Source organism: Frankia sp. KB5 (genome assembly GCF_002099325.1).
GTDB lineage: Bacteria > Actinomycetota > Actinomycetes > Frankiales > Frankiaceae > Frankia > Frankia casuarinae.
In genome coordinates, this window is the sequence record NZ_MRUJ01000098.1 from 1 (window position 1) to 47,919 (window position 47,919).

General features: G+C 71.7%; 45 protein-coding genes, 1 pseudogene and 1 riboswitch. Of the genes and pseudogenes, 22 read left to right on the forward strand and 24 right to left on the reverse strand.

The annotated features are described in order from the left end of the window. On the reverse strand, positions 1–522 hold a 522-nt coding region (locus KBI5_RS10875; RefSeq protein ID WP_133057002.1), incomplete at its 3' end, for a GNAT family N-acetyltransferase. Then, positions 519–1,847: a hypothetical protein gene (locus KBI5_RS10880; protein WP_085015166.1), complete on the reverse strand. Its 1,329-nt coding sequence runs from the start codon at positions 1,845–1,847 to the stop codon at positions 519–521. The genes KBI5_RS10875 and KBI5_RS10880, both read right to left, overlap by 4 nt. A 242-nt stretch (positions 1,848–2,089) precedes the next feature. Here KBI5_RS10880 and KBI5_RS10885 point away from each other — a divergent pair, with 242 nt between their 5' ends. Then, positions 2,090–2,659: a hypothetical protein gene (locus KBI5_RS10885; protein WP_085015185.1), complete on the forward strand. Its 570-nt coding sequence runs from the start codon at positions 2,090–2,092 to the stop codon at positions 2,657–2,659. Here KBI5_RS10885 and KBI5_RS10890 read toward each other — a convergent pair. Next, entirely contained in the window at positions 2,656–3,102 is a 447-nt protein-coding gene (locus tag KBI5_RS10890) for a hypothetical protein (protein WP_241882818.1), read from the reverse strand. The two genes, KBI5_RS10885 and KBI5_RS10890, sit on opposite strands and share 4 nt — an antisense overlap. Here KBI5_RS10890 and KBI5_RS10895 point away from each other — a divergent pair. The 5 genes from KBI5_RS10895 (at position 3,080) to KBI5_RS10915 (ending at position 6,930) form a co-directional block, all read left to right on the forward strand. Further along, on the forward strand, positions 3,080–3,715 hold the full coding sequence (locus tag KBI5_RS10895) for a hypothetical protein (protein ID WP_085015168.1): 636 nt from the start codon (positions 3,080–3,082) through the stop codon (positions 3,713–3,715). The genes KBI5_RS10890 and KBI5_RS10895 overlap by 23 nt on opposite strands. Positions 3,716–3,784: 69 nt before the next feature. Next, positions 3,785–4,210, forward strand: a complete 426-nt coding sequence (locus KBI5_RS10900; RefSeq protein WP_023840827.1) for a hypothetical protein — start codon at positions 3,785–3,787, stop codon at positions 4,208–4,210. Between the two features lie 27 nt (positions 4,211–4,237). Beyond that, positions 4,238–4,966, forward strand: a complete 729-nt coding sequence (locus KBI5_RS10905) for a hypothetical protein (RefSeq protein WP_023840826.1) — start codon at positions 4,238–4,240, stop codon at positions 4,964–4,966. A gap of 24 nt (positions 4,967–4,990) precedes the next feature. Next, a complete protein-coding gene (locus KBI5_RS10910; RefSeq protein WP_023840825.1) occupies positions 4,991–5,806 on the forward strand; it encodes a radical SAM protein in 816 nt (271 codons plus the stop codon). Continuing rightward, a complete protein-coding gene (locus KBI5_RS10915; protein ID WP_241882819.1) occupies positions 5,770–6,930 on the forward strand; it encodes a methyltransferase domain-containing protein in 1,161 nt (386 codons plus the stop codon). Before KBI5_RS10910 ends, KBI5_RS10915 begins: the two co-directional genes overlap by 37 nt. A 97-nt stretch (positions 6,931–7,027) precedes the next feature. Here the strand turns inward: KBI5_RS10915 and tnpA are convergent, their stop codons facing one another. Then, positions 7,028–7,444: an IS200/IS605 family transposase gene (gene tnpA, locus KBI5_RS10920; protein WP_085015169.1), complete on the reverse strand. Its 417-nt coding sequence runs from the start codon at positions 7,442–7,444 to the stop codon at positions 7,028–7,030. A 22-nt stretch (positions 7,445–7,466) separates the two neighbouring features. Here tnpA and KBI5_RS10925 point away from each other — a divergent pair, with 22 nt between their 5' ends. Then, positions 7,467–8,672, forward strand: coding sequence for an RNA-guided endonuclease TnpB family protein (locus tag KBI5_RS10925; protein ID WP_085015170.1), 1,206 nt, complete (start codon positions 7,467–7,469; stop codon positions 8,670–8,672). Positions 8,673–8,941: 269 nt separating this feature from the next. Here the strand turns inward: KBI5_RS10925 and KBI5_RS10930 are convergent, their stop codons facing one another. From KBI5_RS10930 to KBI5_RS10940, 3 genes and pseudogenes are all read right to left on the reverse strand, one after another. Continuing rightward, on the reverse strand, positions 8,942–9,253 hold the full coding sequence (locus KBI5_RS10930; RefSeq protein ID WP_023840821.1) for a hypothetical protein: 312 nt from the start codon (positions 9,251–9,253) through the stop codon (positions 8,942–8,944). Positions 9,254–9,302: 49 nt separating this feature from the next. After that, positions 9,303–9,725 carry a hypothetical protein gene (locus tag KBI5_RS10935; RefSeq protein WP_085015171.1) on the reverse strand — a complete coding sequence of 141 codons (423 nt, stop codon included), beginning with the start codon at positions 9,723–9,725 and terminating at the stop codon, positions 9,303–9,305. Positions 9,726–9,901: 176 nt separating this feature from the next. Further along, positions 9,902–10,135: pseudogene (locus KBI5_RS10940) on the reverse strand (transposase); the annotation flags it as partial. Positions 10,136–10,250: 115 nt separating this feature from the next. On the opposite strand from KBI5_RS10940, the gene KBI5_RS26285 reads away from it, so the two are divergent. The 3 genes from KBI5_RS26285 to KBI5_RS27780 all read left to right on the forward strand — a co-directional run bounded on the left by KBI5_RS26285 (position 10,251) and on the right by KBI5_RS27780 (position 12,005). Beyond that, on the forward strand, positions 10,251–10,415 hold the full coding sequence (locus KBI5_RS26285; protein WP_023840818.1) for a hypothetical protein: 165 nt from the start codon (positions 10,251–10,253) through the stop codon (positions 10,413–10,415). 46 nt (positions 10,416–10,461) lie between these two features. Continuing rightward, the gene (locus tag KBI5_RS10945) at positions 10,462–11,130 is read left to right on the forward strand and encodes a pyridoxamine 5'-phosphate oxidase family protein (protein WP_011437351.1); all 669 of its coding nucleotides are present in this window, start codon (positions 10,462–10,464) and stop codon (positions 11,128–11,130) included. Between the two features lie 482 nt (positions 11,131–11,612). Beyond that, a complete protein-coding gene (locus tag KBI5_RS27780) occupies positions 11,613–12,005 on the forward strand; it encodes a hypothetical protein (RefSeq protein WP_235608857.1) in 393 nt (130 codons plus the stop codon). Positions 12,006–12,048: 43 nt separating this feature from the next. Here the strand turns inward: KBI5_RS27780 and KBI5_RS10960 are convergent, their stop codons facing one another. Continuing rightward, the gene (locus tag KBI5_RS10960) at positions 12,049–12,564 is read right to left on the reverse strand and encodes a cupin domain-containing protein (RefSeq protein WP_011437354.1); all 516 of its coding nucleotides are present in this window, start codon (positions 12,562–12,564) and stop codon (positions 12,049–12,051) included. Between the two features lie 17 nt (positions 12,565–12,581). Next, on the reverse strand, positions 12,582–13,460 hold the full coding sequence (locus KBI5_RS26290; protein ID WP_157902480.1) for an alpha/beta fold hydrolase: 879 nt from the start codon (positions 13,458–13,460) through the stop codon (positions 12,582–12,584). Between the two features lie 192 nt (positions 13,461–13,652). Between KBI5_RS26290 and KBI5_RS26980 the strand changes: the two genes are divergently transcribed. The 6 genes from KBI5_RS26980 (at position 13,653) to KBI5_RS10995 (ending at position 18,215) form a co-directional block, all read left to right on the forward strand. Continuing rightward, a complete protein-coding gene (locus KBI5_RS26980; RefSeq protein WP_085015187.1) occupies positions 13,653–14,204 on the forward strand; it encodes a helix-turn-helix domain-containing protein in 552 nt (183 codons plus the stop codon). 136 nt (positions 14,205–14,340) lie between these two features. Continuing rightward, the gene (locus tag KBI5_RS10975) at positions 14,341–14,562 is read left to right on the forward strand and encodes a hypothetical protein (RefSeq protein ID WP_023840813.1); all 222 of its coding nucleotides are present in this window, start codon (positions 14,341–14,343) and stop codon (positions 14,560–14,562) included. Positions 14,563–14,574: 12 nt separating this feature from the next. Next, positions 14,575–15,480: a 5-oxoprolinase subunit PxpA gene (locus tag KBI5_RS10980; RefSeq protein WP_011437358.1), complete on the forward strand. Its 906-nt coding sequence runs from the start codon at positions 14,575–14,577 to the stop codon at positions 15,478–15,480. Positions 15,481–15,490: 10 nt separating this feature from the next. Continuing rightward, a complete protein-coding gene (locus KBI5_RS10985) occupies positions 15,491–16,237 on the forward strand; it encodes an allophanate hydrolase subunit 1 (protein WP_011437359.1) in 747 nt (248 codons plus the stop codon). A 24-nt stretch (positions 16,238–16,261) separates the two neighbouring features. Continuing rightward, positions 16,262–17,128: a biotin-dependent carboxyltransferase family protein gene (locus tag KBI5_RS10990; protein ID WP_011437360.1), complete on the forward strand. Its 867-nt coding sequence runs from the start codon at positions 16,262–16,264 to the stop codon at positions 17,126–17,128. Positions 17,129–17,204: 76 nt separating this feature from the next. Beyond that, positions 17,205–18,215, forward strand: coding sequence for a CAP domain-containing protein (locus KBI5_RS10995; protein ID WP_085015173.1), 1,011 nt, complete (start codon positions 17,205–17,207; stop codon positions 18,213–18,215). A gap of 59 nt (positions 18,216–18,274) precedes the next feature. Here KBI5_RS10995 and KBI5_RS11000 read toward each other — a convergent pair whose 3' ends face one another. Further along, a complete protein-coding gene (locus KBI5_RS11000) occupies positions 18,275–18,946 on the reverse strand; it encodes a hypothetical protein (RefSeq protein WP_085015174.1) in 672 nt (223 codons plus the stop codon). Further along, the gene (locus KBI5_RS11005; RefSeq protein WP_011437363.1) at positions 18,943–19,560 is read right to left on the reverse strand and encodes a polysaccharide deacetylase family protein; all 618 of its coding nucleotides are present in this window, start codon (positions 19,558–19,560) and stop codon (positions 18,943–18,945) included. Before KBI5_RS11005 ends, KBI5_RS11000 begins: the two co-directional genes overlap by 4 nt. Positions 19,561–19,772: 212 nt before the next feature. Between KBI5_RS11005 and KBI5_RS11010 the strand changes: the two genes are divergently transcribed. Further along, positions 19,773–20,681 (forward strand): FCD domain-containing protein, encoded by a 909-nt coding sequence (locus tag KBI5_RS11010; protein ID WP_011437364.1) that lies wholly within the window; start codon positions 19,773–19,775, stop codon positions 20,679–20,681. Positions 20,682–20,726: 45 nt separating this feature from the next. On the opposite strand, the gene cbiE is transcribed toward KBI5_RS11010, so the two are convergent. Further along, positions 20,727–22,118, reverse strand: coding sequence for a precorrin-6y C5,15-methyltransferase (decarboxylating) subunit CbiE (gene cbiE / locus KBI5_RS11015; protein WP_347272494.1), 1,392 nt, complete (start codon positions 22,116–22,118; stop codon positions 20,727–20,729). Positions 22,119–23,063: 945 nt separating this feature from the next. Here cbiE and KBI5_RS11020 point away from each other — a divergent pair. Together KBI5_RS11020 and KBI5_RS11025 are read left to right on the forward strand one after the other, a co-directional pair. Then, positions 23,064–29,357: a type I polyketide synthase gene (locus KBI5_RS11020; RefSeq protein ID WP_085015176.1), complete on the forward strand. Its 6,294-nt coding sequence runs from the start codon at positions 23,064–23,066 to the stop codon at positions 29,355–29,357. Positions 29,358–29,437: 80 nt separating this feature from the next. Beyond that, positions 29,438–30,934, forward strand: coding sequence for an acyl-CoA synthetase (locus tag KBI5_RS11025; protein ID WP_011437367.1), 1,497 nt, complete (start codon positions 29,438–29,440; stop codon positions 30,932–30,934). A 39-nt stretch (positions 30,935–30,973) separates the two neighbouring features. Here the strand turns inward: KBI5_RS11025 and KBI5_RS11030 are convergent, their stop codons facing one another. The 10 genes from KBI5_RS11030 to KBI5_RS11075 all read right to left on the reverse strand — a co-directional run bounded on the left by KBI5_RS11030 (position 30,974) and on the right by KBI5_RS11075 (position 42,128). Continuing rightward, positions 30,974–32,935: an ABC transporter ATP-binding protein gene (locus KBI5_RS11030; protein ID WP_085015177.1), complete on the reverse strand. Its 1,962-nt coding sequence runs from the start codon at positions 32,933–32,935 to the stop codon at positions 30,974–30,976. Next, entirely contained in the window at positions 32,913–33,461 is a 549-nt protein-coding gene (locus tag KBI5_RS11035; RefSeq protein WP_313950025.1) for a lasso peptide biosynthesis B2 protein, read from the reverse strand. The genes KBI5_RS11030 and KBI5_RS11035 overlap by 23 nt, the downstream gene beginning before the upstream one ends. Next, positions 33,458–33,775: a lasso peptide biosynthesis PqqD family chaperone gene (locus KBI5_RS11040; protein WP_035911061.1), complete on the reverse strand. Its 318-nt coding sequence runs from the start codon at positions 33,773–33,775 to the stop codon at positions 33,458–33,460. The genes KBI5_RS11035 and KBI5_RS11040 overlap by 4 nt, the downstream gene beginning before the upstream one ends. Before the next feature lie 22 nt (positions 33,776–33,797). Further along, entirely contained in the window at positions 33,798–35,654 is a 1,857-nt protein-coding gene (locus tag KBI5_RS11045) for an asparagine synthase-related protein (protein ID WP_236701491.1), read from the reverse strand. Next, positions 35,651–35,761 carry a lasso RiPP family leader peptide-containing protein gene (locus KBI5_RS27785; protein WP_023840805.1) on the reverse strand — a complete coding sequence of 37 codons (111 nt, stop codon included), beginning with the start codon at positions 35,759–35,761 and terminating at the stop codon, positions 35,651–35,653. The genes KBI5_RS11045 and KBI5_RS27785 overlap by 4 nt, the downstream gene beginning before the upstream one ends. A 193-nt stretch (positions 35,762–35,954) precedes the next feature. Then, entirely contained in the window at positions 35,955–36,791 is an 837-nt protein-coding gene (locus tag KBI5_RS11050; protein WP_241882821.1) for an AfsR/SARP family transcriptional regulator, read from the reverse strand. 257 nt (positions 36,792–37,048) lie between these two features. Beyond that, positions 37,049–37,798 (reverse strand): peptidoglycan-binding protein, encoded by a 750-nt coding sequence (locus KBI5_RS11055; RefSeq protein WP_085015179.1) that lies wholly within the window; start codon positions 37,796–37,798, stop codon positions 37,049–37,051. Positions 37,799–38,289: 491 nt separating this feature from the next. Next, a riboswitch (cyclic di-AMP (ydaO/yuaA leader) is annotated at positions 38,290–38,488 on the reverse strand. A gap of 532 nt (positions 38,489–39,020) precedes the next feature. Continuing rightward, entirely contained in the window at positions 39,021–39,566 is a 546-nt protein-coding gene (locus tag KBI5_RS11065; protein ID WP_347272493.1) for an alpha/beta hydrolase, read from the reverse strand. 638 nt (positions 39,567–40,204) lie between these two features. After that, positions 40,205–40,561, reverse strand: a complete 357-nt coding sequence (locus KBI5_RS11070) for a four-helix bundle copper-binding protein (protein WP_085015181.1) — start codon at positions 40,559–40,561, stop codon at positions 40,205–40,207. Between the two features lie 217 nt (positions 40,562–40,778). Further along, a complete protein-coding gene (locus tag KBI5_RS11075) occupies positions 40,779–42,128 on the reverse strand; it encodes an amidohydrolase family protein (protein WP_241882822.1) in 1,350 nt (449 codons plus the stop codon). A gap of 1,288 nt (positions 42,129–43,416) precedes the next feature. Between KBI5_RS11075 and metK the strand changes: the two genes are divergently transcribed. The 3 genes from metK (at position 43,417) to KBI5_RS11090 (ending at position 46,530) form a co-directional block, all read left to right on the forward strand. Then, positions 43,417–44,622, forward strand: coding sequence for a methionine adenosyltransferase (gene metK, locus KBI5_RS11080; protein WP_011437378.1), 1,206 nt, complete (start codon positions 43,417–43,419; stop codon positions 44,620–44,622). 244 nt (positions 44,623–44,866) lie between these two features. Next, positions 44,867–45,343: a DUF309 domain-containing protein gene (locus tag KBI5_RS11085; RefSeq protein WP_011437379.1), complete on the forward strand. Its 477-nt coding sequence runs from the start codon at positions 44,867–44,869 to the stop codon at positions 45,341–45,343. A gap of 143 nt (positions 45,344–45,486) precedes the next feature. After that, entirely contained in the window at positions 45,487–46,530 is a 1,044-nt protein-coding gene (locus KBI5_RS11090) for a toll/interleukin-1 receptor domain-containing protein (protein WP_157902481.1), read from the forward strand. A 204-nt stretch (positions 46,531–46,734) separates the two neighbouring features. Here the strand turns inward: KBI5_RS11090 and KBI5_RS11095 are convergent, their stop codons facing one another. Continuing rightward, on the reverse strand, positions 46,735–47,025 hold the full coding sequence (locus KBI5_RS11095) for a hypothetical protein (protein ID WP_198537635.1): 291 nt from the start codon (positions 47,023–47,025) through the stop codon (positions 46,735–46,737). Between the two features lie 315 nt (positions 47,026–47,340). Beyond that, positions 47,341–47,919, reverse strand: a 579-nt coding sequence (locus tag KBI5_RS11100) for an ISAs1 family transposase (protein WP_116289895.1), incomplete at its 5' end; no start/stop codon positions are given.

Below are 47,919 nucleotides of genomic sequence, written 5' to 3' on the forward strand. Positions count from 1 at the left end.
CCGGCGCGTCCAATCCTCGCGGCTGATCGCGTACACGCCCTTCTCCGCGCCGTGGAGATGCTCGGTTCGCGCGAGGTGCATGCCGAGCCGTTCGGCGAGGCGGACCGACGCGGCGTTCTCGGCGCGGACGACGGACACGACCTCGGGCAGGTCGGGATGGGTGTCGAACGCCCAGGTGATCGCAGCGCTCGCCGCCTCGGTTCCATAGCCTCGCCCCCACCAGGGCCGGCCGATGAACCAGACCGTTTCGATGCCGGGCCAGCCCGGTTCGGACCACAGGCCCGCGCGGCCGACGAGCGTCCCGGTCGCGCGTTCGACGACGGACCACGGGCCGACACCCTCCAGCTCCCAGCAGCCGATGTTGGCAGCGAGGTTGTGCCACATGCCGTGCCGGTCGGTCGGGCCGCCGATGTACCGGGCGAACTCCGGATCGGCCCAGATCCCGGCGTAGGCGTCGAGATCGGCGCGGGCGATGGGCCGCAGGGTCAGCCGCTCGGTGGTGAGGGTGGGGATGGTGGTCACGACGCGCCGGTTCCCGCCGGCAGGGCCCGGTATGCCTCGACGTACGCGGCGACTTCGGGGAGCTGCCGGTGGTCAGCGCTGAACGCGCGTCCGAGGCTGCGGAGTTTCCCGCTGACGGTGTGGGTGGGAGACGGACTGTCGGCCAGCACGGTGCTCGCGATGCGCGCGGCCTCCTCGGGCTCAGGCCGGGTGCCGCGCAGGTGCGCGAGCGCGAGGGTCAGCGTTGCGTGGTGGGACTCCTCGGCCGAGTAGTCGCCACCGCGGCGCTGGTAGCCGTCCACGGCCATGGTCGCCCACCGTCGGGCCTCGTCCATGTCGCCAAGCGCGAGCGCGGCGCCGGCGCGGAACATCGCCACGCCGGCCGGGCCTACCGGGGTCGACCCGGGCCGGGGTGCGAACGTGTCCGCGGTCATCTCCATACGGTCGAGCGCCTCCCGGGCCGCAGGGATATCCCCTAGGGCGGCGTGGGTGCGCGCCTCGTATGCGGCGATCCGCGCGGTCATGTACGGATCGGAGATGTGCGCGACGGCCTGGAGGTCCGCGAGCGCCGGGGCGTACCGCCGCCGCCAGTAGGCAATGCTCGACCGCAGCGCGGCCACGGACAGGATGAGGACCGGGTCGCCGACCTCCGCGGCGTAGCGGCCGGCGAGGCCGGCGAAACGGCGAGCGGAGCGCATGTCGTTGGTGTTGAACGCCAGGCGGCCCAGGAAATACGTGAACTGGCCGCCGAGCAGGGTGATCCGTGGCCGCGCCTCGGGGGCGACGGGGCCGCCGAGGATCGTGGTGATCTGCCGCCAGCGGGCGCCGACCTCAGGCAGGAGAGAAGCGTGGGGGGCAGAGCCATAGACACAGGCGATCTCGTCCGCGTCCTCCTCCAGCTCGTCGAGCGTCGCCGCGGTCACCGCCTCGTCCATGCGTGTCTGCGCGGCAGCGGCCAGGGCCGACAGGGCGGTCAGTTCCACGAACTCGCGCCGGTCCGTACTCGTCTCCTCTCCTGGCCCCCGGCTATCCACTGTGGGGCCGAGAGAGAGACGGTGTCCACGATCCAATCTGATCTCGTCGGCGGTGCGTTCCATCACCGCGTCCTGCCAGAGGGCGATCAGCCGGCCGGCGGCATGGAGCTCCCGGTCCAAGCCCTCGATCACGTGCGGTGATGGGAGGAGCTTCGGGCTCCCATGCTGTTCACCTCGGACGGCGGCAGAGATGACCATCCGGCTGACGCCGATCTGGCGGGCCAGCTCGGACCGGTTCGTCCCAGTCTGTTTGATCAGCCGCTCGACTTCAGCAACGAACGTCGCCCGTGCCGGCGCCGCGACAGCCGTCATCGTCTCCCCGTCCTGCGCTGACGCGAGAGAGATGCCTCTCGCGCATGCGAGTTTCTCGCAGTCTGTACCAGATCTGCACCGGAGGGTGTCATATCCACACCGGCGGATGTGCCAACTGCTGAGTGCGGGCTGGCGCGCCGAGCAGTCCCGTTCGCGGCGGTAACGCTGCGCCCCCGTGGGCAGAAGCCCACCTCACATCCCCATGGAGGAGCCTCGTGACCAACCCCGAGACCGGAACGATCATGATTGTTGACCTGCCGAGCCCGTACACCGGCGGCGAGCGCGCGGCGGTGATCATGGACATGATCCAGGAGCACCCGGAGTTCGACCGGCTGCGGTCGAGCACGCTGAAGTACCCGACGTGCTGGGCGACGTTCACCGGCTACCCGCTGATCGCCGAGTGGGACCTGGACGAAGACGGGCCGCACCTGTTCGTCGAGGGTCTGCGCACCATGGCGATGAAGGCGGCGGTCTACGAGCTCACCGGCGACGAGCGGGCGGCGGAACTGCTGGTCGCCGCGCCGGTGGACGAGATGGTGCACGCGCTGACCGCCCAGTTCACGATCCTCTCCCGGATCCAGGCCGATCTGCGGGTGACGTTCGTCCACTCGACCGACGCGGAGCGGTTCGACTACGACGTCGACGGCTACACCGACCAGATCTACCGGGCTGCCCGCTGGGGGGAGCTGCCCCGGCGCTACTGGCTCGGCAAGGCCGAGACCGCGCGCCGTCTCAACATCCTGTCCGAGCACTACGAGTCGATCGGGGTGCAGGCCGGCGGCCGGTCGCACTACTTCACCTTCGGCCGCTAGACCATCGCGGCGAGGGCGGYCCGCAGCGCGCCGACGACGACGTCCGCGGGGAAGCTGCGGGCCGCCTGCCGCTCCGCATCAGCGAGCACCGCATCCACCCGGCCTGGGCCGGCGTGGCGGACCAGCTCCGTCATCCACCCGGCCAACGCGCCGGCCTCGGCCGGCATCGGCCCCGCTGGGACGGCCGGGGGCGTCCGCGCGGGCCACCCCTCACCCCCGGAGGCGTACCGGCCCGGCCGCACCCCGATCTTGTCCGGGTGGATGCACACCGGCACTCCGCTGGCCGTGTCCCGCCGGTAGCCGGCCGTCGAGTCGTACCGGCAGCCGGGCTGCGGCCCGTCCACCACATCGAACCGCCCCGGGTCGTGGAGCTGTCCGGGGCAGACCGCGCACAGCGCGTCCTCATCCCAGGGATGATCCATGACCTCGCTACCGGACCCCACCCGCCTATCATCGCCACCGCTGCGCAGGTCCGTGCTCACCCGGCCCCGGCCGCCGGTCATCGAGYACGCTCTCGGGATCGCCCGCGAATGGTGCGCCGGGCACATCATCGACAGCGCCCCGGCGCTCGGCCATGCCGTCCGCGTCGCGGTCACCCTCGGCCGGCACCTGCCCGACGCGCCGGCCGACCTGGTGGCCGCGGTGCTGCTGCACGACGTGCCCGACTACCGCGGATCGGCCTTGGTCGACAACGCCATCGAGGACCGGTGCGGCACCCGCACCCTGACGATGGTGTGGCTGATGTACGGCGAGCACATGGCGATGGACCTGTACGCCACCGCGCCGACACGGGCGCTGCGGCGCCTCGACCGGCTGCCTGATCTGGTCATGGCCGCCCTCACCGCCGACAAGATCGTCAGTATGGGTTATGTCCTGCGCGGCGCCGAACGCAGCACCGACCCGACCCGCTACTGGGCGGCCCGACACCCGTTCCTACGCCTCGTGCCGTACCTACGTGCCTTCCACAGCGCGACCGCGCAGCGCATACCCGAAACCCTCGGCGCCGAGCTGGACCAGCTCGTCACAGGCGCAGAGAAGGTCGCCGCGGCCCACTGACCGCCTGCCCGCCCGGGAGGCCGTCCACCCCGACGGCGGCGGGCAGGCCCCACAACACAGGGAGAGATCATGTCCCGGCAGGCCACCGCGCCGGCCACCCCGGACGCCCCGACGATCCTGGTCGGCCGCTCGGGTGCCGAGGTCGTCATCCGCTACGACTACGCCGGCACCGGTGGCGACCTGCGGCTGCCGCTGGTGATCTGGGTTGGTCTGGCCAAGGTCACCACCGCCGGCCGTCTCGCCACGCTCGGCGAGGAATGGACGGCGTGGTCGTCATCCGGCGGCCGCTCGCGGCGGGACGGCGGCGAGGTGGTGCACGGCTACGGCTACCTCCACCAGCGGGAGGCCCGGCTCCCCGCGCCGGTGTGGCGGGCACTCTCCGCCGCGATCCACGCCGGCACGCTCGACCAGCTACCCGCGCTCGACGCTCAGGAACTCGCCGTCCGAGCCGTCGAGCAGATCCCGCTCATCACCGCCAGTGCCACCGGCGCCTGAGCCGGCCCATCGTCACCGGGGGGTTCCATGCGCACCATCGACATGATCCCAACCGTCCGGCTCGCGGCCGGGCTGGCCTGGGCGGACAACCGGGCCCGGCCCGGCGGCGGCTGGATCCGCCCGCAGACCCTCGCCGACCGGCTCCAGGCCCCTCGCGAGCAGGTAGCCGCCTGGATGGCCACCCTCACCACCGTGGGCATCATGGCCGAGCAGCGCACCGGCGCAGGGAGGGCCTACCGGTTCGCCCCCCGGCGGGACGTGCCACCRCTGGTGCGCCGTCCGGTGGACGCGGTCCGCCGCCGGGAGCTGTGGGCCGCGCTCACCGCCGCGCAGACCTCCGGGCCGGCGAGCACCGAACGGATCGCCCGCGTCCTGGACGCGGAGACAGGTCGGGTGGACCGGGAGGAGCTGGCACTGCGCCTCGCCACGCTCGCCGCCCGGCGCATTCTCGCCGTGGACGCGGGCTGCTGGCGGTACACCACCGCCGGTGCGGCGGCCTCGACCGCCGCACTCGCCCGGCCCCTCGACTCGGCCGACGGCTGGTCGGCGATCGCCGCCACCCGCCCGCCCGTTTTCGGGGCGGTGGACATGGACGACGTTGCCCACCGGCTCGGCCTGAGCATGCCGCGGCTCCGGATCTGGTGCCAGGAGCAGGAGGACGCCGGACTCCTGCGGCAGTTAGTCGGCGGCGGATGGGCGGTCACCGATATGGGCCGTACGCGCATCCCAGCCACACCCGTGGCAGCGGCGGCCTAACAAATACTTACCTTGGAGGTGCACATGCCCCACACCGAGATGCTGTGGCTGGAGATCACCGGACGCTGCCAGCTTGCCTGCTCCCACTGCTACGCCGAGTCCGGGCCGACTGCCGGCCACGGGACGATGACCGTCGACGACTGGCACAAGGTCATCGACGACGCGGCCGGGCTCGGCGTCCGCCAGGTAGCGATGATCGGCGGCGAACCGACGCTGCACCCGGCGCTGCCCGACCTGGTCGGCTACGCCCTCGCCGCCGGCCTGACCGTGGAGATCTTCAGCAACCTGGTGCGGGTGCCCGCCGAGCTGTGGCCGACGCTGATGCGCCTCGGGGTGCGGCTGGCCACCAGCTACTATGCGGCCAGCGCGGCTGACCACGACCGGGTCACCGGCCGCGCCGGTTCCCACGCCCTGACCCGGGCGAACCTCATCGAGGTGCTGCGCCGCTCCATCCCCCTGCGGGTCGGCATCGTCGGTGGCGGCGACGCCGCCGACCGGGCGCACTCGGATCTGCTCGGCCTCGGCGTGACGAACATCCGCCGGGACGTGGTCCGCGCGTTCGGCCGGGCGGCCGGCCACGACGGGGCCACGGCGGGCGGCTGCGGACACTGCGGGCTCGGCCGGGCCGCGGTCCTGCCGGACGGCAGGATCACGCCGTGCGTGATGAGCCGCGGCCTCGACGGCGGTAACGTCCGGGACACCCCGCTGGCCGGTCTGCTGGCCGGGAAGCAGTGGCAGGCCGCGGTGGAATCGGTCCCGCGGTCCCGGATGGGCCCGTGCGATCCGGACAGCGACCATGAGAGATGTGGGCCGGTGCATCCCGAGCCGGACCCGAACTGATGGCCGAGCCGTGGCGGGCGCACGCCCGCACCCTGGCCGACGAGATCAGCCATCCCGGATCCCGCTGGTATCCGGTCGTCGCCGACATCCCACGGCACGAGTTCGTGCCCGCGTGGTGGGTGCGAACCGAGAACGGGTGGGACCTGCGCCGCGGCCCGATCGCCGATGTCTACGCCGCCCACCGGTCGCTCGTCACGAGAGTCGGCAAGAACCACGCCGATCACGCCGCCGAGGGCGACAGGCCGATGGGCATGCCGACGTCGTCGGCCACGATGCCTGCGCTGGCCCTGCGCATGTACCAGCACGCCCAACTGGCCGAGGGCCTGAACATCCTGGACGTCGGCACCGGCTCCGGGTACGGGGCGGCGCTACTCGCCCGCCGTTACGACGACCAGCGCATCACCACGATCGACGTCGACCCGTACCTGGTCGCCGCCGCCGCGGACCGCCTCGCCGCCCTCGACCTGCACCCCACCGCCCTGACCGTGGATGCCACCGGTCCGCTGCCCGGCCAGTACGACCGGATCGTCTCCATGGTCTCGGTCCCGTCCATCCCGACGAGCTGGCTGGACGCACTACGCCCGGGGGGGCGGCTGGTCGCCACGATCACCGGCACCTACATGGTCATCACCGTGACGAGCACCCCACGCGGCCGCGTGGGCATGGTCGAGTTCACGCCGGCCGCGTTCATGCGCACCCGCACCGGTGATGACTACCCGCCGAACGCGGTCGACAGCGACCGGCTTGACGAGGCCGACGGCGAGGAGGTGACCACCGGCCGATACCCGGTCGTGGACGTCGCCGAGGCGTGGGAGCTGTCGGCCATGATCGCCCTGGCCGTGCCGGGGGTACGGCACGGCTACCGCAGGGAGGCCGACGGCCGGCACACGGCGATCATGGCCCATCCGGACGGGTCGTGGGCGCGGGCTACCGCGGTCGGCGCCGATCTGCCGACGGTTCACCAGGGCGGGCCGCGCCGACTCTGGGACATTCTCGACGACGTCCGCGACGACTGGCTCCGCCTCGGATACGCCCCGCACCTCGGCGCCAACGCCCGGATCGCCGACGACGGCAGCATCCGGCTCTCCCACGGAGCCTGGACGGCAACCGTGCGCGCCGAATAGGGCGAGAACCTGCTACCAAGTTGCGGCCCAGTGCTCCGGCCTTCAGGCCGGAGGTGAAGGGCCGCGCGGGAAGGCCGCCTCGCGGCCTGAGCGTGCCCTAAACCGGGCGGGTCTGCTCTTCGATGTACCGGCGGAGCACCTCCAGCGGCGCGCCACCGACCGACCCGGCGAAGTRCGACCCGGACCAGAGCCGGTTCGCCCGCCAGTAGTGCCGGGCCAGCTCGGGGAACTCCTGGCGCATCCGGCGCGACGACACGCCCTTGAGGCTGTTCACCAGCTTCGACAGGGCGACCTTGGGTGGGAAGTTGACCAGCAGGTGGACATGGTCATGTTCGCCGTTGAACTCGACGAGTTCGGTCTCGAAGTCGACGCACACCGCCCGCATGATCTCTTCCAGTCGGGTGAGGTGCTGATCGTCAAACACCCGATGCCGATACTTCGTGACGAAAACCAAGTGGGCGTGCAGGGCGAAAACGCAGTGCCTGCCAGTGCGAACGTTGAGATCGGTGGCCATAAACCAAGGGTAAACTGGGGGTGTGCAGCTTCGGTACAGCTTCCGGCTCCACCCGACGGCGGGTCAGCGTGCGTCGCTGGCACAGGCGTTCGGGTGCGCCCGGGTCGTGTACAACGACGGCCTGCGCGCCCGGGAGGATGCGCGGGCGGCGGGGCTGCCGTTCCCGAAGACGGGGGACCTGTCGAAGCTGCTGATCACCGAGGCGAAGAAGAGCCCGGAACGGGCTTGGCTCGCAGAGGTGTCCGCGGTGGTGTTGCAGCAGTCGCTGCGCGACCTCGATACGGCCTATCGGAACTTCTTCGACGGGCTGGCCGGGAAACGGCCCCGGATGGGCGCGCCGCGGTTCAAGTCCAAGCGGGACACCCGCCAGTCGGTCAGGTTCACCGCCAACGCCCGCTGGTCGGTCACCACGGGCGGGAAGCTGCGCCTACCGAAGATCGGCGATGTTCCGGTCCGCTGGTCGCGCAGGTTGCCGTCGGCACCGTCGTCGGTGACGGTGATCYGGGACAGCGCAGGCCGGTACTTCGCGAGCTTCGTCGTCGAGGCGGGACAGGTGGACAGCCCGGCGGAGACGACCACCGAGGTCGGTATCGACCTGGGACTCGGCCACTTCGCGGTCCTCTCCGACGGGAGGAAAATCGACTCCCCGCGGTTCCTGCGCCGCACGGAGAAACGTCTCCGCCGGGTGCAACGCGACCTGTCCCGGAAGAAGAAGGGCTCGAAGAACAGGGCCAAGGCTCGGTTGAAGGTCGCCCGGGAGCATGCGCGGGTCGCCGACGCGCGCCGCGAGTTCCATCACCAGCTCTCCACCCGGCTGATCCGCGAGAATCAAGCGGTCGCCGTCGAGGACTTGGCGGTCAACGGGCTCGCGCGCACGCGGTTGGCGAAGTCGGTGCACGACGCCGGCTGGTCGGCGTTCGTCGCCATGCTGGAGYACAAGGCCGCCCGGTACGGCCGGACGTTCGTCCGGATCGGACGGTTCGAGCCGACGTCGCAGGTCTGTTCGGCCTGCGGGGTGAAGGACGGCCCGAAACCGCTGGYGGTCCGGGAGTGGACGTGCCAGGCGTGCGGGTCGGTGTTGGACAGGGATGTGAACGCGGCGGTCAACGTCGCGAAGGCGGCCGGACTGGCCGTGTCTGCCCGTGGAGCGCAGGTAAGACCGGCATCCGTGCCGGCACCGCGCGACGAAGCGGGAACCCACCCGAAGCTCACCCCCACCGGGGCGTAGCAGACGGGAATCTCCGCCCTTCAGGGCGGAGAGGAAGTCAACGTCCCAGACCCGGCCGTCCGGGCCCACGAGGATCGGGACGTGCATGCAGTGCCGGGCGATCCAGCCGAGCCGCTCGCGGTCGCGTGTGACGAGGTCTGCGATCTCGTCGGCCCAGGTCCATGGCCGGTCGTGTGACCCGGGTCGCCAGCGGGCCATGATCTCGTAGGCGGTGAGGGTCTCGGGCGCGGGTGTGGGTTGGGGTCGGCGGCGCGGCCGGAACAGGGCGATCACGCCGTCGCTCCGCTGCGGCATCCGTAGGGCGAGCATCCGTCCGGGTCGCCTTCCTCGTCGAGGGTGTCGAAGATGGTGGGCTGGTAGAGCGCGATCCACTCGGCGCGGGTCAGCTTGTCGATCGGCGCCTGATCGAGCGGCATCCGGGAGCGGTCGAGGTGCTCGTACACGGCCCGCGGCTCCCAGCCGGTGTCGGCGAAGATCGCCGCATCCGGTCGCGGTAGCGCGGCCTCGACGGCGAGGAGCGCGAGCGTGGTGCTCTGGATGCCAGCGCCGAGGGACAGGACGCGGATGGTGGGCTCGCTCATCCGGCCACCTCCGGGGGGTTGCAGCGGCGGGTGGTGCCCTCGGTGGCGCTCACCGGGCACCACCCTCAGCGGCGTGCGGGCACAACCACCCGTGCCGCCGCTCGTAAGAAGCCCCCGCAGGCTGATAAGCGTGACACCGCAGCTCCGGGCACTTCCACGCCGGACCCTCCACCGGCGCGCTGTCCGGGCCGAACGGCTGCCGGTAGATGTGCCACCAGTCCATGTCGTCTGGGTCGGTCACCRTCATGTCGCCGTCGACGACCTCAGCGCCCTCGATCAGCTCATGGTCCTCCTGGAGATCCGCGGTCGCGTACTCGTCTTCGACCCACACCAGGTAGCGAATGGTGGTCTCCGCGATGACCGGCCGGCGGCGGGTCCCGTCGTCATCGTCACCGAGGCCGTCGAGGAGCTGCTCAAGCTCCCAGTCGCCGTCGCGGAGGATTACCCGCTCGGCGGCGGTGGAGGCGCTCACCGGGCACCCCTTCTGCGTGTGTCTGAGGGGTGCCCGAGGCGGCGCGGGCGAGACGACCGGGGCACGTTACTGCACTGGTCAGACCATAGATGCTGGCGCGCATAACAGATCCTGGTCTGGGAGATGCACAGCTCGCTGGGGAAGTGACTCCTCCGCCGGCTAAAGCCGGCGGCTTCTCAAGCCGCCTGAGCGTCAGCTTGAAGGGCAAGCCCTGCCCTGAGAATGTTGATCGCCGCGTTCTCGTCGGCGTGCGCCGAGTGCCCGCACCTCACGCAGCRGAACTCGGCCTGCGAGGGACGGTTCTCCTTCGCGACRTGCCCGCACTCGGCGCACCGCTGGGAGGTGTGGCGGGCGTTCACCTCAACAACCGTCCRCCCGGCGCTTTCAGCCTTGGCACGCAGCACACCAATCCAGCCATCAGGACATCACCCACCGTCGCCCATCAGGCCACACGCAGACCCCAGCCAGCACCACCGGCACCGATCAACAACGGGACTTCCGAATACTTACGTCCCGGGAGCGGAGGTGGTGCGACAGCTCACCGTGCAGCGGGTGGAAAATCTTCTCAAGGAGACCACAGTCGAGCCCGAGGACAACTTCCTGGACCTGGAGGGCCTCTCCCATCGCGAACACACCGCACCGCCGCTCGGGACGCTCCCGCCGCGCTCCGTTTCCGCTCACGGCTGGTAAGTGCCCGACCTATTTTCGGTGAACATCGCTCCCCGCGACGGGCAGCATGCCCAGTATGTTGCGACCCACCCGCAGCTCCGATCGAGTCAGCCACGAGCGCGAGGCTGTGCACAGCGTTCTGGACGAGGCACTCGTCTGCCACGTCGGCCTGGTCGTACACGGGCAGCCGCATGTCCTGCCCACGATGCACGTCCGCGCCGACGATCTTGTGTACGTGCACGCCTCCAGCGCGGCAAGGCTGGCCATTCTGGCGAGATCCGCGCCGATCCGGATGTGTATGACCGTATCGCTTCTCGACGGCGTTGTCCTGGCTCGTTCCGCTTTCCATCATTCACTGAACTATCGTTCGGTGGTGATCCACGCCGATGCCCGTCTGGTCCGGGACGACGAGGAGAAGACGCGGGCGCTGGCCATGCTGGTGGATCGCGTCGGGGCCGGGCGTTCGGACCAGTGCCGCCACGATCACGACCCCGCCAGCCGGAGATTGGCGAACGTCTTCACCAAGGAGGAACTCATCCACCTCGCTGCCATGAGCCCCCGCCGGACGGGATCGTCGCCCACGATTCCCTCCCACCACAGTCGAGCGACTCACCGTGGGGAGGGTCCCACCAACCCTGCGGAACATGCGTTCGAGGCCGGCCGTGGTTCGATCATTTCGATCCTTATCTGGCATCGTTCCTGGTCAGTTGCCGCGTCCCGACCGGGCGGACGGTGATTTCAGGGCCTTCGACCAAGACCGATCGGTTCTTCTGCTGCCGTGTCAGGTCCACCCTTTTTCTGATCATGATCTTGGCCTGGGTGAATACGGTTCGCGATCTGTCGCTTGAGATCCAGCACTGTGGAACGGTGCTGGTCACGGCCTCGCGAGTTGGTTCGAGTCCCGGCTGGACGACCATGTTGCGATCACGCGAACGGCGTCCGATCAGCCGAGGTGTTGAGCGGTGGCTACTTCGGAGGACAGCCACGGTAGCCGCGGGCAGCTGCTGGGGCCACGGCAAGAGTGTGCAGGGCACCCTGTTCGCCGACGGCCCGGGCAGYGACGAAGGGAACGGTCACGTCCAGTTKCCGTCCAGCATGCCGATGGCACCGGCCGGGAGTCGCCGTTCACGTCAGGCGGCAGGACCATGCTCTTCGCCCTGAACCACTTCATGTCGGTGGTCTCCTTGGCGGACCTCCCCGATTCGGCGGTGATCATGGTTGACGCGTCCCGCGCACGGCTGTTCGGCAACCTCGACGAGTTGGCGGCAACCTCGACGAGTTGGCGGCTACCTCAACGAGTTGGCGGCTACCTCGCGGCTGGTGGTGCACCGCCCGGCCGGCAGCAGGCACCCCCGGGTGCCGGAGGCCGTGTACCCCATCGACTATGGCTACCTGGAGGGCGCCGTGGCCGCGGACGGTGACGGTGACGGCGTGGGCGTCTTCCGCGGCAGTGCTGTCGGTGCTGGCGTGGTGGGATTCTTCGTGACGGCGGATCCGGGCACGTGTGACGTGGAGGTCAAGGTTTTGATCGACTGCACCGGCGGCGAGATCGACCGGGTGCGGGGCTGCTCGACGACGTCCTGGGTATCGGGGGCCTGCTCGTGCGGCTGACGTCGACCATGAGGTTTCCTGCCTGTCTGGCTCGCTCCGTCCGTCACGCGGGGTTGATGCCGTACCACTGCGACTGGGCGAAGATCTCCTCCGTTGACGGCACCGGCGCGTCCGGGCCGGGCATGTCAAGGCCGGGCGCGGGGTCGCCGATGGCGACGACCAGGTCCGCGAACGAGGCGGGCGCGTTGATCAGCAGGGTGCGGGCAGGCTGGTCGGCGTTGACGAAGCGGTGCGGGACCCCCCGCGGCAGGAAGAGCAGCGAGCCGGGCCCGGCCTCCCACGCGTCGTCGCCGCAGTGCACCTCCAGGTGCCCGTCGATCAGGAAGAACACCTCGTCGGAGTCGCGGTGCACGTGTGGCGGGGGCGCGTAGCCGGGCGGAACGCGGTGGTCGACGATGTCGAGGTTGCCGGTGGTGACCGAGCCCATCACCTTGGTCAGGCTGAGGGTGCCGAGCCAGTGATAGGGGTTGCCCTCATCCGGACCAAGGACGTAGCCGCGCGTCGCGGGCTGCGTCGCCGGCTGCGTCGCCGGGCTGGCGGTGTGCGGGGTGAAGCTCATCGTTCCTCCTCGGTCGTTCAGATCCGGTCGTTGAACAGGGTGATGGCCGCGGCGAGCCGCTCGGGCTCTTCCTCGGGCAGGAAATGCCCGGCGCCGTCGAGGATGGACGTGCTAAGGCGCGAGGCCACCGGCGACAGCATCCGGCCGACCTGCTGGCCCAGGCCCCGTTCGCCGCCCACGGCGAGGACGGGGAMGGGGGTCGGGTGTACGAGCAGCGGCTCGGTTTGCGCGATGCTGGCGAACGCGGCGCGGTAGACACCCATGGAGCCGAGTACCCCGGCCGGCCCGGAGAAGGTGCGCAGGTATTCGGCCACCGTGGCCTCGTCGAACGCACGGGGCGCTCCCGCCGGGCCGTCGTAGAACCAGCGCAGGAAGGCTTCCTCACGCCCCACGATCAGTGCCTGCGGCACTCCCGGGGCCAGCGGCAAGATCCACCACCACATGGACCCTGTGGTCATGGTGCCCGGGGCGTAGGCCAGGACGTCCCGCAACGGGCCGCCGAGCATGGTGGGCGCCTCGGCGTAGACCAGGCCTCGGGTCTCTTCTGGGTGGCTGGCGGCCCACAGCAGGGCCGGGGGCGCCCCCATGTCGTGCCCGACGTGCAGGATGGGCCGGCCGGCGCCGAACCCGCTGCGGGCGGTCAGGGCGCGGACCTGCTCGGCCAGCGCGCGTGCGCTGTAGGGATCGGTGCCGCCCGGCTTGTCGCTGTCGCCRTAGCCGAGCATGTCGATGACGAGGACGCGCATTCCGGCGTCGGCCAGGGCGGGGGCGACCCCGCGCCAGGCGTAGCCGGTGGCGAGGAAGCCATGCCACAGCAGCACCGGGGTCCCGTCGTCTGGGCCGCCGGTCCAGTAGTGCAGGCGGTGGCCGCCGACCCGGGCGTATTCCGATCGCAAGCCGCGGATCGGCGGCGCCGGGTCGGCCGGGGCCCCCAGGCTCGGCGTGCTTGTCGGTTCCTGAACCACTGGTCCTCCTCTCGCGTTACTGAGTTCCTGTACGCCTCCGAGCGTACTACAAGGTCTTGTGAAATCAAGATGCTGTAATATCAACGTGTGATTACTACAAGGTGCTTGGGCTATAGTGACGCCATGGCAGGTCAGGCAGGTCAGGCAGGTCAGGCAGGTCAGGCAGGTCAGGCAGGTCAGGCAGGTCAGGCAGGTCAGGCAGGTCAGGCAGGTCAGGAGGACCGTTGGGAGCACTGGCTCGTGCACTTGCTGTGGGTCGTCTCGATCCGCACGTCGCTGCTGGGAGAAGCCGCGCTCGGGGACAGTCCGCTCTCGCTGGCCAGCCTGGGAATGCTGGAGAATCTCAACGCGCGCCCGGGCCTCACCATCGCCGAGCTCAGCCGGCGCGCACCACAGACCCAGCAGGCGCTGAGCCAGATCGCCGCGCGGCTGGAAAAGCTCGGCTGCATCGAGCGCAAGCTGGTTCCCGGCAGCCGCGGCATCGGCCTGTACCTCACTGACGCGGGCGCCCGCGCCCGCGTCAGTGCCCACGAGACGGTTGAGGCATTCGAGGCGCATATTGCCGACGCCCTGGGCACCGACCGGTATCAGCGTCTGATCGAGTCGCTCGCGGCGGCGCAGCCGATCATCCGGGCGCTGAAGCCTGAGCCCGCCGCAGCCGTCGAGGCAACCTAGCCATCCCACGGCTCCAACTGTTAAGCGGCGATCTTGTCCGGACCGTTCCCGGCGGCGGTACGGCGGATCATCTACCCGACGAACCCGCACACAGAGAACCTGACAGCACCCGCGCCGCTATGACGACCTGGCGCGCGTGGCGGTGGTCGCCGCGGCCACCGCCACCCCGCCCGGGCCCGCCGTCACCTGGACTCATGCGGCGATCGCCGCCCAGGTCGCGGGCACCGTCTTCGCCCCGATATCCGCCTCTCAGGTCGGCAGGATCCTGGCCGGCCTGGATCTCAAGCCGCACAAGGTGACCGGATGGCTCACCCGCCACCGTGCCGACGGGGGCGGATCGCCAGTGCCGAGGTGGTGAACAATTGGCAGCATGGGCGACCAGCGAGATCCCGGCAGGCGGGAGCGACCTCGGCCAGACCGGGCGACCACCGGGGAGGCCGATCCACCGAACCCGGTCGAGCCACCGCCTCCGGCCGGACGGGCACATCCCGTCGCACCACCGCCTCCGGCGGATCCGCCGCGTCCCCTCGATCTCAACGCCGACCTCGGCGAGGGTTTCGGGGTCTGGCGCCTCACCGAGGACGAGGCCCTACTCGACCTGGTCACCAGCGCCAACATCGCCTGCGGGTTCCATGCCGGCGACCCCGCGACGATGCGGCGGACGTGCGAGCAGGCGGTCCGCTGCGGAGTCCGCATCGGCGCCCAGGTCAGCTACCGCGACCTCGCCGGCTTCGGTCGTCGCCGCATCGACATGGACCCCGACGATCTACGTGACGACGTCCTCTATCAGCTCGGCGCGCTGGACGCCTTCGCCCGGACGGCCGGCGACCGGGTTCGCTACGTCAAGCCGCACGGCGCCCTCTACAACGCCATCGTCACCGACGAGGAGCAGGCGCAGGCCGTCGTCGAGGCCATCCGCTGCTACGACGCGACGCTGCCGGTCCTGGGCCTGCCCGGATCGGCGTGGTTGCGGCGCGCGAGCGAGGCCGGCCTGACCGCGGTCGGCGAGGCGTTCGCCGACCGCGACTACACGGCCGCGGGCACTCTGGTCTCCCGGCGCACGGCCGGCGCCGTCCTGCACGATCCCGACGTCATCGTCGCGCGCGGCGTGCGGATGGCGATCAAGGGCGTGGTCGTCAGCCAGCAGGGCACACCGGTGGACGTCGGCGCCCGCTCTCTCTGCGTGCACGGGGACACGCCGGGCGCGGTCGAGATGGTCAGACGGCTGCGCCAAGCCCTGTTCGACGCGGGTGTCCCCCTGATCCCGTTCAGCTGAGAGGATCGCGATGCGCATCCTGCCCTGCGGTGACGAGGCACTGCTCGTCGAGGTGGCCGGCCTGACCGAGGCCGAGGCCCTCTACGCGCGGCTGCGGCGGATCGCCCCGGTCGGGATCATCCAACTGGTTCCCGCGGCGCGGACGGTGCTGGTCGCGTTCGATCCCGCGGCGACCGACGCCAGACGCCTGAGCGCCGCCCTGCTGCGCGCCGCCGGGGCTCAGCCCGGCACGTCCGGCCCCACGCCCTCCTCCGGCCCCACGCCCTCCTCCGGTCCCGCGCCGCAGGCCGGTCCCGATCCCTCGTCCGGCCCCGCGCCGCAGGCCGGTCCCCCGCTCGACCGGGACGTCGTGACGATACCGGTGCGCTACGACGGTCCCGATCTGGCCGAGGTCGCCCGGCTCAGCGGACTGACTCCGGCGCAGGTCGTGGACCGGCACGTACGTGGCCGGCACCGGGTCGCGTTCTGTGGCTTCGCTCCCGGCTTCGCCTACATCGCGGGCCTCGACCCGGCGCTGCGCGTGCCACGCCGGGACAGCCCGCGCACCCGGGTCCCCGCGGGCGCGGTCGCCATCGCCGACGAGTTCAGCGGTGTCTACCCGCGGACCTCGCCCGGCGGATGGCGGCTGATTGGCCATACCGACCTGCGGGTCTTCGATCCCGACCGGGAGCCGCCCGCCGTGCTGGCCCCGGGCACGCGGGTGCGGTTCATCGCCGACGCCGACGCCATTGCTGACGCCGCCCGGTCGATGTCGTGATCGAAATGTCATGATCGGGATTTCATGATCGAAATCGTCGCGCCAGGTCCGTTCGCCACGGTCCAGGATCTCGGCCGGCCCGGGCTCGCGCACCTGGGCATCACCCGGTCCGGCGCGGCCGACCGTCGCAGTCTGCTGCTGGCGAACCGGCTCGTCGGCAACGTCGCGACCGCGGCGGCGGTCGAGCTCACCTACGGCGGCCTCACCGCACGGTTCACGGATCCGGCGCTGATCGCGCTGACCGGCGCGCCGTGCCCGCTGGAACTCGCCGGTCGCCAGATCAGCATGTACTCCCCGGTGGACGTGCCCGCCGGCGCGCTGTTGCGGATCGGGGCACCCGACCGGGGCCTGCGCACCTACCTCGGAATTCGCGGGGGGATCGGTGTCCCCCCGGTGCTCGGCTCACGATCGAGTGACACCCTCTCCGGGATCGGTCCGCAACCGCTGAGCACCGGTCGGCGGCTGCCGCGGGCGGCCGACAGCGCGGACCCGCCAACCGTCGACCTCGCCCCGCTCGCCCAGTACCCGGACGAACCGACCCTGCGGGTCCTCGCCGGCCCCCGCGACGACTGGTTCACCGCGGACGCGCTGCCCACGCTGTTCTCCGCGTCCTATGAGGTGACGGCCCAGAGCGACCGGGTCGGCGTACGGCTCGTCGGGCCGGCGCCGCGCCGCCGGATCACCGCGGAGCTGCCCTCGGAGGCCGTCGTCACCGGGGGGATCCAGATCCCCCCGGACGGGCGGCCGGTCCTCTTCCTCGTCGACCATCCGGTCACCGGGGGTTATCCCATGCTGGGCGTCGTCGCGTCCGAGGATCTGCACCTGGCCGCGCAATGCCGGCCCGGCCAGCGCATCCGGTTCCGGCCCTACCACAGCTGGACCACACGATGACAGGCGAGGAGCGCCACACGCGGAATTAGTTATCTTTGCTCGTATTGCTCCCGGGGGGGAGACCCGAGGAGGCCTTATGGGTTCGGTTCGGCTGGGTTCGCTTCGGTTCACGACCGTCATCGCCGCCGCGTCCGTGGCCGCCCTCGCAGCGGCGCTCACCACGGCCTGCCAGGCGTTTCCCGCCGGCAGGGCAGCGTCGGCGACGCCGTCTACGGGAGCCCGGGCCGACCAGGAGATCACGATCGCCGCGACTCCCGTCCCGCCGCACCCGTCCGGGGCGGCGCGCACGGAGCTCACCGCAGGGTCGTTCGCCCAGCCGACCACGCACCCGACCACGCACCCGACCACGCACCCGACCGCGGAGCCGGTCGCGGAGCCGGCGAGGACATCGTCGACGGCGTCGTCCGGCCTGTCCACGGCCACGGCCACGACCACGACCCCGCTACCGTCGCGGACCGACGAACCGTCCGCGGGCCTGCCGGACGCTACCCGCCTGCCGGTTCCGGTGCAGGCACCCCTCGTCGCACCGGACACGAGCGTCGCACCGGACACGAGCGTCGCACCGGGCACGAGCGTCGCGCTGGGCACGAGCACGTCCGCGCCGGCTCCGAGGCGGACGCCGCCCGTCGCCCCGCCCCGGACCGGCACCGAGGCCGCCGAGGTGGTCCGGTTGACCAACATCGAGCGGGCCCGAGCGGGCTGCGGCGCGCTGACGGTCGACGCCCGGCTGGCAGCCGCGGCGCAGGCGCACAGCACCGACATGGCGGCGAACGGCTACTTCGGCTACACCGGTAGGGACGGTCGCGGCCTCGACAAGCGGCTGGCCGCCCGCGGATACACCGCCGATCTCGTCGGGGAGAACATCGCCGCCGGATCGCTCACCGCGGCTCGGACCGTGCAGATGTGGATGGACAGCGCCGATCGGCGGGCGACCATCCTCACCTGTGCCTTCACCGCCATCGGCGTGGGCTACGCCACCGGCGGCGCGTACGGCACCTACTGGACGCAGGACTTCGCCGGCGCCGACCCACGAAACCACTCCGGGCCGAGGCACCCGGCCGGCCCTGAGACGCACGGCCGGCCCTGAGACGCACGGCCCACCCTGAGACGCACGCTTCCCCTGTTCCTCCCCGATGGATCCTTCCGTCAGCGGTGGCTGCGGCGCCGATGACGGCCGAACGCGCCCGTGCGTTCCTCGGCCCCCTCGACCGGGGCCCCCTCGGCCGGGGCCGGGGCACTGAGGCGGTCGCTGGGATAGACCTCCGACTCCGCCAGGGGGCCCGGACGCATGGCCGCCTGCTCCCGCAGTTCCCGCTGACGGCGCGCCGCGGCCACGTCGCGCACCCCCCGCACGCTCAGCCGACCCCACGCGGTCGAACCGAGAAAGAGGATCACGGCGCCGAGGCCGTAGAAGAAACTGATCCAGACGAGCGCCTGCCGGGCGGACCCACCGACCGGCCGGCCGAGCGCGCCGAGGTCCCAGGGTCCCGCCAGCGTCGGGCCGACGACGAACCAGGCGCCGGCGACGATCGCGAGCCACGCACCCAGCGCGGCGGTGCCGCGGGTGGAGCTCATCAGCAGCAGGAACCCACCGACGAATGTGGCGGCACCCGGCAGCACCTCCAACCAGAAGCGGGCCGACGTCCAGGTCCAGGCGCTGTTCGGGGTGAAGGCGAAGTCGAAGTACGGCCCGACGAACGGAATCAGCGCCCCCCACACGCCCAGGAGCATCAGCAGCAGACCACTGACCACACCCCGGCTGCGGGGAATATGCCAGGCGCCCAACCAGGGGGAGTCGATGTCGGCGACGTGGGTCATCGGGAGCTCCTTCCGTGGCCAACGCCAGGAACGTGCCCCGCCCGGTGCCGATGAACCCTCACCGACGGCGAACCCCGATCCACGAAACACCAGGTCACCATCACCGCCGGTCGCGGCCCGGGACGCGGYCGCGCCGCGGTCAGCGAGCGCACGATCCGCGGCGTGCCCGGTCGGGCCCAGTCCCGGGGGTCCACGTCCCAGCCGATCGCGGTCATGCCGAGGTTCGCGGCCGCGGCGAGCACGGCCGGCGACCAGTCACCACCCGGCGCGCGGAAGAGCCGGGGCGGTTTCCCACCCGCGTCGACGATGACCGACTGGGCGCGGACCATCTCGGCCCGGATCTGCGCCGGTGTGCGATGACTGAACGGCTGGGGATGGGTCATCGCGTGGTTACAGACGGAGTGCCCTTCGGCGATGATGCGGCCCACCAGGTCCCGGTGCGCGTGTGCCTGGGCCCCGACCAGGCAGAACGTTGCCTGGACCCGGTTGCGGCGCAAGACGTCGAGCATCCGCGGCGTCCACACCGGATGCGGACCGTCGTCGATCGTCAGGGCGACCGCGGCCGACAAGCACCCGCGCGAAGGAACGAGACGGTCGGGCTTCGGATCAAGCACGTCAGGCCCCATCACGTCAGGCCCTATCACGTCAGGCCACGTCGGAGTCGTGCTGTGGATCGGGCGCACTCTTTCGACACGCATGATGTCGAGGCCACGATGCCGACAATCCGGACGAATCGTCGTCTGTTAACATAAATATGCCACACAGTCCACCGATATCCGACGATCATTAGGCAACAATCGACGCCCGCCGTGCAGGAGGACCGCTCATGGCATGGCCAGCCGCTCCGGCGGGAACCATCCCGGGCACGTCCGTCGCCGGGGCATCCACCACGGAGGCCACCCCGAACCCGGCGCCCCCGGTCTCGCCCGCCCACGTCCCGGCCGCCGCGTCCCCGGTCGGCCAGCGGGTGCGGGTACCCAAGACCGCGGAACTCGTCGCCAGCCAGCTGCGGCGGCGGATCATCCGCGGCGAGCTCAGCGAGGGTGACGCCCTACCGCCCGAACCCACGCTGATGGCGCAGTTCGGAGTCTCGCGCCCCACCCTGCGCGAGGCGTTCCGGGTGCTGGAGGCGGAAGCGCTGATCTTCGTGCGGCGCGGGGCCCACGGCGGCGCGCGGGTCCACACCCCGAGCCCCGAGGTTGCCGCGCGCTACGCCGGTCTCGTCCTCGAACACCGCGGCGCCACCCTGGGCGACGTCCACCAGGCCTGTGCCGTCATCGAGCCGCCGTGCGCGGCGCTGCTCGCCGAACGGCGTGATCCCGCCGACGTCGCCCGGCTGCGCCAGCTCCTCCACGAGGGTGACGAGGCCGCCGACCATCCCGTCGCGCTCGCCTCGGCCCAGGCCGCCTTTCACCTGGCCGTGGTGGAGCTGACCGGAAACAAGTCACTGACCGTGATCACCGGGATGCTCCTGCATCTCGTGGAGCTCACAAACAGCCACGGCGGTCACCCCGGTGCCGACAACCGTCCGGAGGAGACCAGCCTTGCCGCGGTCGCCGCCGATGACCGATCGTCCGCCCGTGCGACCCGCCGGATCCACGCCACGCTCATCGACCTCATCGAGGCCGGCGACACGCAGGGCGCCGCCGATCTCTGGCACCGGCACCTCGCCGCCCCCGACCACGCGATCCCCGGCGGTCCGGCCGACCGGTGCGTGCTGGACCTGCTCGGCTGAATCGAACTGTAGAGGGTTGGGCACGCTCTGGAGACCGTCAACCTTCTACATTTTCGACGGATCGACGGATCGGTGGGCGGCGGGCCACACCGTCCACTGGGTCACCGGCCTCGCCGGGCGCCATCCGGTGAAGCCACCGATCGGGGCCGCCCGACTCACTGACAACCGGACCAGATCACCGCCCAGGCGGGCATGCCAGGAGACGAGGAGCGCCTCGGATTCGAGGGTGACGGCGTTGGCGACGAGCCGGCCACGTCCGCCCAGCGCCGCCCAGCAGGCGTCGAGCAGCCCGGGGGTCGTGAGGCCGCCCCCGATGAAGACCGCATCCGGCGCCGGCAGCCCGGCCAGGGCCTCGGGCGCCCGGCCGGGCACGATCCGCAGCGCCGGCACGCCGAGAGCCGTGGCATTGCGCCGGATCCGGTCGGCGCGCTCCGCCCGCGGCTCGATCGCGATCGCGCGACAGGTGCCATGGGTGCGCATCCACTCGATCGCGATGCTGCCCGAGCCCGATCCGACGTCCCACAGCAGTTCGCCCGGGACCGGTCCGAGCCGGGCCAGGGTCACCGCCCGGATCTCCCGCCTGGTGATCTGACCGTCGTGCTCGAACGCGTCATCAGGCAAGCCCGGCGTCCGCGAGCGGTGCGGGGCGGACGGCGTGGGCACCGGCTCGACGGCGACGACGTTGAGGTCCGCCGGCTCGCGCAACGGCACCTGCGGCACGACCGACCCTTGCGACACAGCTGACCCCGGCGGCACGGCCGAGGCGGCCCCGCCCGGGTGCTCCACGGCGGCCGGTGCCCGAACCCAGGCCCGGGCACCGGCCTCGACCCAGGCGGAGGCGGGGGCGCTCTGGTACGCCTCGTCCGGCCCCCCGAGCCGGTCGAGAACCGTCAGCAGGCTCTCGCCGTACCCGCGCCCGACGAGCAAGGTGGCGAACTCGACGGGCGTGGCCCGGTCGGAGCTGAGGACGAGCAGCCGTCGACGCGGCGCCAGTGCGGCCTGCACCTGCGCGAGGGGACGTCCGACCGCGCTCACCACGTCAACGTCGTCCACGGCCCACCCGAGCCGCGCGCAGGCCAGGGAGAGCGACGAAGGATGGGGCAGGACCCGCACCCGGTGCGCTCCCAGCAGCCGGACCAGAGTGGTGCCGATCCCAAAGAACATCGGATCACCACTCGCGAGAACACAGAGCTCACCCTGCCCCGCCTGAGCGCCGGTGCCGGCGTGCCCGGCCAGCAGGCGGGGCAGGGCCGGCAGCAGCGGGGACGGCCACGACACCCGCCGGCCTCCAACGGGCTGGCCGTCGATCCTTTCGGGCACGAGGGCAAGCTGGCGATCGGCGCCGAACAGCACGGCGGCCCCGCGCACCACCTCACGTGCCGTCGGCGCCAGCCCCGCCCAGCCGTCGGCCCCGATACCTACCACGGTGACGCGCACAGCGGAGGGGATGGAGTCGGCGAAGCTGGAGTCGGCGGAACTCACCGGCCCGGGGGACCCGGATCCGGTGACGTCACCGGATCCGGGCGCGGTCGCCGACGTGGCGGCAGTATCGGTCGCCGACGTGGCGRCAGTGTCGGACACAACAGGCGAGCGTAGCGCGTCGGCCAGGAGGATCAAGAATAGCTGTGCGCCTCGTCCGGACAGGCCTGGTCGGCGACCTCCGCCACCTGCCCCGCGACCGCGTCCCACCACCGAGCYGCGGCAGCGGTCCGCGGGTATATCAGCCGCCGCCGGGCACGGCGGCCGCCGGCGGCCATGGGATGGAAAATCACCGCCGTATCGGGTAGCAATTCCTGGTGAAATGCGATCCCCGACACGTTGCACGCCGGCTCCGCGATCGGTGTGGCCTTCGAAGTCCTGATCACCTACGAACCCAGGAACAGGAAGAGCAGACATCTGTACGCCAAGGTACCAGGAGCGCTCCGGGACCTGCGCATAGGATGGCCGGGTAAATTCTCACATGGCCCGATCGCGCCAGGACGTTTGAAGCCCAAACGCAGCGTCGGGCACCATGGCGTTCATGCTTGTTCACACGTGACCGACGACACGCACCCCGGCCGGCATGGTCGTACCCTGAGGAGATGGGGGCGTCACACTCTCTACGGAGAGCGGACGGCTCCGCGCTCCGACTCCTCGCCGGTTGCCTGAGCCATGCCCTTCCGCGTCCAGAGGAGATATTCCAAGTCGTTCTCGGCCCCGGCTTTCCGGGACTTTGTCCCACTCCGTACCGAGCGCTGACGGCTGGCCCTGGCTTTGGTCCGTGGCGGCCTTCTTCGTTGTCCGTCGACCCGTGGCCGAAACGAACGAAGGCGAACGCCCGGCGACGGACGCGGCTGTCGCCGACGCGTCGTTTCCTCATTGCATAGGACGCTGGGAGTTTGCATGCGCGATACGCGCGAAATCCAGGCACGATCGCCGCGCGGCACCGGTGGTGGGGCGAGCGAGGCGTGGCGTCTGCGGCTGACCGGCCGATCGGAGACGGCCCAGCGCGAGCTCCTGCTGGACCTGATAGCCGGCCGGGTCGCCGTGCTGACCGAGCGCAGCGGCGACGCGGCCATCCTCGGCCGGGAGTCCTCCTGGCGTGGTCTCGGGGTGTACCGCGGCATCGCCGATCGGCTGCGAGACGAACTGTCCGCTGCGACGGGTCTGCGCCTGCCCGCGACGCTGTTGTTCGACCGGCCCTCCCCCGAGGCCCTCGCCGACCATCTGCGCCGTGAGTTGCTGGGTATCGACGAGCCCGCCGCCGTCCCCGCCGCCGTCCCCGCGGCCGTCCCGCCGGCCACCGCCGTTCCTGCCACCGGCGAGGTCGGCTCGGAGCCGTTCCGGGGCCATGATCCCGTAGTCATCATCGGCATGGCCTGCCGGCTGCCCGGCGGCGTCGACTCACCGCAAGCCCTGTGGGACCTGGTGCGAGAGGGCCGGGATGCCGTCGGCGGCCTGCCCGACGACCGGGGCTGGGACCTCGACGCGCTCTACGATCCTGATCCCGATCAGCCTGGCACCGCCTACACCCGCCATGGCGGGTTCCTGCCCGGCATCGCGCTGTTCGACCCGGGATTCTTCGGTATCGGTCCGCGCGAGGCACATGCCGTGGACCCGCAGCAGCGGCTGATGCTGGAGATCTCCTGGGAGGTGCTGGAGCACGCGGGCATCGACCCACGGTCGCTGCGGGGCAGCCGGACCGGCGTCTTCACCGGGGTGTCGCTGCAGGACTATGGCCCCGCCTGGCATGCGGCGCCCGCCGAAGCCCAGGGACAACTACTCACCGGCAACGCCTCCGGCGTGATCGCCGGCCGCGTCTCCTACACGCTTGGCCTGGAAGGGCCCGCGTTGACCATCGACACCCAGTGTTCCTCGTCCCTGGTGGCGGTGCATCTGGCCGGCCATGCGCTGCGGGCCGGCGAATGCGACCTCGCCTTGGCCGGTGGGGTGACCGTGATGTCGACCCCAGGGATCCTGGTGGAGTTCAGCCGCAAGCGGGGCCTGGCGTCGGACGGGCGCTGCAAGGCGTTCTCCGCCGACGCCGACGGCACCGGCTGGGCCGACGGCGCGGGCGTGCTGCTGCTGGAACGGCTTTCCGACGCCCGCCGTAACGGCCATCACGTCCTCGCGGTCCTGCGTGGCACCGCGATCAACCAGGACGGCGCCAGCAACGGGATGACCGCGCCGAACGGCCTGTCCCAGCAGCGCCTGATCCGCCAGGCGCTGGCCAACGCCGGGCTGCGCRCCGCCGACGTCGACGCGGTGGAGGCGCACGGCACCGGCACGACGCTCGGTGACCCGATCGAGGCCCAGGCCGTCATTGCCACCTACGGCCAGGACCGAGCCACCTACGGCCAGGACCGTGCGGCACGGCGGCCCGTCTACCTCGGGTCCCTGAAGTCGAACATCGGCCACACCCAGGCCGCCGCCGGCGTCGCCGGGATCATCAAGATGGTGCAGGCGATGCGGCACGGCGTCCTGCCGCGGACCCTGCACGTGCGCGAGGCGTCCCCGCACGTGGACTGGTCGGCGGGCGACGTCGCCCTGCTCACTGGAAACGTCCCCTGGCAGCGCCGGGACGGCCGGCCGCGACGGGCGGCGGTGTCGGCGTTCGGGGTAAGCGGCACCAACGCTCACGCCGTGATCGAGGAAGCACCACCCGGGCCGGGAACGGACGCCATGGGTGCGGACCGCGCCGGAGAGAACCCGGCGAGCGCCCCGGTGCCTGTCGTCCTGTCCGGCCGCTGCGACGCGGCGCTACGTTCGGCGGCCGCCCGGCTCGGCGCGCACCTGGAGCGCCATCCCGAGATCTCTCCCCTGGACGCGGGATACACCATGGCGGGTCGCACCCACTTCGAGCACCGTGCCGTCGCCGTCGTCCGCGGATCGGCGGCGTGCGGCAGCGGCACACACCTGACCGGGACCGGGACCCTGACCGGGACCCTGGCTGCTCTGGCCGAGGCCCGTCCCAGCGCCGGGCTGGTCCTGGGCACGGTCCGACCGGCGCTCCGCCGAAGCGGAACCGCCCGGGGGGCAACCGCCTTCCTGTTCACCGGCCAGGGCAGCCAACGCCCCGGGATGGGCCGCGAACTCCATGCGACCTACCCGGTCTTCGCCAACGCCCTCGACGACGTCTGTGCCCACTTTGCGCCGCATCTCGAACACCCACTGCGCGACGTCATGTTCGCCCCCGCCGGTTCCCCGGGCGCGGCGGCGCTCGACCGCACCGAGTACACCCAGCCCGCGCTGTTCGCCTTCGAGACCGCGCTGTTCCGGCTCCTCGAATCCTGGGGTCTCGCCCCGGGGATCCTCGCCGGGCACTCCATCGGCGAGCTCACCGCCGCCCACGTCGCCGGAGTGTGGACCCTCGACGACGCCTGCGCTCTCGTCGCGGCCCGCGGCCGGCTCATGCAGGCCTGCCGCGCCGGCGGAGCCATGACCGCCATCCGCGCCGGCGAGGCGGAGGTCGCCGAGTCCCTCGCCGGACTCGCCGGGCGGGTCGAGATCGCCACCGTCAACGGCCCGAGCGCCACCGTCATCGCCGGCGACGCCGACCTCGTCGAACGCGTCGCCGTCGGCTGGGCCGAGCGCGGCCGCGCCATCAGGCGGCTGACGGTCAGCCACGCCTTTCACTCCCCGCACATGGACGACATGCTCGACCGGTTCCGAGCCGTCGCCGAGAAGATCACCTACTCCCCGCCGGCCATCCCCGTCGTCTCCACCCGGACCGGCGACCTCGACCTCCAGGCCGGGCTCACCACCCCCGACCACTGGGTACGCCACGTCCGCGAACCCGTCCGTTTCCTCGACGCCGCCCGTCGCCTGCACCGCGAAGGCGCCGTCGCCTACCTCGAACTCGGTCCCGACGCCGTCCTGACCGCGCTCCTGCCGGCCTGCCTAGCCGCCGACGCCCAGCGCACCGAGAAGACCCAGCGCACCGAGAAGACCCAGCGCACCGAGAAGACCCAGCGCACCCAAAGCACCCAAAGCACCCGGGACGCCCAGAACACCCGCGACGCCCGGGACACGGTGGCCGCGGCGGCGTCCCGCGCCGGCCGCCCCGAACCCGACACCCTCCTCACCGCCCTGGCTGAGCTGCACGTCCACGGCGTCGACGTCGACTGGCGCGCCCTGTACCGGGGACGCGGCGCCCGGCACCGGGAGCTGCCCACCTACCCGTTCCAGCGCAGGCGCTACTGGCTCGACGGGACCACCGCTGTCCCCGCGCCCCGTAGCCCGACCGTCGGGACGGCCCGCGCGGCGGACCCGGACGGCTGGTCTTACCGCACCGAGTGGCGGCCCCTGGACTCCGAGGACGTCACCACCGCCGTGACGGCCCAGGCCATCGCCGTGACGGCCCAGGCCACCGCGACGCCACCGCTGTCCGGCGTGTGGCCGGTGCTGACCCCGGCCGCCGCCGTCGACGAGGACATGCTCTCCCGCATCTGCTGGATCATCGAACGCCTCGGCGGCACGGCCGTCACCCTCACCCTCACCGGCGACGACGCCGACCGCGCCCGGGTCGCGGCGCTGCTGTCGAACGCCATACCGCTGCCCGACGCCATACCGCCGTCGGGCGCCATACCGCCGTCGGGCGGCGGCCCCGCCGGGAAGAAGACGGTGCAGGCGGTACGCGGCGTCCTGTCCCTGCTCGCCCTCGACGACACGCCGCACCGCATCCATCCGGCGCTGACCACCGGGCTCGCCCTCACCGTCCCGCTCGTCCAGGCGCTACACGACCTCGACGTGTCCGCACCGCTGTGGTGCGTCACCCGCGGCGCGGTCACCACCGGTCCCGACGACCCCGTCACCACCCCGGACCAGGCCATGATGTGGGGACTCGGCCGCGCCCTCGCCCTGGAGGACCCCGACGCCTGGGGCGGTCTGATCGACATCCCGACCAACCTCGACGATCMGACGCTGGCGTGGTTCGGCTCCGCCCTCACCGCCCCCGGTAGCGAGGACCAGCTCGCCGCCCGTGCCACCGGGCTGTTGGTACCCCGCCTCGTCAGAGCCGACACCGTCGGTGCAGCAGACAACACCGTCGGTGCACCGACCGACACCGTCCCGCCAGCGTGGCGGCCTCACGGCACGGTCCTGATCACCGGTGGCACCGGCGCCCTCGGCGCGCATGCCGCCCGCCGGCTCGCCCGCGACGGTGCGCGCCGGATCGTCCTCGTCAGCCGCCGTGGCCCCGCGGCTGCGGGGGCGGAGGACCTACGCGCCGAACTCGCCGCCCTCGGCGCCGAGGCGACCATCGAGGCCTGCGACGTGGGAGAGCACGAACAGCTCGCCGCCCTGCTGCGGAGACTGGCCAAGGCGGGCCGGCCGGTGTCCGCCGTCGTGCACGCGGCCGGTGTCATGGGGCAGGTGACCGCCCTACACAAACTCGATCTCGGGGAGTTCGCGGAGGTCGTGGCCGGAAAGGTCGCCGGCGCCGCCGGCCTCGACCGGCTACTCGACGGCACCGGCGGGATCACCGGCACCAGCGACACCAGCGACACCGACGGGATCACCGGCACCAGCGACACCAGCGGCACCAGGCTGGAGGCCTTCGTCCTGTTCTCGTCGGTGTCGGCGACCTGGGGCAGTGGCGGCCAGGCCGCCTACAGCGCGGGCAACGCCTACCTCGACGCCCTCGCCGCGCGGCGGCACGCGCTTGGTCTCGCCGCCACCTCTGTCGCGTTCGGCCCGTGGGCCGATGCCGGAATGGGCGCCGAGGCCACGTTCCGTGACTACCTGGGCCGCCGTGGCCTGACCCCGCTGCCCCCCGACGCGGCGGTCACCGCGCTCACCCGGGCGGTCGCGGGCGGGCAGGCCGCGCTCACCGTCGCCGACGTCGACTGGGAGCGCTTCCTCCCACCCTTCACCGCCGCCCGCCCCGGGCGTTTCTTCGACGATCTATGGAGCCGGTCCACGACGGCCGGACCCGAGGGGGACGCCGACCCGACCGGCACCGACGCGCCCCCCGCCCGGGTGGACTACGGGACGCTGCCCGGGCCTGCCCGCGCCCGCGCGCTGTTCGACCTCGTGCGGGCGGAGGCCGCGGCCATCCTCGGGTACCCGTCGCCCGACGACGTGGACCCGCAGCGCCGCTTCCTCGAACTCGGCTTCGACTCACTGGCCTCGGTTCAGCTCAGCCGCCGACTGGCCGCCGCCACCGGCCTCACCCTGGCCACGCCCGTCGTCTTCGAGCATCCGACGGTCTGCGAGCTCACCCGCCATCTCGATACCCTTGCCACCCTCGCCACCCAGCGGCACCCGGACATCGTGCCCGGCGGACCCCCCGCGCGGGCCGGGACGCAGGTCGCGCCGATCGGCGTGCGCGAGCTGTACCGGCAGGCGTGCACGGACGGCAAGTTCGCCGAGGGCGTCGGTGTCCTGCGGGCCGCCGCCCGGCTCAGGCCCGTCTTCCGCACCGTCGAGGCCTTCGGCGCGCCCGCCGCGCCGGTGAGACTCGCCTCGGGTCCGGCCAGGCCCACCATCGTCTGCCTGCCCTCGATGGTTGCCCCGTCGGGACCGCACAACTTCGCCCGCCTCGCCCTGCACCTGCATGGCCGGCGGGACGTGTACGCGCTGCCGCATCCCGGATTCGGCGACGGGGAGCTRCTTCCGGCCACCGCGGATCTCGTCGTCGACCTGCATGCCGAGACCATCGCCCGGGCGTTCGACGAGATCCCCCTCGTGCTAGCGGGTTACTCCTCGGGTGGCTGGCTGGCACATGCGATCGCGGCCCGGCTGGAGACCCGCGGGATCCACCCCAGGGCGGTGGTGCTGCTCGACACGTGGCTGCCCGGGGACCGCATCCCCGAGGGTGACATCCAGGAGGAGCTTCGCGGCGTCGCCCTCAACGACCAGGCCTTCGCGCTGATGACGGAGGCACAGGTCACCGCGCAGGGCGCCTACCTGGACCTGTTCGAGGGCTGGCGGCCGACCGCCGTCAACGCGCCGGTCGTCCTCGTCCGGGCGATGGAGCGCATGCCCCAGCAGGCGGTCGCCGAGAACCCCGACGGGGAGGGCCAGGCCTGGGTGACCGACTGGGTGATGGAGCACGAAAGGCTCGACGCCGCCGGCAATCACCAGACGATGATGAACGAACACGCCGCCTCCACCGCCGCGGTCCTCCACCAGTGGCTCACAGAACTGGAGCGGCCCACGGAACTGGAGCGGCCCACAGAACTGGAGCGGCGCTGATGCATCGACGCGCACCGCACCTCGGCGGCGGTCTGGGCGGAGCTGAGCGTTGACGGGTTCGGCCATGGGAGCATGACGGAGTGACCCTGCTCCCACTGCCTGCCGGCGAGCACGACGGCCCCGCCGTCCGGGTCGGGGAGGTCGAGTTCACCCGCGCAGAGCTCTTCGCGGCCGCGTCCGTCGTCGCCGGTCGGGTGGCCGGCGCGCCGGCGGTGGCCGTGCACGCCGAGGCGACGATGGCCACCGTCGTCTCGGTCGTCGGCTGCCTGCTCGCCGGGGTGCCGGCGGTACCCGTGCCGCCTGACTCCGGGCCGCGGGAACGCGGTCACATCCTGCGCGACTCGGGCGCCGCCCTGCTGCTCGGCAGGCCCGCCTGGGACAACCTCGCGATCCCCACCGTGCCGGTCGATCTCACCGCACGGTCGGGGTCTGCCGGCTCCGGCTCCGGGTCCGGGTCCGGGGAAACCGGACCGGCGCTCATCCTCTACACCTCCGGGACGACCGGAGCCCCCAAGGGCGTGGTGCTGTCCGCCCCGGCCATCGCCGCCGATCTGGACGCCCTCGCCGACGCCTGGGCCTGGACGCCCGAGGACACGCTCGTGCACGGGCTGCCGCTGTTCCACGTCCACGGCCTGGTCCTGGGTGTGCTCGGGGCGCTGCGGGTCGGCAGCCGGTTGATCCACACCGTCCGCCCGACCCCGACGGCGTACGCGGCGGCCGGGGGGACCCTGTACTTCGGCGTGCCGACCGTGTGGTCCCGGGTCTGCGACGATCCGACCACCGCCCGCGCCCTGGTCTCGGCCCGGCTGCTCGTCTCGGGCAGTGCCCCCCTGCCGAGGCCGGTGATCGACCGGCTCACCGGGCTCACCGGCCTCGCCCCGATCGAACGGTACGGGATGACCGAGACGTTGATCACCATCAGCGCCCGGGCGGACGGGGAGCGCCGGGCGGGCTGGGTCGGTACCACCCTGCCGGGGGTGCGGGCCCGGCTCGTGGACGACGAGACGGGGACCGAGCTGCCCGCGGACGGGGAGAGCATCGGCGAGTTGCAGGTCCGCGGTGCCACCCTGTTCGACGGGTACCTGGGGCGCCCGGAGGTCACCGCCGCGTCGTTCACCGCGGACGGCTGGTTCCGCACCGGTGACGCCGCGGTCGTCGCCCCGGACGGCCACCACCGAATCGTCGGGCGCCGATCCACCGACCTCATCAAGAGCGGCGGTTACCGGGTGGGCGCGGGCGAGGTCGAGGCCGTACTGCTGGCCCACCCGGCCGTGCGCGAGGCCGCCGTCGTCGGGCTGCCGGACGACGACCTCGGGCAGCGCATCGCCGCCTTCGTCGTCGCCCCCGACCTGGCCGGTGCGGCGGGCGGGGCACCAGGCGGGATACCGGGCAGGGCGTCGGACGGGACACCGAGCGAGACGGCAAACGAGACGGCGAGCGAGGCGCTCATCGACTTCGTGGCGCGGGAGCTGTCCATCCACAAGCGGCCCCGGGAGATCCACCTGGTGGCCGAGCTCCCCCGCAACTCGATGGGCAAGATCCGCAAGTCCGCCCTGGCTCCCCCGGAAACGCCCTGAGTGCAGGTCACGGCGTCGAGGAGAGCGGGCTCGAAGCGCTCACCTCACCGGGGCGGGAGGCCCTGCGGTCCCGGCTCGCCCGCGCTCTGGCGGGCTGACCGGCCCGGCGGGGCTGGCGGGGCTGGCGGGACCGGCCGGCAGGCCCGTGGCGAGGCCGCGGTAGAACGCGCTGGTCGCCATCAGCTCCTCGTGCGAGCCCTGCGCGACCACGCGGCCCTCGTTCAGCACGAGGATGAAATCCGCGGCCCGCACCGTGGAGATCCGGTGGGCGATGACCAGCAGTGCCCGCTCGGCGGCGATCCGGCTCATCGCGCGAGTGAGCGCCTGCTCGTTGACGCTGTCCAGCTGGGCCGTGGGCTCGTCCAGGAGCAGCACCGCGGGCTGAGCGAGCAGCGCGCGGGCGATCGCGACCCGCTGCCGTTCCCCGCCGGAGAGCAGCACACCATGATCACCGACCGGAGTCCGGAGCCGCTCGGGCAGCCGGTCGGTGAAGTCCCGCAGCCCCGCCGTGGCCAGGACCGCGGCGATCTGCTCCTCGGTCGCATCCGGCGCCGCATAGGTGATGTTGTCCCGCAGGCTGCCGTGCAGCACCGGGGTGTTCTGCTCGACCAGCCCGACCCACCCCCGGGCGGTCGCGCGGGGCATCGCGCGGACGTCGTGGCCGGCGAACAGAATCATTCCGGCGTCCGGCTCGTAGAAGCGCTCGACAAGCTCCAGGATGGTGGACTTGCCGGCACCGGACGGCCCGACCAGCGCGACGTGCCCGCGAGACGGCACCGTGAACGACACCCCGCGCAGCACTGGCGTCTGCGCGTAGCCGAACCAGACGTCACGGAACTCGATCGACGGCGCCCGCGGGTTCGGCGTCTCCCCTCGTGACGAGAACGAGGACGACACTCGCGACGAGGACAAGGGCGACAATGGTGCCGGCGGGCGCGTCCCGCCGGGGGCCACGACCGCGACGGTGCGCAGCGGACCGCGCACGGACTCGTCGTCGCCTTCCCGGGGCAGCGCGAACACCGCGTTGACCCGCGACAGCGCCCCCATCCCCCGCTGGATGGTCGCCGCCGCCTCGATGAGCTGCGACAACGGCATCACCAGGTAGGTGGCATACAGCAGGAAGGCGACCAGGCTGCCGAGCGAGGCCGAACCGCGCGCCACCAGGACCCCGCCGACCAGGAGCACGACCAGCACACTTCCCTGCACCGCGAGCTGCATCGCGGGGGCGATGATCGAGTCCAGCTTCGCCATCCGGAGGCCGGCCTGGTAGGCGGCCGCGGCGTGGTCGCCGATGCGCGCGGCCTCCCGCCCCTCGGCGCGGTTCGCCCGCACGGTACGGATCGCGGCGAGGGCGCGCTCCAGGTCGGCGGTCATGCCGCCGACGCTGGCCTGCCCACGTTCGGACACCGTCCTGATCCGGGACAGCGCGCCGAGTACCACGACCCCGGCCACCGCCACCACCCCGAGCACGAGCAGGAACAGCCAGGGGTTCAACCAGATCATCAGGGCGACGGCGCCGACGACGCCGATCACGCTGGTGACCAGGGCGGTGAAGCTGTACGCCACCGCCTCCCGCACCACGGTCGTGTCGGTGTTCGCACGGGAGATCAGATCCCCGATCCGCCGCGTGTCGAACACCCGCATGCGCAGCCGCAGCAGGTGGCCGATCAGGCTGGTGCGCAGGCCGAGCAGGACGCCCTGGCCGACGCGCTCGAGCAGGTAGTGCCCGGCGGTGTCGATCACCGCCTGGCCGACGAACAGACCCAGCAGCGCCCCGATGAGCCAGCCGGGAACACCCCCCGCCTGCGCGGCGTCGATCACCCGCATCACGAGCAGCGGTTGGAGCACCCCGACGGCGGTGCCAACCACGGTCAGCGCCGTGGCGATCGCCACCGCCCCGCGACGGCCGCGCAGCAGCGCCCAGAGTTCCGTGACGCCCCGCGACGCAGGCCCCCGGGCAGCTCCCCGGCCCYCCCCCTCAACGACGTACGCCCTCGTCACGAGGCACGCCCCTTCCCCGAAGCCCGCCACTCCCACGGAGCCCGCCACTCCCACGGAGCCCGCCCACGCGACGGAGCCAGCCCACGCGACGCGGCCCGGTTACCGTTCCCGGACCGACGCTGAGCAGCGGCCGCAGGTAGCCTGCCGGCATCGACTCCCCGACGATCACTCCGTCCGCCTCGACCCACGCGTGCGCGGCGAACGGCGCGATGGTGCGCACCCCCACACGCCACGTCGGGAACGTTCCGGTCAACCGGCACAGCAGGGCGGTCGCTATCGAGCGGGGAACACAGCCCCGCGCGCCGCGGCAGGTGAGGCTCACGGCTGTCACCGCCTGCCGGGCGGCGAGCGCGGTGCCATAGTCGGCCGGGCGGGCGCCCGCGCCCACCCCCGTGAGCACCCGGCAGATGCGGGCCGGCGACTGGGTCGCGAGCACCCGCGCGATCCCCACGGCGACCAGCGCGCCGAGCCGACGAGCGAGGGACGGTTTCGCCTCCGGCCGCTCGACCACCATCGGCGCGGTCACCGGGCCCGCGTCCGGGGATCGCAGACCGCCTCGGTCTCGGGTGACCATCGGGACTCGGGCTCGGCCTCGATGAGGCCCACGTCCGCGAGTTGGGCGAGCAGACCCTCCACGTCGCGGCGCGCCGTCTCCGGGTCAACCTCGCTGGTCTCACACAGCCCGCGGACGGCGGCTGCCGTGTCACCGCCGTCGAGCAGGATCCGCAGCACCAGGTCACCCGAGGGGTTGAGGGTCCAGTATCGGCCGTTGTCGATATGGAGGAGCACCGCTCCGTACTGGGTCGGCGCCCGCACCACGTCAGGCCGCAGCGTCACCATGATCACTCACTCCTCCGGTAGCTCAGTCAGGGCCCCGCCGGCTCGCGAGCACCCGCAGCCACGCGTCCGCCGCGAACGTCGGTCGCAGCGCCTGGTGGCGATGACCAGGTACGGACGAAGATCGGCACGCCTGGCGCAGCGCGTCCGACTCGATCAGGCCGAGATCGGCCAACGGGCTGTCATCGCACAGCTTCACCAGGACGTCCTGGCTGGTGCGCAGGCCCTGATCCTCCTCGGCGGCGGTATCCGCCTTGGTCTCGCGGCGCAGGCATTCCTGCGGCACCAGCCGGCGCATGGCCTCCTGCAGTAGCGGTTTGTACTCCCACGGACCGGTGCGCTCTTCGGGCCGCACCGCCAGCACCGCCCGGACCACCCGCTCGTCGAGGAAGGGTGCGGCGAGCGGCGGGCCGACCGGATCGGCGAGCTGGTCGAACAACCGGAACACCGCCGCGCCAGCGCGGATGGCGAAGAGATCGGCGTGGCCGTCCCGGGTCTCGGCCAGCGGCCGGGCGCGCCGGACGGCCTCCGCGAACGCTCCGGCCAGCAAGTCGAGGGCCGTCGGCGTGAGCCAACCCGGGACCACAGGCGGAAAGGCCCAGTCGAGCGAGGCCAGGACGCCCGGGTGGGATCGGCCGGAACCGGCCGGACGGCGCGCGTGGCCGACCGTGGCACGGCGGGCCTGGTCGAGCGCATCGGCCATGTCGGCGAGGCAGTCCCGGTAGCCGCGCGGGCGCATCATTCGCAGGCACGCCATCCACGGCCAGCCCTCCTGCGCTCGGTGTCCGCGCAGGTCGTGCAGCGCCCGCCGGGGCCGGCGGCGCAACAACCGGGGGAGGTAGGCGGGACAGCCGTAGGCGACCTCGTCACCACCGAACCCGGTGAGGTGCACCCGCGGCCCGTACAGCGCGACCCGGTCAAGACCCGCGCGCAGCTTCGCCCGGTCGCCGATGCCGACGAACGGCCGGTCGAGCGGTTCGTCGGCGTCGGCGATGCCGTCGTAAACGAGGGGAAGCCCGGCGGCGGGCAGGATCTCGCGCGTGACGCCAGGGAGCGTGGCCGCGGCCCGCGCGGCGTCGTCGTCACCGGGATCGGGGGCGATCCCGGTGAGCGCGACCACGTCGGCGGGGCCGCGCGCGGCCAGGCAGCACACCGAGGTGGAGCTCAGTCCGCCCGACAGATCACAGCTCACTGTCCCGCCGCCGGCGACCCGCGCCGCCACGGCCTCGGCGAGAGCCGCCCGCAGGGTCGGCGCCCCCTCCGTGCGGGACCGCACCGGTGCCGGTCGACGCCACCACCGCAGGACGGTGGCCTTCTCGTCAGGGCCGACGAGAAGGTAGTGATCCGGGGGCAGCGCGTCGATCGACTCCCAGAGCACCAGGTCATCGAGCGGATGGGGCGGTGACGGGTCGAGCAGCGACAAAGCCAGCGCCGTCCGGTTCAGCGGGGCGCCCGTGAGCCGGGCAAGCACGTCGGCGCGGTCGGCGGCGACCAGGTGGCTGCCCAACCGGGCGGTGAAGACCCGCCGGGTTCCCGTCGGGCTGCCCTGGACGCGACGGTGGCTGTCGATTTCGGCGATCACGTGGTAGTCGCCGGCCACGGCGCGCGCGAGGTCGAGAGCGTGCACGTCACGGGCCGAGAGAAGCAGCCGCAGGAGCTGTCGCGCGTTGGTCGCGGCACACCCGATCAGGGCCAGCCGCGAGCGCCCGGCGACGGCACTGACCATGGCATCGTCCGGCCAGTTGCCGACGATCCACGGCCGCCCGGAGGCATACCGCAGCATGCGACGAGCCCCCGGCGGACGCACGACGGGATCACGGTCGGCCAGCACCAGAAACCAGCAGGACGGAATCGGGACCACCGCCACCCCGGCCGCCGTCACGCAAAACGCCGCCAGGAGTAGTCACGCCCCCAGCCCCAGCGGCCGTTCGTCACTGCGGCGAAGCTGCCGGCATCTTCCAGTCGCGGGGGGAGGTAGATAGCCTTCATCGTCTTCTCCTCAGCGGTTTCCGCGCGCCCTCGCCCCGGTGGCGTGCGCCCCGGTGGCGATACACGGCGGCGCCGCGCGCGTGGCCCGGGCGCCGGCCGGCTGGTCCAGCCCGTATGGTTGAAATTCCCCCGCCGGGTTCACTGGCGGTTCAGCTGACTTCCGGCGCACGACTCGGCCGGCACGGCCGTGGCATCAGGTGACCCACGAGTCCGGATTCAGTACATGCTGATGGGCACGCCGCAGTTCGACACCGGGCTCGATCCCGAGTTCGGTCACCAGCCGCCGGTAGACCGTCTGGTACTCGGCCAGTGCCTCGGCCCGCCGGCCGGTGTGTTCCAACGCAAGGATCAGCTGGGCCCAGAGACGTTCCCGGGTCGGATGTTCGACCGTGAGCGCCCGCAGGGTCGGCAGCACCCGGTCGTACTCGCCGAGGGCCAGGCGGGCGTCGATCAGGTCCTCGCACACCGCCCAGCGAGCCTCCTCCAGCCGGAGGACCTCCGCGCCCGCGATCTCCGCCGGGAGCTCGTCGAAGGCGTCCCCCCGCCACAGCGCGAGGGCGCCTTCGAAAAACCCGGCGGCGCGTTCCGGCGAGCCGGCGCGCACGGCGGCGCGGCCCTGCTCGGCGGCCGATTCGAACCGCTTAGCGTCGATCTCACCGGACGYGACGACCAGGCGGTACTCCCCCGGCCGGCTCTCGATGYGCCCGGGGCCGTTCCCCCCGGCTCCGGACGTGTCCAGGGGCGGCCGGAGGGTGTGCCGCAGCTCCGAGAGATAAGTCTTGATGTTGCCCCCGGCGGAGCGCGGCGGGGCATCCTGCCAGAGCGCGAGCCGCATCCCGTCCACACTCACCCACTGGCCGGCGTGCAGCAGCAGGGTCAGCAGCAGTATGCGCTTCTTGCGCTGGTCGATGCGGACCTGCTCGCCCGAGGATCGCCGCACCTCCAGCGGCCCCAGGACCGCGAACAGGAGACCGGCCCCGGTCACGGAGGATGCGTTCGGACTCGCCTCAGGTAGGTAGTCGTCGAGCATCGTGGCTCTCATCGATCGGGCCCCCGTTTCGGTTTTCCCGTGCGGGCCGGCTGGTCMCGTGCGGGCCGGCTGGTCCCGCCCGGGCCGATGCCGTCTCCCGACCCGGTGCTCCCGGCCGGGTGCTGGCCCGGTGGCTGAATACCCCCACCTCACCCCGGGTAGTCATCCGGTGCGTGCGGATATCGAGCAGCGCCCTCGGGCGGGTCGGGAACACCGGCCGGCGGCAGCGGAGCCCGGTCGGCGGGCCTCGATCAGAGTCAGATCCCGAGCTTCGCCCGCGTCTGCGGTCCGACGATCCCGTCAACCACCAGACCGTGCTTCAGCTGGAAGTCCTTGACCATGTGGTTGGTCTGGTACCCGAACTTCCCATCCACGCTGATCGGGTARCCAAGGCTGGCGAGCCTCTTCTGGATCTGGTGGACGTCGAGGCGGAACCCGAGGCCGACGGCCAGCGACGGGTAGCGGGCCGCGGGTGCCACCACGGCCGCACGCACCGGGGCAGYCAGCGAGGAGTAGGAGATGTTCGTGAACCGCACGCCGCGCGAGACGGCCGCCGCCGCCGCCTGTCCCCGGGCCAGGTAGCGGTAGTGCAGGCCGTTGGTGTAGGCGCTCCAGGCGGTGATGCCCTGGCCTTCACAGACCTTCTTCGCCGCCCAGGCGTTGACGGCCGGGTCGTAGAGGTTGCGGTTACCCACCCAGCCGGCGTGGGCCCGCATGTTGATCTGCCACAGGCCGCGCGAGTCCTCGCCGTAGGTGGCGTGGGCGTAGGGGTTGCCGCCGGACTCCGCAAGAGCCACCGCGACCCAGGTGGCCAGCGGAACGCCGCGGCAGCCGGGCAGTCCCGCGTTCGCGGCCGCGCTGGCGATCGTCACATCGGGGACCGTGGTGGCGGCCCTGGCCGGGCTCGCGGTGGCGAACATGCCGGCGCCGGCGCCGATCACACCGACGGCGGCGACAACGGCGCCCCGGGTCCGGGTGGAACGTTTCCGATGCTTTCCCTTGGCCATTTCTTTGACATCTCATTTCGGTGTCGTCGAACACAGACGGGTGATCGAGGGGAGGGATGCCGCTCGAAGGAGGGCGAGCGGAGACGACCGCGCTGGAGAAGGGCAGCACCCAGTGCCGGTCTGCCGGTGCGCCGAGAGGCCGTCCGGGGACGACCGGGGACGACCGATCGACGCGCCCTGGGGATCCCGGGGTCGATGGGCTGAACAGCACGGCAGGCGGCCGTGGTCATTCCGTTCCAGGCCTGGYGGGCCCGGTGGACGGCAGGGGTCAGCCGACCACAGACGACGAGGCCGGGTGGCTTTCAGCCGAGCTGGTGGTATGGCGCGTCAGCGCGATCGGCCGGTACGGGCACCGACCGGATGGCACGTTCTCGCGAAGACGTCAGGGCGAGAACGGCGCCCCGTATGGCGGGGACGCACCGCGGGTCGCGCCGAACGGCGTCACGGTCCAGAAGACCGGAGCCGAGCGTTCCTGAAACACAGGCAACGTCGAGTCCTTCCCGTACGCCTGCGAGGTTAGCTGTCGGGTTCGGGCCGGGAAGCCCGGCCGTTTCCGCGGCGTGCGCGTAACGGCTTAACCCCAAGGGTGGCCCGCAACGAGCCACCCGGAGGAACGTGGTTCCCCCGCTTCTGCCCAAGATCTCTCGGAGGGAGCTGCGGACCGTGGACAGAACTCGGCGTCGGCCCGGAGCTGTTGATACCCCGCAACCGTAGCGAACTACAGACCGTAGTGACAAGTACGAGTTGTGCCGAATCTGGGCGCATGTTGGTCACGATGCGTGCATAACGCTGCGATGCCGCAACTCTCGGACATCAATAGCAGCTACCGGTAGCGACGCAGATCACCCGTCACGACCGGATCTTGGCGATATGGCCGGTCTGTCGAGACGGGGACCGGTGGCCACGAGGTCCGGTAGTCACCGGGACCGCCCGGCCGTCCGGCAACCCAACCCCGGCAACCACGGCAAGCGGGAAGCCTGGCCCGGGGGTCGGGTGGCGTGCGGACGGGTACGCAAACGCGAACGGCGCAGGCTTCGAGCCTGCGGCTCGAAGCCTGCGCCGTTGAAAAACGGACGATGCGGTACGGGACGGACGACTGACCCGCGGATTCGCGTGATTCGCGCCGGCACCCGCCGAGGAAACACCTGCTGAGCGGTTGGGCCTCCCGCGAAGGCACACCCCGATCGGACCGGCACGCGGGCGCGCCCGGCACCGGGCGAGATCAGTCGACCGACCGGTCCCGCTGCCGTTGCCGTGGGGCCAGCCGCGAGACACGGAGATTCTCGAGGAACAGCAGGATRTGCGCGCCGACCGCACGCCGGCCGGGGCCGGCGAGCACGCCATGCCCCCCGGGCAGCGACGCCAGCCGGGCCCGGCGCGCGGTCCGCGTCATCATGCGCGCCAGCGCAAGCGGGCTGACCTCGTCGCGCTCGGCATGGAGCAACAGGATCGGCAGGTCGGGAAGCGACCGTGGGATCGGTTGTCCCGGATCCTCGCCCGCGATCTTCCGGTACACCAGCGGYAGGTCGAGCAACACGAGGGCATCCGGCCGGACCGCTGGCGAACCGGCGCCGACCAACGCCCGCAGGGCCCCGCTGTCCGAACCCAGCAGGACGAACGGACCATCGGGGGCACGCGCCTCACCAAGGGCGAGGACGGTGTCTCTCCCATGGTCGAGAAACGTCACCTGATAGCCGTCGAGCGCGAGCCGGAAAGCTAGGCCCTCGAAATGTTCGGCGGATTCTCCACGACCGGGAAGAAGGACCACACTGGCTCTTCTCGAGTGGGTGGGATCACCACTGGGCCAGTAACGGGTTCCCGGCCCCCCCACATATCCACGGGGGCGCGGATGAAAGTATGACGACGAAACCATGGACGACACAGCATGCTCCGATCGGAAACCGTCCAGAGATGTACCCGGTACTGACCGGACATCGATACCGAGGCGGCTGGCGTCCACGCAGGCGATGACGATCTACGGACAGACCTATCGAGTGACCGTGAATCAGGAGAACGCCAGGGAGAACACCGAGAGCGAGGGAAATCCGAGGAGGCTAGTAAAGCACGTGAAGCGGCCGGGTCGGACAACCGGACGAGGCCGCTCGCAGGAAGTCAATGTGGCCACGGACGACCAGGGGGGTCATCCGACCCACCGAGGAGAACATGACCATATTTTGCCTATCCGACGGCTACCTGTCAACATGGTCAATATTGTTACTCAGGTGTTTCACCCCATGTCCGCCCGAGGATACGTAACCGTAGCCACCGGTCGTGACCGAGGCCGCGCATCATGTGCCGCGCATCATGTGCCGCGCATCATGTGCCACGCGCCGCCGCACAGCCGGACGCCGGGGCGGAGTCGGGTGACCGCCGGCTGYGCCCCGGCGCCGTCGGGCCGGACGCGGCTCAGGCGGCGGYGCCCACCATCGTGTTGCAGCTCTCCGCGCAGGACCGRCATGCGCCGGCGAGCTTGGCGAGCTGCTGATCCTGCGGCATCCTCTCGCACATCTCAGCGCACATCACGCAGATCCGCGCGCACATCGCGCACATTTCCCCGTGCATCGGCGACATCCGGCACATCATGTCGGCGCAGGTCCTGGTGACGGCCGCGCAGTCCATCATCAGCCGCATGTTCGCCGACTCCATCATGGCGCCCGGCATGTCCATGCAGTAGGAGATCGTCTCCTCGCACAGAGCCGAGCAGGACATACACTCCTCGATGGCCTTCCGCATGTTCTTATTGATCATTTCAGCGTGCTGCATGAGAACCCTCCAGGCATTGGAGACGCGGCACCCCGTACCAGCGAACGGCCCGGACCACCTGACGGCAGCCGGCAGCGGGGYCCCTACGACGATAGCTTTCGGGGGCCGATCCRCATCTCGGTCAATCGCCGTCCCAGAATGGATCCGACGAAATCCCGCGAGCCATACTAAGGGTATTTCTTTTGATATTTCGTGAACATTCCGGAAAACGGGAGAGTCAGCCGGGCGGCGACACCGCGGGCCGCTCGGGAACGATTCTCGGCACCTCTTCCATCACCATGGTGGGGCGGACCAGCTTCCCGGGCAGCCGCGGGTGGGGCAGCACCGCGCGACCGCCAAGGAACACTCCGCTCACAGCGCCCGGCCGCTCGAAGATCGACAGGTCCCCGGGGTCCGCGTCGAGCAGGATCGCGTCGAAGGCGGAGCCGACGGCGATGCGGCCGGCTCCCTCACCCAGTCCGAAGAGCCGGGCTCCGGTCGCGGTCGCGGCGAGCAGCGCCTCGGGTGGGGTGAGCCCGGCATGGCGCAGCCGGCTGATCTCGGCCAGGTTCGCGCCGTGCCGGGTGCGGTGCCGGGCGTCGCTGCCGAGCGCGATCGGCACCCCCGCCGCACGGGCGACCGCGATCGTGCCGGCCAGCGCGGCCTCGGTGGCCTCGGCTCGGTCCGCCGCCCAGCCCGGCAGCACTCCGGTGGCCGCCAGCGCCGCCAGGTCCTGGTAGGGCGACAGGGTGGGGACGAGCGTCACCCCGGCGGCCGCCATGGCGGCCGCCACGGGCTCGGTGAGCCCGATGCCGTGTTCGATGGAACGCGCTCCGGCTGCGACCGCGGCCTCGATCGACCGCTCGCCCAAGGCGTGCATCATCACCGGACGTCCGTACCGCCGGGCCTCCGCGACGGCGGCCGCAAGCTCCACCGGGCTGAACTGCGGCTCGGGCTGCCCCGGCCGGGCGGACATCACCCCGCCGCTCGCGTAGATCATGATCCAGTCCGCACCCGCCCGCAGAATGCCCCGCACCGAGGCCGGCAGGCTGCCCGCCTCGGTAACGGTATGCGGGGGCCGGCCGGGATAGTCCGGCATGAGAAAATCTTCGGCCGACTCCAGCCCGGGACCGATGATCGCCCCGTCACCGTGCCGCCCGGACCGGCTCAGCCCGACGACGGACACGGCAAGCCGAGGTCCGGGCACGGTGCCCGCGCTGACCGCGTCCCGGATGCCGGCGTCGGCGCCGCCGGCGTCCCGCAGGTGTGTGACACCGGCCGCCAACGACGCCCGCAACGCGGCGGCGGTCTGCAGGACCCGGGTGGACAGCGACGCCGTCGCCAGCTCGAACGGATCATAGGTGGACTGCGTGACGTGGGCGTGGCAGTCGACGACCCCTGGCATCAGCCACAGGTCGTGGGCGTCAACGTCGACGGCGTCCCGGTCAAGACCGAGTCGCGTGYCGACCGCATGGATGATCCCGCCGCCGACGGCGACGTCGGTCGGCTCACCGAAGCGCCCGGTCCTGTCGAGGACGTGCACCCCCCGCAGGACGAAGGCCTCGGCCGCCTCTGATCGTCCGGGCACCGTCGACCGCCCGGACTCGGGACGCCCGGACTCGGACTGTTCCGTCGCGGTGGATCGCCCGTGCGCCGGAGGCTGCTCCGGAGTCAGGGATTGTTCCGATGATGCCGGGGGATCGGTCATGACCAGCGCCGTTCCTGCCGTTGACGACGACCTCCAACGCCTCGTTCCGGCCGGATCGAGCACCGACCGACAAACGCGCGGAGGCGGATGTCAGATCGAAGGTCGAGGCCGGGGTGCGGGAGGTCCGGATGTTCCGGAGGTCATCCGGATGTCAACGGGGACAGGCCGCCGTGTTGACGCGGCAGGTGTCGATGTGACGGCGATGAGTGAGTTCGACCGCGCGGCCACCCGGCCGAGGCCACAGCGTTACCGTGATCCCGCACCGGTCGTCCGACACGACGTCTCCTTCACTCGGCCCCGGATTCACTCGGCCCCGGATGACCGCGCTCAATATCATCTATCATACTCCCCCGTAATCACCGGTCCCGGATGACGCAAAGGGTCGAGGGACGAGCCGGCCAGGTCCGCTCACTGGCAAGCAACTCGTAGGAACGGACGCGATCCGCGTGYTAGCAGGCGATCGCGATGATCATCTTCTCGTCCACGCTCGATCGGCGGGCCCACACCTCGATGTCGGCCCGCTCGGCCGCCGGCACCGGCGGGTGCGGCCTCCGACGACGGCGCGGTCGGGACGAGAGATCGAGCCCGGGCAACGGCACACGATCGGCCTGCGGCGTTGACGGCAGGTTGACCGCCGTGGTGAGATCATTCGGTGTTCAGTCCGRCCGTTCTCGTTACGCGTGGCCACGTCGACTTCTCCCTGGTGAGTTCCGCCATCTGTACCGCGCGCTGAGCCGCGCGGCGGACGCGCTCGTCCGGCGCGCCCTCAGCGCGTTCCCGAGATCCACCGCTTCGGTCCGCTCCCTCGGCCTGGCCGGCCGTCGAGCCGGCGCGGCCGGAGGCCGGCGCGGCCAGCACCCCGCTCTCCTCACCTCGGCGCCCGCCGACTCGGAGGGCATGTCCGCATGCGGTTCGACATCCGACGGCGTCGACGAGCCCGACGCGGCACCCGGACCCCGAGCACCGGCCCTGGTGAAATGACCGTGCCGGCCAGCCAGTGCCGGCACGGATGTAGGGATGTACCGGCGCGGATCCACCGGCGCAACTCCACCCGCGCAGCTCCACCGGCGCAACTCCACCCGCGCACGTATGTCCCCGTGCGGCCGGCACCTTCTCCCGCAACATCGTCTTGTTCCATATCTTGTTCTGTGAAACGAGGAATCCTTCCATGTCCCGTCGCCTTTTCACCTCCGAGTCGGTCACCGAAGGCCATCCGGACAAACTCGCCGACCAGATCAGCGACGCCCTGCTCGACGCGTTCCTGGCTGGCGACCCCACCTCCCGGGTCGCGGTGGAAACACTGCTGACCACCGGGCACGTGCACGTGGCCGGCGAGGTCACCAGCTCCGCGCACGTCGACGTGACCGCCGTCGTGCGGCGCACCCTCACCGACATCGGTTACGACGCCGCCACCGGCTTCGACGGCGCGACCGTCGGCGTGCTGGTCTCGATCGGTGCCCAGTCCCCGGACATCGCCCAGGGCGTCGACAAGGCCTATGAGGCACGGGTCGAGGGCGGCGAGGACACGCTGGCCCAGCAGGGCGCCGGCGACCAGGGGATCATGTTCGGCTACGCCACCGACGAGACCCCCGACCTGCTCCCGCTGCCGATCACACTGGCCCACCGCCTCGCCCAGCGGTTGTCGAAGGTGCGTCACGACGGCCTGCTGCCCTACCTGCGGCCGGACGGCAAGACCCAGGTGACCATCGAATACGACGGGGACCGCCCGGTCCGGTTGGACACGGTGGTCGTGTCCGCGCATCACGCCGCCGACGTCGACCTGGCCACCCGCCTGGTTCCGGACATCCGCGACCAGGTCATCGCCCCCGAGCTCAAGCGGTTGGCCGAGGAAAACCTGGGCCTGGAGGTAGACGGCTACCGGCTGCTCGTGAACCCGACCGGCCGGTTCGAGATCGGCGGCCCGATCGGCGACGCGGGCCTGACCGGCCGCAAGATCATCATTGACACCTACGGCGGCTACGCCCGCCATGGCGGCGGTGCTTTCTCCGGCAAGGACCCGTCCAAAGTCGACCGTTCGGCCGCCTACGCGCTGCGCTGGGTCGCCAAGAACGTCGTCGCGGCCGGCCTCGCCCGGCGGGCGGAGCTGCAGGTCGCCTACGCCATCGGCAAGGCCGAGCCGGTGGGCCTGTTCGTCGAGACCTTCGGCACCGAGACCGTGCCGGTGCCGGAAATCGCGCGGGCCGTCTCGGAGGTCTTCGACCTGCGCCCGGCCGCCATCATCCGGGACCTTGACCTGCTACGGCCGATCTATGGGCAGACTGCCTCCTACGGCCACTTCGGTCGGACGCTGCCCGACTTCACCTGGGAGCGCACGGACCGCGCCGACGCGCTGCGCGCCGCCGTCGGCCGCTGACACCGGCAGCCGCTGACACCGGCAGCCGCTGACACCGGCAGCCGCTGACACCGCGCCCCCGGTCTTGCCTGACGACGACCCCGGTCCGCGCGGCTACGGGAGGCGCCACCCCCGAGAGGCGGTCAGAGTGGACCGCATGACCACTTCGGACCGGTCCGGGCGACGCGCACCGTCCGGAACACGGCCGCCTCCCGGAACACGCCCCGTCCCCCGGGCGCACCCCGCGACTGAATCAGGGTCCGGGGTGTCCCGGCCCGGGGAACGGCCCCGGGACGCGCTTGGCCGCCCCCTTCCCCACGGCGAGACCGGCGTGCCGCCGCTCGCCTCCTCGGCCCCGCTACCGCCGGCCGCGGCGCTCGCCGAGGCCCAGCGACTCCTCGACGCGGGACTTCCCTTCCAGGCACACGAGGTACTCGAAGCCGTCTGGAAGAGTCCGGAGACCGACCCCGGCGAGCGCGGGCTGTGGCGTGGGCTGGCACAGCTCGCCGTCGGCGTCACCCATCTGGCCCGCGGCAACGTCAAGGGCGGCGTGGCCGTGCTGCGGCGCGGCGCGGCGAACCTCATCCCCTACGCGGACCGGCCTCCGCACGGCGTAGCCGTTCCCGGTCTGCTCGCCTGGGTGGACCTGCGGATCGCCGACATCGGCCGGGCCCATCCCGGGCTGCCGTGCATCACCGCCCGGACCGCCCCGGCCGACGGCGGGCCCCGCCTCGTCGGTTAACCCCACCGCGCCACCCGCGGCGCGCCCCTGCCCGTTCTGCCCCGCCGCGGCGGGGCAGAACGGTGGCATTCATCCTAGAACGACGGTACGATCATCCTTCAGCTGGAGCGAGCAGTCCGGAGGATTTCACAGGTGGGAATCGGGTGGACCAGGGCGACTTCTTCATCAGCTACTGCCAGCGCGACCGGGACTGGGCCGAATGGATCGCCTGGCAGCTGCAGGAGGTCGGTTATCGCGTGTTTCTCCAGGCCTGGCATATCGGCCCCGGCCGCAACTGGGTCAGGGACATGGGTCAGGGGRTGGAGAACTGCCGGCACACGATCGCGGTGCTCTCGCCCGAGTATCTGAATTCCCCGTACTGCCGGGCAGAATGGCAGGCGGCGTTCGAATACGATCCCGAGGGCAACCTCCGTAAGCTCATCCCGGTGCGGATAGCGGAATGCACCCCTACCGGGATGCTCCGGCAGGTGGTCCACTTCGACCTCATCGGCATCGACGACGAGGACGCCGCCCGGGAGGAGCTGCTGCGCAACGTCCGCTCGGCCTGGGAAAAAGAAGGTGGTCTCGCGCCCAAGAAGCGGCCGGGCTTCCCCCCGGCCCAGGGCACCCGGACCGAGCCACCGGAGCCCGACCCCGCCGGTACACCTGGCACCCCCGCCGCCGTCACCCCGGACACCGGCCTCACCCTGCCGTTGCCGCCCACGCAACGCCCGATCACCTCACGGCCCACGTTCCCGCCGGAGGTGGCGGGATGGCGCCGGGCGGCCCGCGCCCTCCGTACCGCACTCACGCGGGGGTGGGTCGTGCTTCCGACGCTCGCCGCGGCCATCGTCATCGGAATCGCTTTCCAGGTGGCGGACGGCGGCCCCGGCGGAGTGCTGGTCGGCTCACTCGTCGCCGCGCTCGCCGCGGCCGCCCCGGCCTTCATGCTGTTCCCTCCGACGGACCGTACCGCGACGCTGGTGGTCGGTGGGGCCTGCGTGGTGGGCGCGCTCGGGGGGGCGGAAATCGCCCACGGCCGAGCGTGGGCGGCCATGGCCGAGGTGCTGGGCGCAGCGGCGTTTTCGGCCGTCTTCACCATCGCCATGCGCCCACCCCGCCCAGYGCCACCGGCCGATCCGGCGGACCCGGACCCGGCTGCAGTCACGGAGCCGGGCGTTCGGAACAAATCGGTCGTTACCCCGTAGCCCTCGGGGATCAGGCACAAGAATCGGCCGCCCTCGACCAACGGCGTCCTGCGCGGCATGGTTGGTATGCGACGATCAGCGCGGTGGGAGCGGGATGCGCGACCGGCCAGGTTCTCACCACCGGGATCCGGGGCACCGGGATCCCGGTGCGGCGGCCCAGTGGCGGACACGTGCCCCGGAGCTTGCCCCGCGCAAGGCCCGACGTCAGCGTCCCACGGATCGAGGAGTCGCCGCGATGTCCAATACCCGGTCGCGGCTGGGACGGCGTCCCATCGCCATCACCGCCCTGGTGATCCTGGCCGCCATCGTCGGCGTCTTCATCGGCCGGGCCTTCGGCGGAGACGGCCGTAGCCCGATGCTCGTGAGCACGCCCCCGAGCACGCCCCCGAGCACGCCCTCAGCGCAGACGGCGGCACCGGAACAGGCTCGGCGCGATGCGGCGACGGAGGCGAAGGCGAACCTGCACGCGACCACGTGCACGACCGTACGGATCATCGCCGGCCAGCCCCGCACCCCCTACTCGCAGTACGCGAGCACACTCGCGAAGCTCATCAGTGATCCGGCGCTGAACGGCGGCAACGGGTGGCGCGCCTTTCCTGATTCGGACACGAGCGGGACGTCCCAGAACCTCAAGAATCTCGGGGTTCCGGAGAACCGGCGCTRCACTCTCGCGCTGGCCCAACTCAACGTGGTGGTGGACGCCCAGAACGGCCGGGGCGACTTCACCGGCGGGGCCGTCGAGGGTCTGAGCCTCGTCGGCCAGATCTATTACGACGTTCTCCAGCTCATCGTCCAGGGTGACCCGCAAAGTCATTTATGCAGGTCAGCGGGGTTGTCGAGAGTGAGGATGGYCAGGAGCAGGGCGTTGTCGTGTCGGATTCTGCGGATGGTCGGGGCGATGCGGTTATGGCCAGCGAGGCGAATCAGCCCGATGATCAGGTTACGGAGTGTGGTCATGATGCGGGGCAGTGGGCCGGTCCGAACCCGCGAGGCATCCTCACGGAACGTCACATCGCGCACCCAGTGGACCTTGTTCTCGATCGTCCAATGYCCTCGGGCGTAGCCCGCKAGATCAGCGGGTGTRACCGCGTCGAGGGTGAGGCTCGTCAGGACGTGGACCGTGACAGTRCTCGGGATCGTCCGGGTGACCCGGGCCCGGCCCGTGCCGGTGGTCACGGTCCGCCGGACATGACGGCGGATCCGCGCCACGGTGCGGGCGTGGGGATAGCGGGCACGGATCGCCTCGCTGGCCTGGGCCAGCTGGATGGTGCGTCGTTCGAACCGTCCATGGGCCCTGCCCTCGGCGCTGTGCCCGATCGGGATCTTCGTCCAGTCGGTCGCCTGGTGGCAGTCGACCGACAACGCCGGGGTGTTCGCCTTCACCGTGAA

What these genes read in the sequence shown, in the direction of transcription:
- KBI5_RS10915 (WP_241882819.1), top strand. Translation starts at nt 5,770, where the DNA reads ATGTGGGCCGGTGCATCCCGAGCCGGACCCGAACTGATGGCCGAGCCG.
- KBI5_RS11000 (WP_085015174.1), bottom strand. Translation starts at nt 18,946, where the DNA reads ATGACCCACGTCGCCGACATCGACTCCCCCTGGTTGGGCGCCTGGCAT.
- KBI5_RS11010 (WP_011437364.1), top strand. Translation starts at nt 19,773, where the DNA reads ATGGCATGGCCAGCCGCTCCGGCGGGAACCATCCCGGGCACGTCCGTC.
- KBI5_RS10995 (WP_085015173.1), top strand. Translation starts at nt 17,205, where the DNA reads ATGGGTTCGGTTCGGCTGGGTTCGCTTCGGTTCACGACCGTCATCGCC.
- KBI5_RS10910 (WP_023840825.1), top strand. Translation starts at nt 4,991, where the DNA reads ATGCCCCACACCGAGATGCTGTGGCTGGAGATCACCGGACGCTGCCAG.
- KBI5_RS10985 (WP_011437359.1), top strand. Translation starts at nt 15,491, where the DNA reads ATGCGCATCCTGCCCTGCGGTGACGAGGCACTGCTCGTCGAGGTGGCC.
- KBI5_RS10945 (WP_011437351.1), top strand. Translation starts at nt 10,462, where the DNA reads ATGCCCAGTATGTTGCGACCCACCCGCAGCTCCGATCGAGTCAGCCAC.
- KBI5_RS10885 (WP_085015185.1), top strand. Translation starts at nt 2,090, where the DNA reads ATGATTGTTGACCTGCCGAGCCCGTACACCGGCGGCGAGCGCGCGGCG.
- KBI5_RS27785 (WP_023840805.1), bottom strand. Translation starts at nt 35,761, where the DNA reads ATGAAGGCTATCTACCTCCCCCCGCGACTGGAAGATGCCGGCAGCTTC.
- KBI5_RS10900 (WP_023840827.1), top strand. Translation starts at nt 3,785, where the DNA reads ATGTCCCGGCAGGCCACCGCGCCGGCCACCCCGGACGCCCCGACGATC.
- KBI5_RS10980 (WP_011437358.1), top strand. Translation starts at nt 14,575, where the DNA reads ATGGGCGACCAGCGAGATCCCGGCAGGCGGGAGCGACCTCGGCCAGAC.
- KBI5_RS11040 (WP_035911061.1), bottom strand. Translation starts at nt 33,775, where the DNA reads ATGGTGACGCTGCGGCCTGACGTGGTGCGGGCGCCGACCCAGTACGGA.
- KBI5_RS26980 (WP_085015187.1), top strand. Translation starts at nt 13,653, where the DNA reads ATGGCAGGTCAGGCAGGTCAGGCAGGTCAGGCAGGTCAGGCAGGTCAG.
- KBI5_RS10990 (WP_011437360.1), top strand. Translation starts at nt 16,262, where the DNA reads ATGATCGAAATCGTCGCGCCAGGTCCGTTCGCCACGGTCCAGGATCTC.
- metK (WP_011437378.1), top strand. Translation starts at nt 43,417, where the DNA reads ATGTCCCGTCGCCTTTTCACCTCCGAGTCGGTCACCGAAGGCCATCCG.
- KBI5_RS10880 (WP_085015166.1), bottom strand. Translation starts at nt 1,847, where the DNA reads ATGACGGCTGTCGCGGCGCCGGCACGGGCGACGTTCGTTGCTGAAGTC.
- KBI5_RS10930 (WP_023840821.1), bottom strand. Translation starts at nt 9,253, where the DNA reads ATGAGCGAGCCCACCATCCGCGTCCTGTCCCTCGGCGCTGGCATCCAG.
- KBI5_RS10960 (WP_011437354.1), bottom strand. Translation starts at nt 12,564, where the DNA reads ATGAGCTTCACCCCGCACACCGCCAGCCCGGCGACGCAGCCGGCGACG.
- KBI5_RS11095 (WP_198537635.1), bottom strand. Translation starts at nt 47,025, where the DNA reads ATGATCCGTACGGTCGTGCACGTGGTCGCGTGCAGGTTCGCCTTCGCC.